The organism is Ramlibacter sp., from assembly GCF_035548915.1.
Taxonomy (GTDB): Bacteria; Pseudomonadota; Gammaproteobacteria; order Burkholderiales; family Burkholderiaceae_C; genus Ramlibacter.
This window is the reverse complement of the sequence record NZ_DASZSE010000028.1, coordinates 57,672-111,371: the sequence shown is the minus strand read 5'-3', so window position 1 is coordinate 111,371 and position 53,700 is coordinate 57,672. Positions and strand designations below refer to the sequence as shown.

At 67.9% G+C, this 53,700-nt stretch carries 58 protein-coding genes (1 of these 58 cut by a window edge); 28 read left to right on the top strand and 30 right to left on the bottom strand.

The genetic code is table 11. The features are described from left to right. Together VHA82_RS09225 and erpA are read left to right on the top strand one after the other, a co-directional pair. A protein-coding gene (locus tag VHA82_RS09225) for a polymer-forming cytoskeletal protein (protein ID WP_325542747.1) crosses the window boundary here: on the top strand, positions 1-356 show its 3' portion. The gene continues 49 nt to the left of window position 1, outside the view; the window shows 356 of its 405 coding nt (coding positions 50-405); its start codon lies beyond the left edge, outside the window; the stop codon is at positions 354-356. Between the two features lie 49 nt (positions 357-405). Beyond that, entirely contained in the window at positions 406-777 is a 372-nt protein-coding gene (gene erpA, locus VHA82_RS09220) for an iron-sulfur cluster insertion protein ErpA (RefSeq protein ID WP_325542745.1), read from the top strand. A gap of 77 nt (positions 778-854) precedes the next feature. Here the strand turns inward: erpA and VHA82_RS09215 are convergent, their stop codons facing one another. Then, a complete protein-coding gene (locus tag VHA82_RS09215) occupies positions 855-2,189 on the bottom strand; it encodes a M23 family metallopeptidase (RefSeq protein ID WP_325542743.1) in 1,335 nt (444 codons plus the stop codon). Between the two features lie 223 nt (positions 2,190-2,412). Between VHA82_RS09215 and tyrS the strand changes: the two genes are divergently transcribed. The 5 genes from tyrS to dtd all read left to right on the top strand — a co-directional run bounded on the left by tyrS (position 2,413) and on the right by dtd (position 5,887). Next, on the top strand, positions 2,413-3,660 hold the full coding sequence (gene tyrS / locus VHA82_RS09210) for a tyrosine--tRNA ligase (RefSeq protein WP_325542741.1): 1,248 nt from the start codon (positions 2,413-2,415) through the stop codon (positions 3,658-3,660). 73 nt (positions 3,661-3,733) lie between these two features. Continuing rightward, positions 3,734-4,117, top strand: coding sequence for a type II toxin-antitoxin system VapB family antitoxin (locus tag VHA82_RS09205; RefSeq protein ID WP_325542739.1), 384 nt, complete (start codon positions 3,734-3,736; stop codon positions 4,115-4,117). Then, positions 4,117-4,524 (top strand): type II toxin-antitoxin system VapC family toxin, encoded by a 408-nt coding sequence (gene vapC, locus VHA82_RS09200; RefSeq protein WP_325542737.1) that lies wholly within the window; start codon positions 4,117-4,119, stop codon positions 4,522-4,524. Before VHA82_RS09205 ends, vapC begins: the two co-directional genes overlap by 1 nt. A 5-nt stretch (positions 4,525-4,529) precedes the next feature. Beyond that, positions 4,530-5,447 carry a cation diffusion facilitator family transporter gene (locus tag VHA82_RS09195; protein ID WP_325542735.1) on the top strand — a complete coding sequence of 306 codons (918 nt, stop codon included), beginning with the start codon at positions 4,530-4,532 and terminating at the stop codon, positions 5,445-5,447. Next, entirely contained in the window at positions 5,447-5,887 is a 441-nt protein-coding gene (gene dtd, locus VHA82_RS09190; protein WP_325542733.1) for a D-aminoacyl-tRNA deacylase, read from the top strand. Before VHA82_RS09195 ends, dtd begins: the two co-directional genes overlap by 1 nt. Positions 5,888-5,920: 33 nt before the next feature. Here the strand turns inward: dtd and ybeY are convergent, their stop codons facing one another. Next, positions 5,921-6,373, bottom strand: coding sequence for an rRNA maturation RNase YbeY (gene ybeY, locus VHA82_RS09185; RefSeq protein WP_325542730.1), 453 nt, complete (start codon positions 6,371-6,373; stop codon positions 5,921-5,923). Further along, positions 6,370-7,314 (bottom strand): PhoH family protein, encoded by a 945-nt coding sequence (locus VHA82_RS09180; protein ID WP_325542727.1) that lies wholly within the window; start codon positions 7,312-7,314, stop codon positions 6,370-6,372. Before VHA82_RS09180 ends, ybeY begins: the two co-directional genes overlap by 4 nt. Positions 7,315-7,341: 27 nt before the next feature. Here VHA82_RS09180 and ruvA point away from each other — a divergent pair, with 27 nt between their 5' ends. Genes ruvA through ruvB form a run of 3 tightly spaced genes read left to right on the top strand, consistent with a single transcriptional unit; the run spans position 7,342 to position 9,822 of the window. Continuing rightward, entirely contained in the window at positions 7,342-7,914 is a 573-nt protein-coding gene (gene ruvA, locus VHA82_RS09175) for a Holliday junction branch migration protein RuvA (RefSeq protein ID WP_325542725.1), read from the top strand. A gap of 4 nt (positions 7,915-7,918) precedes the next feature. Next, positions 7,919-8,767 carry a C13 family peptidase gene (locus VHA82_RS09170; protein ID WP_325542723.1) on the top strand — a complete coding sequence of 283 codons (849 nt, stop codon included), beginning with the start codon at positions 7,919-7,921 and terminating at the stop codon, positions 8,765-8,767. Continuing rightward, the gene (gene ruvB, locus VHA82_RS09165; RefSeq protein ID WP_325542721.1) at positions 8,764-9,822 is read left to right on the top strand and encodes a Holliday junction branch migration DNA helicase RuvB; all 1,059 of its coding nucleotides are present in this window, start codon (positions 8,764-8,766) and stop codon (positions 9,820-9,822) included. The genes VHA82_RS09170 and ruvB overlap by 4 nt, the downstream gene beginning before the upstream one ends. Here ruvB and VHA82_RS09160 read toward each other — a convergent pair. The 9 genes from VHA82_RS09160 to VHA82_RS09120 all read right to left on the bottom strand — a co-directional run bounded on the left by VHA82_RS09160 (position 9,771) and on the right by VHA82_RS09120 (position 17,393). Further along, on the bottom strand, positions 9,771-11,546 hold the full coding sequence (locus VHA82_RS09160) for a lysoplasmalogenase family protein (RefSeq protein ID WP_325542719.1): 1,776 nt from the start codon (positions 11,544-11,546) through the stop codon (positions 9,771-9,773). The two genes, ruvB and VHA82_RS09160, sit on opposite strands and share 52 nt — an antisense overlap. A gap of 48 nt (positions 11,547-11,594) precedes the next feature. Next, complete coding sequence (locus VHA82_RS09155) at positions 11,595-12,791, bottom strand: DSD1 family PLP-dependent enzyme (protein WP_325542716.1); 1,197 nt, start codon at positions 12,789-12,791, stop codon at positions 11,595-11,597. After that, positions 12,760-13,407, bottom strand: coding sequence for a histidine phosphatase family protein (locus VHA82_RS09150; protein ID WP_325542714.1), 648 nt, complete (start codon positions 13,405-13,407; stop codon positions 12,760-12,762). The genes VHA82_RS09155 and VHA82_RS09150 overlap by 32 nt, the downstream gene beginning before the upstream one ends. Positions 13,408-13,462: 55 nt before the next feature. After that, positions 13,463-14,083, bottom strand: a complete 621-nt coding sequence (locus VHA82_RS09145) for a DUF4136 domain-containing protein (RefSeq protein ID WP_325542712.1) — start codon at positions 14,081-14,083, stop codon at positions 13,463-13,465. Between the two features lie 47 nt (positions 14,084-14,130). Beyond that, the gene (gene ttcA, locus VHA82_RS09140) at positions 14,131-15,030 is read right to left on the bottom strand and encodes a tRNA 2-thiocytidine(32) synthetase TtcA (protein WP_325542710.1); all 900 of its coding nucleotides are present in this window, start codon (positions 15,028-15,030) and stop codon (positions 14,131-14,133) included. Between the two features lie 5 nt (positions 15,031-15,035). After that, positions 15,036-15,680, bottom strand: a complete 645-nt coding sequence (locus VHA82_RS09135) for a DUF1345 domain-containing protein (RefSeq protein ID WP_325542708.1) — start codon at positions 15,678-15,680, stop codon at positions 15,036-15,038. Further along, entirely contained in the window at positions 15,677-16,465 is a 789-nt protein-coding gene (locus VHA82_RS09130; protein ID WP_325542707.1) for a class I SAM-dependent methyltransferase, read from the bottom strand. The genes VHA82_RS09135 and VHA82_RS09130 overlap by 4 nt, the downstream gene beginning before the upstream one ends. 88 nt (positions 16,466-16,553) lie before the next feature. Further along, positions 16,554-16,943: a response regulator gene (locus VHA82_RS09125; RefSeq protein ID WP_325542705.1), complete on the bottom strand. Its 390-nt coding sequence runs from the start codon at positions 16,941-16,943 to the stop codon at positions 16,554-16,556. Positions 16,944-17,024: 81 nt separating this feature from the next. Then, a complete protein-coding gene (locus VHA82_RS09120) occupies positions 17,025-17,393 on the bottom strand; it encodes a dihydroneopterin aldolase (protein WP_325542703.1) in 369 nt (122 codons plus the stop codon). 65 nt (positions 17,394-17,458) lie between these two features. Between VHA82_RS09120 and VHA82_RS09115 the strand changes: the two genes are divergently transcribed. The 3 genes from VHA82_RS09115 to VHA82_RS09105 are packed head-to-tail and all read left to right on the top strand — an operon-like array spanning position 17,459 to position 19,681. Beyond that, positions 17,459-18,538, top strand: a complete 1,080-nt coding sequence (locus VHA82_RS09115) for a class I SAM-dependent methyltransferase (protein ID WP_325542700.1) — start codon at positions 17,459-17,461, stop codon at positions 18,536-18,538. A 28-nt stretch (positions 18,539-18,566) separates the two neighbouring features. Beyond that, positions 18,567-18,761 (top strand): DUF2905 domain-containing protein, encoded by a 195-nt coding sequence (locus tag VHA82_RS09110; RefSeq protein ID WP_325542698.1) that lies wholly within the window; start codon positions 18,567-18,569, stop codon positions 18,759-18,761. Further along, on the top strand, positions 18,758-19,681 hold the full coding sequence (locus tag VHA82_RS09105; RefSeq protein ID WP_325542697.1) for an ROK family protein: 924 nt from the start codon (positions 18,758-18,760) through the stop codon (positions 19,679-19,681). The genes VHA82_RS09110 and VHA82_RS09105 overlap by 4 nt, the downstream gene beginning before the upstream one ends. Positions 19,682-19,694: 13 nt before the next feature. Here the strand turns inward: VHA82_RS09105 and VHA82_RS09100 are convergent, their stop codons facing one another. From VHA82_RS09100 to VHA82_RS09070, 7 genes are read right to left on the bottom strand one after another with little or no spacing between them, the layout of a single operon-like run. Beyond that, positions 19,695-20,921, bottom strand: a complete 1,227-nt coding sequence (locus tag VHA82_RS09100) for a multifunctional CCA addition/repair protein (protein WP_325542695.1) — start codon at positions 20,919-20,921, stop codon at positions 19,695-19,697. 55 nt (positions 20,922-20,976) lie between these two features. Then, positions 20,977-22,806, bottom strand: coding sequence for an acyclic terpene utilization AtuA family protein (locus VHA82_RS09095; protein ID WP_325542693.1), 1,830 nt, complete (start codon positions 22,804-22,806; stop codon positions 20,977-20,979). Then, entirely contained in the window at positions 22,803-23,075 is a 273-nt protein-coding gene (locus tag VHA82_RS09090) for a DUF2164 domain-containing protein (RefSeq protein WP_325542691.1), read from the bottom strand. The genes VHA82_RS09095 and VHA82_RS09090 overlap by 4 nt, the downstream gene beginning before the upstream one ends. Positions 23,076-23,095: 20 nt before the next feature. Further along, positions 23,096-25,156: a penicillin-binding protein 2 gene (gene mrdA / locus VHA82_RS09085; protein ID WP_325542689.1), complete on the bottom strand. Its 2,061-nt coding sequence runs from the start codon at positions 25,154-25,156 to the stop codon at positions 23,096-23,098. Then, positions 25,153-25,671 carry a rod shape-determining protein MreD gene (gene mreD / locus VHA82_RS09080; RefSeq protein ID WP_325542687.1) on the bottom strand — a complete coding sequence of 173 codons (519 nt, stop codon included), beginning with the start codon at positions 25,669-25,671 and terminating at the stop codon, positions 25,153-25,155. The genes mrdA and mreD overlap by 4 nt, the downstream gene beginning before the upstream one ends. Before the next feature lie 37 nt (positions 25,672-25,708). Beyond that, positions 25,709-26,632, bottom strand: coding sequence for a rod shape-determining protein MreC (mreC, locus tag VHA82_RS09075; protein WP_325542685.1), 924 nt, complete (start codon positions 26,630-26,632; stop codon positions 25,709-25,711). A 48-nt stretch (positions 26,633-26,680) separates the two neighbouring features. Further along, positions 26,681-27,724 (bottom strand): rod shape-determining protein, encoded by a 1,044-nt coding sequence (locus VHA82_RS09070; protein WP_325542683.1) that lies wholly within the window; start codon positions 27,722-27,724, stop codon positions 26,681-26,683. Positions 27,725-27,853: 129 nt separating this feature from the next. On the opposite strand from VHA82_RS09070, the gene gatC reads away from it, so the two are divergent. The 3 genes from gatC to gatB all read left to right on the top strand — a co-directional run bounded on the left by gatC (position 27,854) and on the right by gatB (position 31,162). Then, complete coding sequence (gene gatC / locus VHA82_RS09065; RefSeq protein ID WP_325542680.1) at positions 27,854-28,153, top strand: Asp-tRNA(Asn)/Glu-tRNA(Gln) amidotransferase subunit GatC; 300 nt, start codon at positions 27,854-27,856, stop codon at positions 28,151-28,153. A 79-nt stretch (positions 28,154-28,232) separates the two neighbouring features. Continuing rightward, complete coding sequence (gene gatA, locus VHA82_RS09060; protein WP_325542678.1) at positions 28,233-29,699, top strand: Asp-tRNA(Asn)/Glu-tRNA(Gln) amidotransferase subunit GatA; 1,467 nt, start codon at positions 28,233-28,235, stop codon at positions 29,697-29,699. Further along, positions 29,696-31,162, top strand: a complete 1,467-nt coding sequence (gene gatB / locus VHA82_RS09055) for an Asp-tRNA(Asn)/Glu-tRNA(Gln) amidotransferase subunit GatB (RefSeq protein WP_325542676.1) — start codon at positions 29,696-29,698, stop codon at positions 31,160-31,162. The genes gatA and gatB overlap by 4 nt, the downstream gene beginning before the upstream one ends. Positions 31,163-31,183: 21 nt before the next feature. Here gatB and VHA82_RS09050 read toward each other — a convergent pair whose 3' ends face one another. Then, entirely contained in the window at positions 31,184-31,846 is a 663-nt protein-coding gene (locus VHA82_RS09050; protein WP_325542674.1) for a DUF4124 domain-containing protein, read from the bottom strand. A gap of 23 nt (positions 31,847-31,869) precedes the next feature. After that, complete coding sequence (gene pyrE / locus VHA82_RS09045) at positions 31,870-32,550, bottom strand: orotate phosphoribosyltransferase (RefSeq protein WP_325543094.1); 681 nt, start codon at positions 32,548-32,550, stop codon at positions 31,870-31,872. Between pyrE and VHA82_RS09040 the strand changes: the two genes are divergently transcribed. After that, positions 32,549-33,355, top strand: coding sequence for an exodeoxyribonuclease III (locus tag VHA82_RS09040; protein ID WP_325542672.1), 807 nt, complete (start codon positions 32,549-32,551; stop codon positions 33,353-33,355). The genes pyrE and VHA82_RS09040 overlap by 2 nt on opposite strands. Positions 33,356-33,369: 14 nt before the next feature. Here the strand turns inward: VHA82_RS09040 and VHA82_RS09035 are convergent, their stop codons facing one another. Together VHA82_RS09035 and VHA82_RS09030 are read right to left on the bottom strand one after the other, a co-directional pair. Beyond that, positions 33,370-34,593: a hypothetical protein gene (locus VHA82_RS09035; protein ID WP_325542670.1), complete on the bottom strand. Its 1,224-nt coding sequence runs from the start codon at positions 34,591-34,593 to the stop codon at positions 33,370-33,372. A gap of 167 nt (positions 34,594-34,760) precedes the next feature. Further along, positions 34,761-36,812, bottom strand: coding sequence for an ATP-dependent helicase (locus tag VHA82_RS09030; RefSeq protein WP_325542668.1), 2,052 nt, complete (start codon positions 36,810-36,812; stop codon positions 34,761-34,763). 35 nt (positions 36,813-36,847) lie between these two features. Here VHA82_RS09030 and VHA82_RS09025 point away from each other — a divergent pair, with 35 nt between their 5' ends. Beyond that, positions 36,848-37,813 (top strand): AEC family transporter, encoded by a 966-nt coding sequence (locus tag VHA82_RS09025; RefSeq protein ID WP_325542666.1) that lies wholly within the window; start codon positions 36,848-36,850, stop codon positions 37,811-37,813. 22 nt (positions 37,814-37,835) lie between these two features. Here VHA82_RS09025 and VHA82_RS09020 read toward each other — a convergent pair whose 3' ends face one another. Then, positions 37,836-39,671 (bottom strand): carboxyl transferase domain-containing protein, encoded by a 1,836-nt coding sequence (locus VHA82_RS09020; protein WP_325543091.1) that lies wholly within the window; start codon positions 39,669-39,671, stop codon positions 37,836-37,838. A gap of 84 nt (positions 39,672-39,755) precedes the next feature. On the opposite strand from VHA82_RS09020, the gene VHA82_RS09015 reads away from it, so the two are divergent. From VHA82_RS09015 to VHA82_RS09005, 3 genes are all read left to right on the top strand, one after another. Beyond that, complete coding sequence (locus tag VHA82_RS09015; RefSeq protein ID WP_325542664.1) at positions 39,756-40,766, top strand: asparaginase; 1,011 nt, start codon at positions 39,756-39,758, stop codon at positions 40,764-40,766. 139 nt (positions 40,767-40,905) lie between these two features. Next, positions 40,906-41,814 carry an arginase gene (gene rocF, locus VHA82_RS09010; protein ID WP_325542662.1) on the top strand — a complete coding sequence of 303 codons (909 nt, stop codon included), beginning with the start codon at positions 40,906-40,908 and terminating at the stop codon, positions 41,812-41,814. 69 nt (positions 41,815-41,883) lie between these two features. Then, a complete protein-coding gene (locus VHA82_RS09005) occupies positions 41,884-42,345 on the top strand; it encodes a hypothetical protein (RefSeq protein WP_325542660.1) in 462 nt (153 codons plus the stop codon). Here the strand turns inward: VHA82_RS09005 and VHA82_RS09000 are convergent. After that, the gene (locus VHA82_RS09000) at positions 42,281-43,981 is read right to left on the bottom strand and encodes a RecQ family ATP-dependent DNA helicase (protein WP_325542658.1); all 1,701 of its coding nucleotides are present in this window, start codon (positions 43,979-43,981) and stop codon (positions 42,281-42,283) included. The two genes, VHA82_RS09005 and VHA82_RS09000, sit on opposite strands and share 65 nt — an antisense overlap. Further along, positions 43,978-44,313 (bottom strand): hypothetical protein, encoded by a 336-nt coding sequence (locus VHA82_RS08995; RefSeq protein ID WP_325542656.1) that lies wholly within the window; start codon positions 44,311-44,313, stop codon positions 43,978-43,980. The genes VHA82_RS09000 and VHA82_RS08995 overlap by 4 nt, the downstream gene beginning before the upstream one ends. A gap of 207 nt (positions 44,314-44,520) precedes the next feature. On the opposite strand from VHA82_RS08995, the gene VHA82_RS08990 reads away from it, so the two are divergent. The 3 genes from VHA82_RS08990 to VHA82_RS08980 all read left to right on the top strand — a co-directional run bounded on the left by VHA82_RS08990 (position 44,521) and on the right by VHA82_RS08980 (position 46,742). After that, positions 44,521-45,609, top strand: a complete 1,089-nt coding sequence (locus VHA82_RS08990) for a hypothetical protein (protein WP_325542654.1) — start codon at positions 44,521-44,523, stop codon at positions 45,607-45,609. A gap of 7 nt (positions 45,610-45,616) precedes the next feature. Beyond that, positions 45,617-46,114: a hypothetical protein gene (locus tag VHA82_RS08985; RefSeq protein WP_325542652.1), complete on the top strand. Its 498-nt coding sequence runs from the start codon at positions 45,617-45,619 to the stop codon at positions 46,112-46,114. A 79-nt stretch (positions 46,115-46,193) separates the two neighbouring features. Next, positions 46,194-46,742: a DUF3617 domain-containing protein gene (locus VHA82_RS08980; protein WP_325542650.1), complete on the top strand. Its 549-nt coding sequence runs from the start codon at positions 46,194-46,196 to the stop codon at positions 46,740-46,742. A 122-nt stretch (positions 46,743-46,864) separates the two neighbouring features. Here the strand turns inward: VHA82_RS08980 and VHA82_RS08975 are convergent, their stop codons facing one another. After that, complete coding sequence (locus VHA82_RS08975; RefSeq protein ID WP_325542648.1) at positions 46,865-47,563, bottom strand: YggS family pyridoxal phosphate-dependent enzyme; 699 nt, start codon at positions 47,561-47,563, stop codon at positions 46,865-46,867. 94 nt (positions 47,564-47,657) lie between these two features. Between VHA82_RS08975 and VHA82_RS08970 the strand changes: the two genes are divergently transcribed. The 4 genes from VHA82_RS08970 to VHA82_RS08955 all read left to right on the top strand — a co-directional run bounded on the left by VHA82_RS08970 (position 47,658) and on the right by VHA82_RS08955 (position 51,487). Further along, entirely contained in the window at positions 47,658-48,701 is a 1,044-nt protein-coding gene (locus VHA82_RS08970) for a type IV pilus twitching motility protein PilT (RefSeq protein ID WP_325542646.1), read from the top strand. A 36-nt stretch (positions 48,702-48,737) separates the two neighbouring features. Continuing rightward, on the top strand, positions 48,738-49,349 hold the full coding sequence (locus VHA82_RS08965) for a Crp/Fnr family transcriptional regulator (RefSeq protein WP_325542644.1): 612 nt from the start codon (positions 48,738-48,740) through the stop codon (positions 49,347-49,349). Positions 49,350-49,442: 93 nt separating this feature from the next. Then, positions 49,443-50,579 carry a PilT/PilU family type 4a pilus ATPase gene (locus VHA82_RS08960; RefSeq protein ID WP_325542642.1) on the top strand — a complete coding sequence of 379 codons (1,137 nt, stop codon included), beginning with the start codon at positions 49,443-49,445 and terminating at the stop codon, positions 50,577-50,579. 5 nt (positions 50,580-50,584) lie between these two features. Next, positions 50,585-51,487, top strand: coding sequence for an NAD(P)-dependent oxidoreductase (locus VHA82_RS08955; protein WP_325542640.1), 903 nt, complete (start codon positions 50,585-50,587; stop codon positions 51,485-51,487). Positions 51,488-51,593: 106 nt separating this feature from the next. Here VHA82_RS08955 and VHA82_RS08950 read toward each other — a convergent pair whose 3' ends face one another. The 3 genes from VHA82_RS08950 to VHA82_RS08940 form a co-directional block, all read right to left on the bottom strand. Beyond that, positions 51,594-52,241, bottom strand: a complete 648-nt coding sequence (locus VHA82_RS08950; RefSeq protein ID WP_325542638.1) for a BON domain-containing protein — start codon at positions 52,239-52,241, stop codon at positions 51,594-51,596. Next, positions 52,238-52,837: a phosphoheptose isomerase gene (locus tag VHA82_RS08945; RefSeq protein WP_325542636.1), complete on the bottom strand. Its 600-nt coding sequence runs from the start codon at positions 52,835-52,837 to the stop codon at positions 52,238-52,240. The genes VHA82_RS08950 and VHA82_RS08945 overlap by 4 nt, the downstream gene beginning before the upstream one ends. A gap of 88 nt (positions 52,838-52,925) precedes the next feature. After that, the gene (locus VHA82_RS08940; protein WP_325542634.1) at positions 52,926-53,456 is read right to left on the bottom strand and encodes a MarR family winged helix-turn-helix transcriptional regulator; all 531 of its coding nucleotides are present in this window, start codon (positions 53,454-53,456) and stop codon (positions 52,926-52,928) included. Positions 53,457-53,700 lie beyond the last annotated feature (244 nt).

The following is a 53,700-nucleotide window of genomic DNA, read 5'->3' as shown; positions in this document are numbered from 1 at the left end:
GCACGCGCATCGACGGCGACCTGAAGTTCAACGAGGGCCTGCGCATCGACGGCGAGGTGTTCGGCGACATCCGCGCCACGAGCGACGCGCCGAGCATGCTCGTGATTTCCGAGCTTGCCGTGGTGCAGGGCGAGATTCACGCCGACCACGTGATCGTCAACGGCACCGTGCGCGGGCCCGTGATCGCGCGCGAGCTGCTGGAACTGCAGCCCAAGGCCCGGGTGGAGGGCGATGTGTCCTACATGGCGCTTGAAATGCACCAGGGCGCGGTCATTTCAGGTCAACTGAAGCCGCTGATGGTGGGCAACGACGAGGAAAAGCCCTTACTGAAGCTGGCGGCAAAAGGCGGTGGTTGAGCCTTCCGGGGCCCGCCTCGCTTACCATTGAGCGAATCCAGGAGCATCCATGAGCGCCCTAGCTGAACTGAAAGCCGACGAAACCGGCATGCCCGACCCGCTGGTCTTCACCGACAGCGCGGCGGCCAAGGTGGCCGAACTGATCGCCGAGGAAGGCAACCCCGACCTCAAGCTGCGCGTTTTCGTGCAAGGCGGCGGCTGCTCGGGCTTTCAGTACGGCTTCACCTTCGACGAAGTCGCCAACGACGACGACACCGTCATGATGAAAAACGGCGTGTCGCTCCTGATCGACGCCATGAGCTACCAGTATCTGGTCGGCGCCGAAATCGACTACAAGGAAGACCTCCAGGGCGCGCAGTTCGTCATCAAGAATCCGAACGCGACCACGACCTGCGGCTGCGGATCGAGCTTCTCGGTCTGACGGCGCGGGAAGCGTCGACGGTAAAGCAAAAGGGCGCCGAGGCGCCCTTCCTGTCGTTTGGGAACCCCCGCGCGCGCTCAGTCGCGCAAGGCCACCACCGGCACGCGGTCGATCGAGGCGAACTGGCTGCGGATCGAGTGGCTTTGCCGGTCGAATTCCACCTTCGCCTGCGCCGACAGCACGGGCTCCTGATTGCGCTGGAGCGCGACGACCGGGTCGGTCGCGACGCCGTTCTCGCGGAATTCGAAGTGCAGGTGCGGCCCCGTCACGCGGCCGGTGCCGCCGAGGAGGCCCACGGTCTGGCCGCGCTGCAGCTTCTGCCCGTTGCGCACCTCGATGCGGCTCAGATGCGCGTAACGGGTCTCAACGCCATGGCCGTGGTTCACGATGACGATGTTGCCGTAGGCGCCCATGGGGCCGGCATGGGTCACGACGCCCTCGGCGATCGTGTGCACCGGCGTGCCCACCGGGCCGCCGTAGTCGACGCCTTCGTGCTTGATCCACTCGTGCAGGATCGGGTGGAAGCGCAGCTTGTAGCTGCTCGTGATGCGCGTCACCGACATCGGCGACGCGAGGAAAGCGCGCTCCAGACTGCGGCCGTCGAGGTCGAAGTAGCCGCCTTCGCGTGTCGGCTCCTTGAACCACATCGCCAGGTGCCTGCGGCCGGCATTCACGAATTCGGCCGAGATGACGCGGCCGCTGCGCAAGGGCTCGCCGTCCGCTTCGAGCGACTCGTAGACCACATCGAAGCGGTCGCCGACCTTCATGCCGCGGTTGAAGTCGATTTCGCCCTTGAAGATGGAAGTCACTTGCATCGCGACGGCGTCCGAGAGGCCGGCCCGATCGGTGGCTTCGAAGTAGGACGAGCGCACGACGCCGCCCGCGAGCCGCAAGGATGCGACGAGCGGCGCGGTCTCGAGGCGGGCCGAGAACCCGCCCGATGCGGTGCGCTCCACCACGTAGCGCTCGAAACGATCGCTGCGGTCGAAGAGCCACCGCACCGTGAGCTTGTGCAGCGCCTGGCTGTCACTTGCCTCCACCGCGACGTTGCGGCCGGCGCGGGCCAGCACCTCGCGCCGGAACGTCGGGTCCGCGCGCAGGAAAGCGGCCGCGGCGGGGTCGTTGATGCCCAGCCGGCGCAACAGCGCCTCGGCCGTGTCGTTCGCGCGCACGGGCTCGGTCCGGTAGAGCTTGAACCGGAAGGCATCCAGCACTTCGGCCTGGGCCGCGATGGGCAACGGCTCGACGGATTCGATGAGCTCCCGCACCGGCAGCGTGGCCGGGTCGATCAGCCGCTCGGCGGTGTGCGCGACGGCGAAGGCACCGCCTGCTGCGCTCAGCAGCAGCGCCGCCATCGCGGCCGTGACCTGTCTGGGGTGGTGTTCCAGCGCGTGCGCCGCACGCCGGAGCAAACGTTCTCCAGCGGTTCGCAAACCGTCGATCGACAACTTCGGAATCCTTTCCTCTTTGCTCCCCGCAGGGACGACTTCCGTGTCCCGGGACTCGCCGCTGTCCGCCTTGTCCTACCGGAGAATCGGAAGAATCGACGGAACTAGAATCGGCGGGCCGACGTGCGGCAACAATGTGCGCGAGTATAGCCAGCCGGTGCGGCCGGCCTTCCGCCGGAATGTAACGATGAGCCAGTCCCCCCCATCCCCCGAGGCCCCTTCCGGTTTTCCTGTGACCGAAGGCGTGCGAGAAGCCATGCGCGTGAGCTTGCGCGGCGTGGAAGAACTCCTCCCGCAGCAAGACTGGCTGAAGAAGCTCGCGCGCTCGCAGGCCACGGGCGTGCCGCTGCGCATCAAGCTGGGGCTGGACCCGACGGCACCCGACATCCACATCGGCCACACCGTGGTGCTGAACAAGATGCGGCAACTGCAGAACCTCGGGCACCAGGTGATCTTTTTGATCGGCGACTTCACTTCGATGATCGGCGATCCGTCGGGCCGCAACACGACGCGGCCGCCGCTCACGCGCGAGCAGATCGAAGCCAACGCGAAGACCTACTACGAGCAGGCGAGCCGGGTTCTCGATCCGTCGAAGACCGAGATCCGCTACAACAGCGAGTGGAGCGACCCGCTCGGCGCGCGCGGCATGATCGAGCTCGCGGCGCGGTACACGGTGGCGCGGATGATGGAGCGGGACGACTTCAGGAAACGCTTCGCCGACGGGCGTTCGATTTCCATCCACGAATTCCTCTACCCGCTGATGCAGGGCTACGACTCGGTGGCGCTGCGAAGCGACCTGGAGCTGGGCGGCACCGATCAGAAGTTCAACCTGCTGATGGGCCGCCATCTCCAGCAGGAATACGGCCAGGAGCCGCAGTGCATCCTCACCATGCCGCTGCTGGAGGGCCTGGACGGCGTCGAGAAGATGTCCAAGAGCAAGAACAACTACATCGGCATCACGGAGGATGCGAACTCGATGTTCGCGAAGACGATGTCGATCTCCGACGAGCTGATGTGGCGCTGGTACACGCTGCTGTCGTTTCGCAGCGAAGACGAGATCGCCCTCCTGAAGCGCGAGACCGAGCAAGGCCGCAATCCGCGAGACGCGAAAGTCGCGCTCGCGAGCGAGATCACGACGCGATTCCACGGCGCGCAGGCGGCACAAGCGGCCGAGGAGGATTTCGTGAATCGCAGCCGCGGCGGCGTGCCCGATGAAATACCCGAGGTGGCGTTGAGCGGCGCGCCGCTCGGCATCGCGCAACTGCTGAAGCAGGCGGGGCTCGCGCCTTCGGCGAGCGAAGCCAATCGGCTCATCGACGGCAACGGCGTGCGCGTGGACTCGACCCCCATCAGCGACAAGGGTCTGAAGCTCGAACCCGGCACCTACGTCGTGCAGGTCGGCAAGCGCAAGTTCGCTCGCGTCACACTGACCTGAAACGCACGCGTCGCCCCCCGCACGAGCGGCATCGGCGGTTGACTGCTTATATATTCAATGTACAATTCTTCCGATGCTCACCAACATCGATCTCGACGAGACGCTGGTCGCCGAAGCCATGAAGGTTTCGGGTGCGCGCACGAAGCGCGAGGTCGTGGATCGCGCGCTGCGCGAGATGGTGGCGCGGTCGAAGCGCGCGCGCTTCCGGGACATCTGGGCCATCGCGAAGCCCGGCGACCTGTGGGACGACTACGACCCGAAAGCGGCCCCGGGTGAACCGCCAGGGAGATACCGCGTCGAGGAGGGCACTCCTACATACAAGCGCCCTCCGCCGGCGAAGAAGATGCCGGGTGGAAAATCCCCCGCTGGGAAATCGCGCGCGGTGAAATCCCCCGCGGTGAAATCTCCCACCAGCAAGTCGCCCGCCAATGCGGCCGTCAAGCTGCGCAAACGCTGATGCTCCTTGTCGATTCATCGGTGTGGATTCAGGTCGAGCGCGGCATCGCGACCGAAGCGACGCGCTTTCTGGACAACCGCGACGAAATCGACGAGCTCGCGACGACGGGCATCATCTGCCAGGAGGTGTTGCAGGGCGTGCGGTCGGACGCGCTCTTCGAGACCTTGCGCGAGCGGTTCTGGTCGATGCTCGTCCTCGAGCCGCGCGAACTCACGACGTACGAGCTCGCGGCCGGCCTGTACCGTTCGGCCCGCGAGAAGGGCTTCACCATCCGCAAGCCGAACGACTGCCTGATCGCGGCGCTGGCGCTCGAACACGGCGCGCTGCTGGTGCACAACGACCGCGACTTCATCGCGCTCGCGCACGTCGAGCCGTCGCTGCTGATCTATCCCGGCCGGCCGCATTGAGCCGAATGACGCTCGCCAGCGCCGCCAGCCGCATCTCGCCCGATGCGCTCCTGCGCGTCTCGATCGGGGTGGCGGTGGTCACCATCGTCCTGAAGACGCTCGCCTGGTGGCTCACGAATTCCGTGGGGCTCCTCTCGGACGCCATGGAGTCGCTCGTGAATCTCGCGAGCGCGACCTTCGCGCTCGTGATGGTGCGCATCGCGATGCGCCCGGCCGACGAGGACCATCCCTATGGACACCACAAGGCGGAGTATTTCTCCTCCGGCTTCGAGGGGATGATGATCTTCCTCGCCGCGGCGGGGATCCTCTGGACGGCGGTCGAGCGCCTGCTGCATCCCGGCGAGCTCGAGCAGCTGGGCATCGGCCTGGCGCTGTCGGTGCTCAGCTCGGTCCTGAATGGCACGCTGGCGTGGGCGATGCTGCAGTCGGCCCGGCAGCATCGATCGATCGCGGTGGAAGGCGATGCCCGCCACCTCATCACCGACGTCTGGACGTCGGCCGGCGTGGTGGTGGGTGTCGCGCTGGTGGCGATCACGGGCTGGCAATGGCTCGATCCGGCCGTGGCGATCGGCGTGGCGGTGAACATCCTGCGCGAAGGCGTCCAGCTCATGTGGCGATCCACCGAAGGCCTCATGGATCGCGCGCTGGAACCCGAGGTGCTGGCCGAGATCGACCGCACGCTCGCGCAGTTCCGGCATCCCACGATCCGCTTCGACCACATCTCGAGCCGCCGCTCGGGCAAGCGCCGGTTCGTCGACCTGCACATGCACATGCCGGCGGCCTGGACGCTCGGTCGCGCGGCCGCCTTGCGGGCCAGCGTGGAGCAGGCGCTGATGAGCGCCGTGCCGGGCCTGCGCGCCACGATCCAGCTGCTGCCGAGCGACGTGGAAGCGCACGCGCAGGACGAGCAGGACCTCATCTGATGCTGGCGCTGGTGCAACGCGTGAGCGAAGCACGTGTCGTCGTGCAAGGCCGCGTGACGGGAGAAATTGCGCACGGCCTGCTGGTGCTGGTCTGCGCCGAGCGAGGCGATGGCGAGGCGCAAGCCGACAGATTGCTTGCGAAGCTCCTGAAGCTGCGCATCTTCAGCGACGACGCGGGCAAGATGAACCGCAGCGTGCAGGATGTGGGCGGCGCGCTTCTCGTGGTGAGCCAGTTCACGCTGGCGGCGGATACGAGCGGCGGGAATCGCCCGAGTTTCGGCAACGCCGCGCCGCCCGAAGAAGGCCGACGCCTCTACGACCACTTCGTCGAGGAAGCGCGCAAGTCGCATCCGGCCGTGCAGACCGGCGAATTCGGCGCGGACATGAAGGTGCATCTCGTGAACGACGGGCCGGTCACGATTCCGTTGCGCGTGAATTGAGCGGAGGGGTCGCCGAAAGGCACACCGCCGGCTTCAGTACGGATTCGGGTACCCCAGCGCGGCGAGCATCAGCACCTCCAGCGCCTCCATCTCCAGCGCATCCTTCTCGTTCGTCTCGTGCTCGTACCCCTGCGCATGCAGCGCCCCATGCACGAGCAGGTGAGCGTAGTGCGCTTCGAGCGCCTTGCCCTGCGCCTCGGCCTCGCGTTCGACCACCGGCGCGCACAGCACCAGATCGGCCGCCACCACCGGCTCGCTCGAGTAGTCGAACGTCAGCACGTTGGTGGCGTGGTCCTTGTGCCGGTACTCGCGGTTCAGGGCTCGCCCTTCGTCTTCTCCCACGATCCGAACGGTCAGCTCGCCTTGCCGCTGCAAAGCGAAGGCGAGCCACTTCGCCACGCGCGAACGCGTGAGCAGCCGGCGGTGCGCCGCGGCACCGTCGAACTCGCCGAACTGCAGCGTGAGGTCCAGCGGCGGCACGTTCATGGCGGCTTCGCGCGGCGCGCGGCGTCGTACGCATCGACGATGAGGGCGACGAGGGGGTGCCGCACGACATCCGCGCTCGTGAACCGCGTGTGCCCGATGCCGGGCACGCCCTTGAGGATCCGGTCCGCGTCGACAAGCCCCGAGAGCTGGCCCTTCGGCAGGTCGATCTGGCTCACGTCGCCCGTCACCACGGCCTTGCTGCCGAAGCCGATGCGCGTGAGGAACATTTTCATCTGCTCGGGCGTCGTGTTCTGCGCCTCGTCCAGGATCACGAAGGCGTTGTTCAACGTGCGCCCGCGCATGAAGGCGAGCGGCGCGATTTCCAGCGCGTTGCGCTCGAAGGCCTTCGTCACGCGGTCGAATCCCATGAGGTCGTAGAGCGCGTCGTAGAGCGGCCTCAGGTACGGATCGACCTTCTGCGTGAGGTCGCCGGGCAGGAAGCCGAGCTTCTCGCCGGCTTCCACCGCGGGCCGCGTGAGCACGATGCGCTGCACGGCGCTGCGCTCGAGCGCGTCCACCGCGCACGCGACCGCGAGGTAGGTCTTGCCGGTGCCCGCCGGCCCGATGCCGAACGTGACGTCGTGGCTCGCGATGTTGTCCAGGTAGACGCTCTGATTGGGCGTGCGCGCGCGCAGGTCCGCTCGGCGCGTGTGCAGCACGAGCGCGCCGTCTTCGGCTTCCCCGAGCGTCGCGTCGCCGGCGAGCATCAGCTGCAGGCGGTCGCTCGGGATCGGGCGGTTCGCCATCTCGTACATCGCGCACAGCGTGTCGAGCGCGCGCTGGGCCCGTGCCTTGGGGCCTTCGATGCGGAAGTGCTCCTGCCGGTGCGAGATGCGCACCTGCAGCGCCACTTCGATCGTGCGCAGGTGTTCGTCGGTGGGCCCCGCGAGGTGAGCCAGGCGGGTGTTGTTGGCGGGGGAGAACGCGTGTCTGAGAATCAAGCTGATAATCCGTCCAGAGGTCCGGGAATGATAGGCAGATTGACGGGGACGTTGTCCGAAAAGAACCCGCCGCAGGTGCTGGTGGACTGCCACGGCGTCGGCTACGAGGTCGACGTGCCGATGAGCACGTTCTACAACCTGCCGGGGCTGGGCGAGAAGGTGTCGCTGCTCACGCACTTCGTCGTCCGCGAGGACGCGCAGATACTCTTCGGTTTCGGGTCGGCAGCCGAACGCGGCGCCTTTCGCCAGTTGATCCGCATCTCCGGCGTGGGGCCGCGCACGGCGCTTTCGGTGCTGAGCGGCATGAGCGTGGGCGACATCGCCCACGCCGTGACGGCGCAGGACGCGAGCCGGCTCATCAAGATTCCGGGCATCGGGAAGAAAACCGCCGAGCGGCTGCTGCTCGAGCTGAAGGGCCGTCTCGGCGCCGACATCGCGGGCCCGGCGCATGCCGCCACCGATGCGCAGGCCGACATCCTGCAGGCGCTCGTCGCGCTCGGCTACAGCGACAGGGAAGCGGCGGCGTCGCTCAAGGCGCTGCCGCAGGACGTGGGCGTGAGCGAGGGCATCAAGCTCGCGCTCAAGTCGCTTGCGAAGTAAGGGCATGAGGCACGTCATGTCGCTGCGATGGATGCGCGCTTTCCTGCTGGTGCTGCTGACATGCGCCGCGGCCTCTTCCTGGGCAGTCGAGGCGTTTTCCGGCAGCGACGCGCTGCTGCAGGCCCAGCTGGAAGCCGCTCACGCCTCGCTGGCCGCCGAGCGGCCGCCGCGCCTCGTCTTCGCCGGGTTCGCCATGCATTCGGGGTCCAGCGCATTCCGCGGCGACGTCGAGCTCGCGGCCGAAGTGATGCGCGAGATCGATCCGCGCGCGGTGATGTTCGAACTCGCGAATCCCCCGGCCGGCCGCGAGGCCGACTGGCCGCTTGCGACGCGCGGCAACATCCGCACCGTGCTGCAAGCGATCGCACGCGACGTGCGGCCTTCGGACAAGGTCGTGCTGCTTTTCACCACGCACGGCTCGGCGCGCCTGCTCGGCGTGCAGGAGGCCCAAGGCCGGCCCGATGCGATCGAGGCGAGCGAGCTGCAGGACTGGCTCGCCCCGCTGCGCTCGCGGCCGGTGCTCGTGCTCGTATCGGCCTGCTATTCGGGCTCGTTCGTGCCGGCGCTCATGGCGCCCTCGCACATCGTGCTCACGGCCGCTTCGTCGACGCGGTCCTCGTTCGGCTGCAAGTCCGACAGCCGCAACACGTTCTTTGTGGAAGAACTGCTGCGGCAGGACGATCTGCTCAGTCATTCGCTCGTCGAGATCGTGGATCGCGCCCGGACGGCCATCGAGCGGCGCGAGAGCGCGATGCGTCTGCTGGCTTCCCAGCCGCAGTCGTACTGGGGCTCCGACGCACAGGCCTGGGCCCGGCAGCCACTCGCGTCGTGGCTCGGGACGAAGCAGCAATGACGATCCAGACCGACGATTTCGCGCCACCGCCGGCCAAGCGCGTGGTGTCCGCGGCCCCCGCGTCGCCGAACGAGGAGGCGCTGGAACGCGCATTGCGCCCCAAGCTGCTTGCCGAGTACGTCGGGCAGGCGAAGACGCGCGAGCAGCTCGAAATCTTCATCGGCGCGGCGAGAAAGCGCGGCGAGGCGCTCGACCACGTGCTGCTCTTCGGCCCCCCCGGGCTCGGCAAGACGACGCTTTCCCACATCGTCGCGCACGAACTGGGCGTGAATTTGCGCCAGACCTCCGGCCCGGTGCTCGAGAAGCCGAAGGACCTCGCCGCGCTGCTCACCAACCTCGAGAAGAACGACGTGCTCTTCATCGACGAGATTCACCGGCTCTCACCGGTGGTCGAGGAAATCCTCTATCCCGCGCTGGAGGACTACCAGATCGACATCATGATCGGCGAAGGCCCGGCCGCGCGCTCGATCAAGCTCGATCTGCAGCCTTTCACGCTGGTGGGCGCGACCACACGGGCCGGGATGCTCACCAATCCCTTGCGCGACCGCTTCGGCATCGTGGCGCGGCTGGAGTTCTACAGCGCCGAGGAGCTCGCGCGCATCGTGCGGCGCAGCGCCGGGCTGCTGCATGCGCCGATCGATCCGCAAGGCACGATGGAGATCGCGAAGCGTTCGCGCGGCACGCCGCGCATCGCCAACCGGCTGCTCAGGCGCGTGCGCGACTACGCGGATGTGAAGGGCACGGGCCACATCACCGAGGACATCGCGCAGAAGGCGCTCGCGATGCTCGACGTCGATCCGCAGGGGTTCGACGTGATGGACCGCAAGCTGCTCGAAGCCGTGGTGCATCGCTTCGACGGCGGTCCGGTGGGACTCGACAACATCGCGGCTTCGATCGGCGAGGAGCGCGACACCATCGAGGACGTGATCGAGCCGTACCTGATCCAGCAGGGGTACCTGCAGCGCACGCCGCGCGGGCGAGTGGCGACGCTCGCGGCCTATCGTCACCTGGGCGTGGCGCCACCGAAGGCGGCGGGGGAACTCTTCTCCGAATGAGGCCGGGTGGTGGAGGGCGCTGAACGGTGCGCGGCACCGCGCGCATGGTGGACGATCAAGCACTGCGCCAGGTAGTACGTCGCCAGCACCGCGAACTGCCCCATCGGCACAGCCACTGCGAAGCGGTGGATCGCGAGCGTCGAATCGCTCAGCATGAAGAAGGCCGCCCCGATCGCCACGCCCAGCGAGGCGCCGTCGCGCAGCACGGTCGCGCGGCCGATCGCCTGCGCCGCCATCAGGCAGATCACGATCGTGTAGGCAGCCACGGCCACCTTCAGCACCGGCGGCAGGTACCCGAACAGAAAGGCGTACATCGCGAGCCCGGGCACCGCGACCGCCACCAGCGCCCGGCGGCTCGGCAACCACGGCACGCCCGACTTGAAGAGCGCGATGTAGCACAGATGCGCCACGAGAAAACTCACGAGGCCGGCAAGGAAGTAGCCCGGCACCATGAGAAGGACATCGCCCGCGAGCGAGCACGCGAGCGCCGCGAGCAGCAGCGAATCGAAGCGCGTGCGCGACCTCGCATGAACGAACGCGATCGCAAGCAGCATCGCCAGCGGTTTCGCGGCGTGATGCAGCGTCTGCAGGCCCAGCGCACCGCTCGCGGTCGCGAGCGCCGCGGCCTGGACCATCAGCACCTCGAGCATGGAAAGCCGACCCTGCATCGCCACACCGCTTGCCCATAGTGCTGCGGTCAGCGCGGCGAGCCACACGAACGCATCGCCGATGGGCATCGTGTCGGCATTCCAGAGATACGCGATCGAGCAGGCGAGCCCTGCCGCGAACTGCGCGGCCGCGAACCACAGCATGCCCCGGGTCATCGGCGGATGGAAACGCCGCACGGCCGCCAATTCGAAGGGGGCCTTCGCAAAGCGTTCGGCGACGTCGGCCGGGCGCCATCCCGCCGGCCTGATCCACACGAGCACCTTGTTCTTCCAGCTGCGGGTGTACCAGGCGTCGCGCGCGAGCGACCAGTAGACCTCGAAATTGGACCAGAGCGGATCCCAGCTGCGAAGCGGCGAGCGCGTGCCGTACACGCAGCGTTCGCCTTCTTCGGTGAAGCTGCCGAAGAGGCGGTCCCACACGATCAGCACGCCGCCATAGTTGCGATCGAGGTACGGGTCGTTCACCGCATGGTGCACGCGATGGTTGGAAGGCGAGCAGAACCAGCGGTCGAACCAGCCGAGCTTGCCGACGTGTTCGGTATGCACCCAGAACTGGTAGAGCAAGTCGATGAGGCCCACCACCGCGAAGACGAACGGCGGCACGCCCGCGAGCGCCATCGGCAGATAGAAGACCCAGCCGAGCAAGTGCCCCGTGCTGGTCTGGCGCAGCGCCGTGGAGAGGTTGTAGTCCTCCGACTGGTGATGAACCACGTGCGCGGCCCAGAGGATCGCCACCTCGTGCCCCGCGCGGTGCAGCCAGTAGTAGCAGAAGTCGTAGAAGACGAGGGCGACGATCCAGCCGTACCACGACATCCAGAACGCATCGTTGCGAAACAACGCGACGTGCGTGAACACCGCGGCGTACAGCCCGATCTTCAGGAACGGCATCAGCACCGCGCTCACCTGGCTCAGCATGCCAAGCGAGATGCTGTTGATCGCGTCGTTCAGGCGGTAGGTATTGCGCCCGCGTCGGTGGCCCCATGCGACTTCCAGGCCGATCAGGCCGAAGAAGACCGGCGTGGCCAGGACGATGATCTGCGATGGGCTCAGGGCCATGGACGTGGTTCGGCGCTCGCGCGCGGCTACCCCACCTGCGCAACCGGCTCAGGTAAGCGCGCCGCGTGCATCCACGCGGATGATACGTTCCACGCGGCCCTGCTTCAGGCCGCCCGCCACGCCGATCATGTGGTTGTGCAGGTTCACGGTGGGGTCGCAGTGCCCGGGCACGAGCCACACGATTTCGCCGAGCCTCGCCAGCCGCTGCGCGGGGTCGCGCGGCTTCAGGATGCCGTGCTCGTCGCCGCCATTGGCGTATTCGAGCTGCGCGCCGTCCTCGAGCGGCACGACGCGGGGCAGCCCCGAGTCGATCGCATGGCACTTGTGCCCCGCATCGCACACCGCGTGCTGCAAGCCGGTGCTGATCACCTGGCTCTTCACGAAAAGGGCGTGCTCGAAGTGCGGCTGCGCCGGATCGCGTTCGTTCAGCGCGTAGTCGACGTCCATGAAGAGAAACGAGCCCGCCTGCAGCTCCCCGAAGACGCCGCTCGCGGATTCGCACACCATGCTGCCGGTGCCCGCGCCGGTCACGAGTTCCACGGGGATGCCCTCGGCCTCGATCAGGCGGCGCGTGAAGGTCACGTCCTGCACCACCACGCTGATCAGGTCGCGCCTTTCCTGCGCGCTGCGCACGTGCTGCGCGCGGCCGTGATACGCCTGCAGCCCGGCGAAGCGCAACGCCGCGTGACGCCGGATCTCCTGCGCGAGGTCCACGGCCTGCCGCCCCGGCGTGACGCCGCAGCGGCCCTGGCCGACGTCGATCTCCACGAAGACGTCGATCACCGCGGCGTTGCCGGCCGCATGGCGGGCATCGTTCATCGCCTGCGCGAGGCGGCGGATGCCCTCCATGCTGTCGACCGCGATCGCGAGCTGTCCGTTGTCCGCGGCGAGCCGATGAGCGAGCGCGGCGACGCGGGCCAGCTTGTGCGGCGCGATCACCTCGTTGCTGATGTAGACGTCGTTCACGCCGCCCGCGACCATCGCTTCGGCCTCCGCGGTCTTTTGCACGCACACGCCCACGGCGCCCGCCTGCATCTGCAGCTTGGCGAGGGCGGAGCTCTTGTGCATCTTCGCGTGCGGCCGCCACCGGATGTCGTGCTTCTTCGCGAATTCGGCCATGCGCGAGAGGTTGCGCATCATGGCGTCGATGTCGACGACCAGTGCGGGCGTGTCGATCGCGTCGACGCCTTGCTTCAGGATCTGCTTGAGCGAATCAGAAAGAGGTGTTTTCGTCGGCAGGGGCATCGTCGTCCAGGTGCTGGGTGTCGGACCAGCCGACCAGCGTAAAGCCCTGCGGAGTCCACAGCAAGCGATTGATCGCGCCGTTCGGCAGTTGCCAGGTGCGCGGCGAGTTCACTTCCTGGCCGGTGGCGATGCGGTACAAGGTGTCGAGCACGCCGCCGTGGCACACCACCACGATCTGTTCGCCCGGATGACGGGAGGCGAGTTCGTGCACGGTGCGGCCCACGCGCTCGCGCAGCTCGATCAGCGACTCGCCGCCTTCCGGTGGCTGCCATTCGGGCAGGCGCTGCCGCCAGTTGTGCGCCTCCTCGGGCCACGTCTCGCGAATCTCGTCGAACGTGCGGCCCTCGAAGAGGCCGAAGCGCCTCTCGCGCAAGCCCTCGTGCGGGATCACCGGGACACCGAGGCGTTCGGAGATGCAGCGCGCGGTCTCGTGCGCGCGGCCGAGGTCGCTCGAATAAACGGCCGTCACCGGCTCGCCGGCGAGCGCGCTACCCACGCGGCGCGCCTGCCAGCGGCCCGTGTCGTTGAGCTCGACATCCATCTGCCCCTGGATCCGGGAGTCCACGTTCCAGGCAGTCTCACCATGCCGGACGGCAATGATGCGGGTGGCTTCCATAACCACCCATTGTATGGAGACCCGCCGGATTGCAAGGAGAGTGCGTGACGGATTGTCAGGAAGCAGCCGCCTTCTTCTCGCCGCCCACCTGGATGTCCACGCGGCGCACGCCCTGCGGGGGATTCGGGAAGCCTTGCAAGGCGGCATGAAACATCGCGGGCAACACGGAAGTGTTATCGAGCCAGGGCCCGTCGTTGACCGCGCGGGTTTCGTAGACCACCTTGTTCGACGCGAGTTCGCGCACGATCACGTTCACTTCGCGGTGGTACCAGGGTGAATCGCCGAGCCGCGTGCCGAATCCGATCCCGAGCCCGCCGTGGCGGCCCCAGCCCCATCCGCCGAAACCCCAGCCGAAGCGATCCCACGGATCGGCGTAGGGCGAGAGCATCGGCTGCACGCGCGCCGTCACCTGCACCGCGAAGCGCGGCGCGGCATCGTTACGGCGAAAACCGGCCTGGAACAGCGCCTGATCGGCGAAAGCCTCGAGCTGAGCCTGGTTGGGATCGGCCTGCTGCGAAGGCGTGCGGTCGAACCGGTAGCTGAGCTGCGACGCCGCCGCGGGCAGGCTGGAGAAGGACTGGACCTGGTTGTCGAGCTTGTAGCCCGTGGCGCAGCCCGCGAGCAGGCCCGCGGTGGCCATGAGGCCAGCGCACGCGAGGCGCGTGATGGGACGCATACGTTCCTCCATTCCGAAGAGGCCGCCCCCTTTGGCGAAGGCAAGCCTCAGAGCTTGACGACCTGAAGCGCGGGCAGTGCCGGCACAGCCGGGAACTCATCCACGTCGAAAGCCTTGTCACCGTTCGCGTCCGGCACGCCCATGGCTGTCAGACCCCGGAAATCGTGCAGCGTTCCGTCGGCCAGGTGGGAAGGTACGACGTTTTGCAACGCCGAGAAGAGGTTTTCCACGCGGCCGGGGTGCTGGCGCTCCCACTCGCGCAGCATGGCGCCGACCTGCTTTCTCTGCAGGTTCTCCTGCGAGCCGCAGAGCGTGCAGGGAATGATCGGGAACTGCCGGTGTTCGGCCCAGCGCACGAGGTCCCTTTCGGGGATGTAGGCGAGCGGCCGGATGACGACGTGCCGCCCGTCGTCGCTCACGAGCTTCGGCGGCATGGCCTTCAGCTTGCCGCCGAAGAACATGTTGAGAAAAAACGTCTGCAGGATGTCGTCGCGGTGGTGGCCGAGCGCGATCTTCGTTGCGCCCAGCTCGCTCGCGACGCGGTACAGGATGCCGCGTCGCAGCCGCGAGCAGAGGCTGCACATCGTCTTGCCCTCGGGAATCTTGTCCTTCACGATGGAGTAAGTGTCCTGCTCCTCGATGCGAAACGCGACGCCGATGGACTTCAGATAGTCGGGCAGCACGTGCTGCGGAAAGCCAGGCTGCTTCTGATCCAGGTTGACCGCCACGATGTCGAACGCGACCGGCGCGCGTTGCTGCAGCTTCAGAAGGATGTCCAGCAGCGAGTAGCTGTCCTTGCCGCCGGACAGGCACACCATCACCTTGTCGCCCGGCTCGATCATGGTGTAGTCGCCGATCGCCTGGCCGACAAGGCGGCACAGGCGCTTTTCGAGCTTGTGGGTTTCGCGCTCGATCCTGTGCCGGCGTTCGATGAAGACTGCGCTCATGGCCGTCATTGTCCCACCAGCCCGGCCGCGATGTTGATCGTGAGGCCGAGGATCGCGACGTTGAAGAGGAACGCGAGCACCGACTGCGCGAGTACCGCCGCACGCATGGTGCTCGAGAGCACCGACACGTCCGCCGTCTGCGCCGCCACCGAGATGGTGAACGAGAAATAGAGGAAATCGATGTAGCGCGGGTGCTGCGGATCGTCGGGAAAACGCAGCGGCCGGCTCGACGCGTCGGCGCTGTAGAAAAGATGCGCGTAGTGGAACGTGTAGATCACGCCCACGAGGAGCCACGAGCCGAGGATCGTGAGGATCGTGAGCCCGTAGTGCGGCAGCGCCTGCGCCGCGCTGTTGCCGCGCGTGGCCGCGAGCTCCAGCACGATCGCTGCGACGCTCAGCATGGCGGCGGCCGACAAGACGGCGAGCATGGTCGCCGTGCTCGCGTCTTCCTGCTGCGCGATCTCGCGCAACTGCGCCGCGCTCGCGCGCAGCATGTGCCAGCCCATGAGGGCGAGATAGCACCACACGCCGGCGTTCCAGGCGACGAGGGCGCGCGTGACGAAAGGCCAGCCGGGCGGCAACAGGAAAAAAGAGACGAATCCCAGGGCGGATGCGGCCGCGAGACGCGGGCGGTGCCTCGGATGGATCATGCTTGCTTGATGCAGGCCCAGTAGTGCCGGGCGAAGCGCCGCTTCAGATCCATTTCGCCCGCGCCGAACCAGCCGTGCATTTCGAACACGCGCGAAAACCCCGCGCGCTGCAGCAGCTCCACGTGAGACGCGATGTCCATCCAGAGCGACACCGGATTTCCAACCGACGACTCGGGTTTCGTGATGTCCTCCGCGTATTCGCGGTAGCGGATGGCGAGCCCCTCGTGCAGGCGCGTCTTCCAGGGCGACAGCGCGGCGCGGAAGTTGCATTCGGGCAGGTCTGCGTCCTCGGGCGCCACGTGCGTGTCGAGATAGAGAAGGCCCCCCGGCGCGGCGAGGCGACCCAGCTCGCCGATGTAGCCGGCCGGGTCGTCCAGGTGGTACAGCAGGCCCGAGCAGAGCACCACGTCGAATGCGGCGCCGGGCCGGAACTCGCGCACGTCGGACCGCACGAATTCCATCGCGCCCGCGGCATCGAACCAGTCGCGCACGAGCAGGCACCGCTCGAGGTTGTCCTCGCGCGCTTCGACGCCCACTACGCGCAGGCCCGCGCGCCACAGCTCGTAGGTGAGACCGCCTTCGAGGCAACCGAGGTCCACGGCCGTCTTGCCGCCGGCACCCCCGGGCACGAAAAGGCGCAGGGCGTCGTGGATGGCCTTCGTGCGCGGCGACTCGCCGATGAGCGGCTCGCCCGGCCGCGTGCAAAGGCCGGGCGCGAGCGGAATGTTGTGGGCGACGAATTTCGCGGCGCAAAGGCGAGCTCGCGCGGGGGCGTCTTGCGGCATGCGGGCGATTCTAGAGACTGCCGCTTCGCGTCGCCCACGGCGTCGCGCGCGAAGCGGGGCGGACGGGGTCGGCCGGGGTCAGCCGAGGTCAGGCAGGATTGGCGATCCGCTTGTCGTCGGCGAGCACGAAGCGCACCGATCGTGCCAGTTCCGCTTCGGTGAACGGCTTGTGCAGGAAAGTCGTGTCCGGCTCCTCGGTCTGGGGCGTTCCCCAGGCTTTCGCCGAAATGAAGAGGACCCGCGCGTCGGGTTGCCGGTCGGCGACGGCGACGGCCAGCTCGAAGCCGTCGAGCTTGTCGCCGAGGTTCACGTCCGCCACGACCAGGTCGAACACCCGCTCGTCGAGGATCGGCAAAGCCCGAGTCGCCGAATCCGTCTGCGTGACCGCGAAGCCCAGGTCTTCGAGCCACAGGGCGACGAGTTCGCGCACCAGCGGGTCGTCATCCACCAGCAGCGCGCGCAGAGGTTTGTGATCCATAGGGCATATCGTGCGCGCCCGCAAGCCTTGCGCCTTAGGAATTTCTCCTATGCGCCCTCAGGGTCATTCGCACAACGGGCGTCACCAGAGCCCGGTCTCCATCCGGATCGCCACCTCGCAATCGTCGAAGATCCGAAGCTTCGCGATGCGCACGCGCACGCCGAGCACGCCGGGAAGCTGCATGAGTCGATTGCAGAGCTTGCCGATGAGCGATTCGAGCAGGTTCACGTGCTGCGCCGTGCACTCGTCGATGATGATGCGGCGCACCTTGCGGTAGTCGAGCACGTGCGTGATGTCGTCGTCGCGCGGCACGAGCGGCTGCGTGCCGAGGTTCAGCTCGGCATCCACCAGGATCGGCTGCGGTGCGGTCTTCTCGTGATCGAGGATGCCTACGTTCGCGTCGAACCTGAGCCCGGTGAGCGTGAGGATCTGAGTGCCGGCCTTGGTCATGACTTTCGGTTCCTGGCTTGAGGGAGAAGTCGCGGGCGTTTCGCTCGTTCGGGGACAATCCGGCGATGACCGATGACGCACCGAGTGTAACGACGGCGCTCGCATCCCTGCTGGAGCGGACGATCGTCCGGGCCGAGGGGTGGCTGCCGTTCGATCGCTTCATGACCCTCGCGCTCTACGCGCCTGGCCTCGGCTACTACGCCAACGACGGCCGCAAGTTCGGGGCCATGCCGTCGTCGGGCAGCGACTTCGTGACGGCTCCCGAGATGTCGCCGCTTTTTGGCCGCACGCTCGCCGTGCAGCTGGCCGAAGCGCTCGAGCGCACTGTCACCGACGAGCTCTGGGAATTCGGCGCCGGCACCGGCGCGCTCGCGAAGGAGCTGCTCGCGGCACTGCCCGTGCGGCACTACCGCATCGTCGAAGTGTCCGCGGCGCTGCGCGCGCGCCAGCAGGAGGCGCTCGCCGCGCACGGCGAGCGCGTGCAGTGGGTGAGCCAGCTGCCCGAACGATTCTCGGGCGTGATCGTGGGCAACGAGGTGCTGGATGCCGTGCCGGTGAAGCTCATCGCGCGCAAGGGCGGCGTATGGCATGAACGCGGTGTGTCGACCGGTTTCGCGTGGGCCGATCGACCGACGGCGCTGCGCCCGCCCGTGCAGATCGAGGGCGATCACGACTACGTGACCGAAATCCATCCGATGGCCGAAGCCTTCATTCGCACGCTGGCCGAGCGGCTCGAACGCGGGGCCGCCTTCTTCATCGACTACGGATTCCCCGAAGCCGAGTACTACCACCCTCAGCGCAGCGCGGGCACGCTGATGTGTCATCGCGCGCACATGGCCGATGCCGATCCGCTTTCCGGCATCGGCCTGAAGGACATCACCGCGCACGTGAACTTCACCGGCATCGCGCTCGCGGCGCAGGAGGCGGGGCTGAAGACGCTCGGCTACGCGACGCAGGGCCGCTTTCTCGTGAACTGCGGCCTCGTGCAGCGGCTCGAAGACGCGACGCTCGCCGACCGCGCGGCCGCGCTTCGCCTCATGGCCGAGCACGAGATGGGCGAACTCTTCAAGGTGCTCGCGCTGCACAAGGGCGCCTACTGGGACGCGGTGGGCTTTCGCGAAGGCGACCGCAGCCACACACTCTGAGGCCGAATTTCGGCACACTGCGAATTCCATGATCCGCTGGTTCATCGTCGTCTTTCTCGCGCTGATGCTCATCGGCTGGTTCTCGCCGTGGCTGCAGAAGCTCGGCTTCGGCAAGCTGCCGGGCGACCTGCGCTTCAGGCTCTTCGGCCGCGAGGTGTTCGTGCCCTTCACCTCGACGATTCTCCTCAGCATGCTGGCCGGCGCGATCGCGAAGTACGTATGAAAGCCTGCATCGACATCGGCGGCACCAAAGTCGCGGTGAGCCTCAACACCGGCGCCGGGCTCGACCTCCTCGCGCGCCGCAGCGAACCCACCGCCAAGGTCGGGGATAGCGGCGCGCTCGCGCGGCAAGTCATCCGCATGGTGGACGACGCCTGCGCCGAAGCGGGCGTCGCCCCCGGCACGGTGCAGCGCGCAGGCGTGTCGTCGTGCGGGCCGTTCGTGCTGCGCGCGGGGCTCGTGGAGATCGCCGCGCCCAACATCTGCGGCGGCCTCGCGGGGCCGGACCGCGGCTTGCCCAACGACTGGACGACCGCCTTGCTCGAAGCGCCGTTGCGCCATCGATTTGCCGAAGTGCGCGTGGAAAACGATTGCGTGGCGGCACTGGAGGCCGAGCGCCGCTGGGGCGCGCTGCAGGGCTTCGAGCACTGCGCCTACGTCACGTGGAGCACGGGCATCGGCATGGGCGTGTGCGTCGACGGCCGCGTGCTGCGCGGCAAGAACGGCAACGCGGGGCACGGCGGCCACATGTTCGTGAGCGACAACGACGAGGCGCTCTGCGGCTGCGGGAATGTGGGCGACGTCGAGGCGCTCGTCGCCGGCAATTCGGTCGCGCGGCGCTTCGGCGCCGATGCGGCGACGTTGCTTCAGCAGGCGCAGGCGGGCGACGCGAAGTCCGAGGCGACGGTCGAGGAGCTGTGCCGCGTGATGGGACGCGCCCTGTACAACCTCGTGGCCATCCTCGACCTGCAGCGCGTGAGCCTGGGCGGAAGCGTCTTCTTCCATCACCGGGCCTACCTGCTGCCGCGACTGCAGGCCGAAGTCGAACGGCATTTCCCAGCGCTCACGGCCGGCAGCGAACTGGTTGCGGCGGGACTCGCGGACCGGGTAGGCGACTACGCCGCGCTGGCGCTTCTTGTGTGACGCAGCGGCCGCTTCACGCGGAAAGCGCCTGCTCCACCGCGTGCACGCGCGCCTCGTGGATCAGCTTGCCGATGCGCGGGCCGGTCACGTCACGTTCCTGCGCCTGCGCCGCGATCTGCGCGGTGGGCACCTGCTGCGCCGCTGCCAGCGCGGCCAGCAGCCGTGCGCGCTGCGGATACGGCTCCTCTTCGAGTCCGAGGCGGCCGCGCGCATCGCATTCGCAAGCGAGCAATGCCTGCTCGAAACGCTGCGGCTTGCGCAGCGCGTCGCAGCGTTCCAGCAGCCGGACGATCGCCGCCGCGCCGTAGGCGCTCGAACGGTGGATGTTGCCATGCTCGCGCGCGACCACGTGCGCGAGTTCGCGCGATTCGGAAGGCACGCGCAGCCGATCGCACACGCCTTGCAGCAAGGCCACGCTGCGCTGCTCGTGCCCCACGTGGCGCGGCAGCACTTCGGCGGGCGTCGTGCCCTTGCCGAGATCGTGCGTGAGGCAGGCAAAGCGCACAGCCAGCGGCGCGGCAAGCCGCGCGCTCATGTCGAGCACCATCATGAGGTGAACGCCGGTGTCGACCTCCGGGTGATAGTCGGCTCGCTGCGGCACGCCCCACAGGCGATCCACCTCGGGCAGCAGCCGGGCGAGCGCACCGCATTCGCGCAGCACCTCGAACATGCGGGAGGGCTTGGCTTCCATGAGCCCGCGCGCGAGTTCCTGCCAGACGCGCTCGGGCACCAGCGCGTCCACCTCGCCGGCCGCGACCATCTCGCGCATGAATTCCACCGTCTCGGCGGCGACGGCGAAGTCCGAAAACCGCGCGGCGAAGCGCGCCACGCGCAGAATGCGCACCGGGTCCTCGCGAAACGCCTGCGTCACGTGGCGAAGCACCTTGCGCTCGAGGTCCGCGCGGCCGCCGAACGGATCGACGAGCCGCCCTTGTTCGTCGCGGGCCATCGCGTTGATCGTGAGGTCGCGCCGCGCGAGGTCCTCTTCGAGCGTGACGTCGGGCTCCGCGTGGAACGCGAAGCCGTGGTAGCCGCGCGCGGTCTTGCGCTCGGTGCGCGCGAGCGCGTGCTCTTCCCTCGTGTGCGGATGAAGAAACACCGGGAAGTCCTTTCCCACCGGCAGGAAGCCGGCGCTGATCATCTGCTGCGGCGTCGCGCCGACGACGACCCAGTCGCGGTCGTTCACCGGCAAGCCCAGCAGGGCGTCGCGAACGGCGCCCCCTACCATGTATGTCCGCATGGTTCGAGTTTAGCGACGGGACGCCATGGGCCGCGTCGGGCGCGGCCGCTTCGGATCAGCAAGTGCCGAGCTGATCGGCGATCGACATCGGAACGCGCACTGGCATGTCGAGCAGAATCTGCGCGTTGCCCTTGCCGAGCGGATCGAAGCGCGCCGACGCGGGCCCGCCGCCCGCGAGCGCCGCGTGCAGCATGAAGTTCATGGCATGCGTGCCAGGCAGATGGAATCGTTCGACGCGCCCGCGCACCATGTGCGCGAACCGCTCCCGCACGGCCTCCGGGGTGAGGCGCGCCCACAGGAGCGGCAGCCATTCCGCGCGCCGCGCGACGATGCCGATGTTGGAGATGTCGCCCTTGTCGCCGCTGCGGCCCCAGGCGAGTTTCACGAGCGGCACTTCGACCTGCGCCTCGCCCACGGGGTCGATCCACGCCGCGGGTGGCGCGAGGGATGCCGCGGGTTCGACCACGGCCACGCCGTGCGCAGTCTCCACGTCGAGCGAATCCTCGCCGATGCGCACGCGCACAGGCACTCGCGACTTGGCGAGCAGGAACGAGAACGGCTTCACGAGCGGCGAGGGCGATGGCCGACCGCCCGAAGCCATCGTCGTGCCGGGCGACCATGACGTGCCGGCCGGTGCGACCTCGCGCGCGAAGAGGGCGAGCGCCTGCTTTTCGGGGTGATCGACCACCACGCGCACCATGACTTCGCGCGACCCTCTCGTGCGGGAATGGGCGCCGTAGAGCGATTCGCAACCGAAGAGCTCGATCTGCACGTTCGCGTAGTCCGCCATGCCTTGTGCCAGCAGCATTGCGCGCGTGCGCTCGACGATGGCTTCGCCCGTGCGGCGCGCCTTGCGCGCGGCATCGATGCCAACCACCGCGATCGTCCCCGCGCAGCGCCAGCCGTCCAGTTGCGTCGCGGACACCTTGTACGTCGCGGAAGGCGCGCGTCCGCGCGCGCCGAAGACGCGCACGCGGTCCGGTGCGGCCTGTTCGATGCGCACCTGCCGAAAGTCGCAGGTCACGTCGGGCAGCAGATACGCGCCCGGGTCGCCGATTTCGTAGAGCATCTGCTCGGCCACGCAGGCGCGATCGATGAGCCCGCCGGTCGCGGGCGCCTTCACGAGCTCGAAGCTGCCGTCTTCCGCGCATTCCACGATGGGGTAGCCGATGTGCGCCCAGTCGGGCACGCGATCCCAGTCGGTGAAGAGGCCGCCCGTCGCCTGGCAGCCGCATTCGATGATGTGTCCGGCGAGGCTGCCGCCCGCGAGCCGGTCGTAGTCCCGAGCCGACCAGCCGAATTCATGGATCAGCGCGCCGAGCGTCACGGCGCTGTCGACGCCGCGCCCGGTGATGACGATGTCGGCCCCCGCGGCGAGCGCGCGCGCCACCGGCAACGCGCCGAGGTAGGCGTTGGCACTCGACACGCGGGTGGGAAGGGGCTCGCCGGTGAACATGTCGCGCACGCCCTCGTCGCGCAGCGCGGGCATGAGCGCGCTCACGTCGTCGCCGTCGACGACCGCGATGCGCGGCGAGAGGCCCATCGAGGCGGCCAGCGCCTGCAGCGCATCGGCACACGACTTCGGATTGATGCCGCCCGCGTTGGCGACGACCTTGATGCCGCGCGAACACACCTCGGGCAGCACGGCTCGCATGGCGATATCGACGAAGTCGGTGGCGTAGCCGAGTTCGGGATGTTTCGATCGCGCGGCCGCGAGAATCGCCATCGTGGTTTCGGCGAGGTAGTCGAACACGAGGTAGTCGATCATCCCCGACGCGACGAGCTGCGGCGCGCCCGCGGCGCTGTCGCCCCAGAAGCCGCAGGCGCCGCCGATGCGCACGCTTCGGCGCGTCGCATCGGACAGAGCCGAAGCCCTCGTGTTCATCGGCGCCGCCCCGGCGCCTTGTCGAATTTTCTCCAGTACTGGAACTCCTCCTCGTGCACTTCGCAGTCGAGCTCGTCCACGCGAAAGCGCCACTTCTCCTGCACGTCGCGTACCGCCTGGTTGTAGATCGCGGGTGCGATCTCTTCGAGGAAAAAGCCGAGCAGCCCGGCCGCGGCCACGTTGCCGATCCGCTCGTCCATGTTCTCGCGGAAGTACCGCTCGATGGAGGAGACCGCCTGCTGCCGGGTGTCCTTGGGGAGATCGATCATGCGGCGAATTGTGCAGCCAGTCACCGGGTCTGCGCCATGGGCCTCGCAGCGCTTTCCACCGCCGCCACCGCCGCCACCGCCGCCGCCGAAGCCGGCAGCGCGGGCACGCCCGTCGCGCCGCCCGGGCCGCCTTTCGGCGCGAGCGGCACGTCGCTCGCGTTGCGCGGCGTGCCGATCGGCGCCGTCGCCTGGCCCTTCTGCACGGCCGCGATGTCTTCCTCGCTCGGATACTGGCCGAGCAGCCAGTAGTCGATCGCGCGCCGCGCGATCGGCGCGGCGTTCGCGGCGCCGAAGCCCGCGTTCTCCACCACGAGCGCCACCGCGATCTTCGGATCGTCCGCGGGCGCGTACGCGATGAAGAGCGCGTGGTCGCGATGCCGCTCGTCCACCTGCGACGCGTTGTACTTGCTGCCCTGCGCGATGCCCACCACCTGCGCCGTGCCGGTCTTGCCGCCGCTCGAATAGGGTGCGCCCTTGAATGCGGAAGCCGACGTGCCCTCCACGTTCACGCCCACCATCGCCTTCTTCACGAAGGCGAGGTTTTCGGGCTTCACGTCGAGCTTGGAAATCACCTGCGGCTCGATGTGGCGGTTTTCCTTCGTCGTGATGTCGGTGATGTCGCTCACGAGGTGCGGCTTCATCCGCACGCCGTCGTGCGCGAGCATCGACACGGCGCTTGCGAGCTGCAGGATGGTGAAGTTGTTGTAGCCCTGGCCGATGCCAAGCGAGATCGTCTCGCCCGCATACCACTTCTGCTGCTCGGGCTTGCGATACGCGGCGCGCTTCCACGCCGTGGACGGCAGCAGCCCCTTCGATTCGCCCGCGATGTCGATGCCGGTCAGCTCGCCGAAACCGAACTTGTCCATGTAATCGTGAATCGTGTCCACGCCCAGGTCGTTGGCGAGCATGAAGTAGTAGGTGTCGCACGACGCCACGATCGACTTGTACATGTCGACCACGCCGTGGCCGCCCACCTTGTCGTCGCGAAACTGGTGGTTGCCGAACCAGAAGTAGCCCGGATCGTTGATCGTCTGCTGCGGCGTGCGCTTGCCCGTCTCGAGCGCGATCAGCGCCATGTACGGCTTGTACGTCGAGCCGGGGGGGTAGGTGCCGCGCAATGCGCGGTTGAGCAGCGGCTTGTCGATCGACTCGTTGAGCGCCTGCCAGTTTTCCGTGTCGATGCCGTCCACGAAGAGGTTCGGATCGAACGTGGGCTTGCTCACGAAAGCGAGGATCTCGCCCGTCTTGGGCGCGATGGCGACGAGCGCGCCGCGCCGGTCGCCGTAGAGGTCCTCGATCAGCTTTTGCAGCTTGATGTCGATCGACAGCTTCACCGTGTTGCCGGGCGTGGCCGGGCTCGAGCCGAGCCGGCGCACGGCGCGCCCCCCGGCGGAGGTTTCCACCTGCTCCACGCCCGTCACGCCGTGCAGCGTCGACTCGAAGCTCGCCTCGACGCCGAGCTTGCCGATGTATTCGGTGCCGCGGTAGTTGGCCTGCTCGTCCTCGGGCCACTCCTCGATCTGCTCCTTCTCGGCCTGGTTGATGCGGCCGATGTAGCCGATCACGTGGCTCGCGAGCTCGCCCCACGGGTAGCTGCGAAACAGGCGCGCCTTGATGTCCACGCCCGGGAAGCGGAAGCGCTGCGCCGCGAACTTGGCGACTTCCTCATCCGTGAGCTTGGTGCGCACGGGAATCGAGTCGACGCTCTTGCTTTCTTCCAGCAGCTTCTTGAAGCGGCGGCGGTCGCGCGGCGTGATCTCGATCACCTTCTCCAGGTCGTCGACCACCGTGTCCAGAGCCCGGTCCACGCGCGAGGGCGTGATCTCCAGCGTGTACGCCGAATAGTTGCTCGCGAGCACGATGCCGTTGCGGTCGAGGATGAGGCCGCGGTTGGGCACGATCGGCACGATCGCGATCCGGTTGTTCTCCGCCTGCTCGGCGAATTCCTGATGGCGAAACACCTGCAGCCACACGAGGCGCGAAACAAGAAGCAGGAAGCACACCAGCACCGCGAGGCTGGCCGCGAGCACCCGCGCGCGAAAACGCGAGAGATCCTGCTCGACGTTGCGCAGCTCGGTCACAGCGGTCTATTCTCGTCCGGATCGGGCGCCCTGCGCTGAGGCGCGAGCAGGACGATCGTGACGATCGGCCACAGGATGGCCTCGATCACGGGAGCCAGGACGATCTGCGGGCCCGGAAAGGCGCCGCCGGCCACCATGCGCAGCGCGAGCTCGATGGCGTGCGATGCCGCGAAGAGCGGCAGCACCTGCACCGCCTGCGAAGGCACCTTGAACCAGAGCAGGCGGCGGTGGATCGTGATCGCGAAATACGTGAGGGCGGTGTATGCGAGCGCGTGCTGCCCGAGGAGCGCGGCCTGGTGCACGTCCATCGCAAGACCGAACAGGAAGGCCGTGCTGATGCCGATGCGCAGCGGCTGGTGCACGCTCCAGAACACGAGCACGACGGCCACGACGTCCGGCCGCCAGGGGATTCGCCCGAGCGGCAGCATGTTGATGAGAAGCGCCGCGAGCAGGCTGAACCAGATGAAGAAGGGGTTGGCCGGCAGCAGCAGCGGCTGGCCCGGGCGCATGATCATCGGGGCCTCCGGGAGCTGGCCGCAACGAGCGGGAAATTCATTTGCGCAAGCCCTTTTCCTTCCTCGCGGCGGCCGTCGCGTCCTCCGGCGCCGCCGGACGGGGCGGCAACTGCGAAGAGATCGGCTTCACCACCATCACGTGCCGCGCGCTGTCCACCGCGCCCTCGGGCCGGCAGACGATGTGCGCGAAAGCGGAGTCGGGGCGCTTTTCGACCTTCACCACTTTCGCGATCGGAATGCCGGCCGGGTACACGGCGTCCACGCCGCTCGTGGTGAGGAGGTCTCCCGCCTGCACGTCGGCATTGGCGGCCATGTAGCGCAGCTCGAGCCCGCCTTCGTGCGGGTCGCCATAGGCGACGCCGCGCGAGCCGGTGCGCGTGTTGAGAACGGGGATCGCCTGGTCGCGGTCGGTGACGAGCGTCACCTCGCTCACGAGCGGGTCCACGCGCGTCACCTGCCCGAGCACGCCCGACTCGTCGATCACCGGCGAGCCCGCGACCACGCCCGAGGTGAGCCCCTTGTCGATGATCACCTTGCGCGTGTACGGATCGGCCGCCTCGTAGAGCACCTCGGCCGCCTGGCTGGGCGTCGTGATGCGCTCGCGCAAGCCCAGCAGTTTGCGCAGCTGCTGGTTTTCGAGCGCGAGCTGCTGCGTCTGCACGGCGCGCAGCGACTGTTCGGCAAGACGCTTGCGCGCTTCCTGTTCGCGGGCCTGCGCGGAAGAGAGGGCCTCGAAGTAGTCGGATGCGATACGCGCGGCGAACACCGGCCGCATCGCGACCCATTGCACGGGGTAGAGCACCGTCGCGACTGCCGCGCGCAGCGGCTGCGTGATGCGAAACCGCGCATCGGCCACCATGAGAAAGAGCGCGAGCGCGCTGCACACCATCAGCTTGGACAGTGCCGAGGGGCCCTGCTTGAAGAAGGGGGGCGGCGTGCGGTCGAGGGTGCCGAGAGGCATCTTGCGATTTTGCTCCCTCTCCCGCTTGCGGGAGAGGGAGCCTTGGCGTCACTCGCTCGTGAAGATCGACCCCAGCCGCTCCATCCGCTCCAGCGCGATCCCGCAGCCGCGCACCACGCACGTGAGCGGGTCCTCGGCGACCAGCACCGGCAAGCCGGTCTCCTCGGCGAGAAGACGGTCGAGGTCGCGCAGCAGCGCGCCGCCGCCGGTGAGCATCATCCCGCGCTCGGCGATGTCGGCGCCCAGCTCCGGAGGCGTCTGCTCCAGCGCGTTCTTCACGGCCGAGACGATGTTGTTGAGCGGATCGGTGAGCGCTTCGAGGATTTCGTTGGAGGAGATCGTGAAGGAGCGCGGCACGCCCTCGGAGAGGTTGCGGCCCTTCACCTCCATCTCCTTCACTTCGCTGCCGGGGAAGGCGGAGCCGATCTGCTTTTTGATGCTCTCGGCGGTGGGCTCGCCGATCAGCATGCCGTAGTTGCGGCGGATGTAGCTGATGATGGCCTCGTCGAACTTGTCGCCGCCCACGCGCACGCTGCCCTTGTAGACCATGCCGCCGAGCGAGATCACGCCCACTTCGGTCGTGCCGCCGCCGATGTCGACGACCATCGAGCCGGACGCTTCGGACACGGGCAGGCCCGCGCCGATCGCCGCGGCCATCGGCTCCTCGATCAGGTACACCTCGCTCGCGCCCGCGCCGAGCGCGGATTCGCGGATCGCGCGGCGCTCCACCTGGGTGGAGCCGCAGGGCACGCAGATGATGATCCGTGGGCTCGGCTTGAGCACCGAGCGCGGATGGACCATCTTGATGAACTGCTTGAGCATCTGCTCGGTGACGGTGAAGTCGGCGATCACGCCGTCTTTCATCGGGCGGATGGCTTCGATGTTGCCGGGCACCTTGCCGAGCATGGCCTTGGCTTCGCGGCCGACGGCCTGGATCGTCTTCTTGCCTTGCGGCCCGCCCTCGTGACGGATGGCGACGACCGAAGGCTCGTCGAGCACGATGCCCTTGTCGCGCACGTAGATCAGGGTGTTGGCGGTGCCGAGGTCGATCGCCAGATCGGTCGAGAAATAGCGTCGGAAAGCTCCGAACATGGGGGGAAATCCTCGTCTTCTTCTGTGAAAGCGGCCCCGCGCGGGGCCGTCACACCAAAGGCGGGATAATACCCGATCCCCTCGTCGTAACCGGGCTCCTGTCGAGTCCGAAGCGAGCTTTTACACCTCATGTCCCTCAACTCCGAAGACATCGAGCGGATCGCTCACCTCGCCCGGCTCGAACTGAAGCCGCTCGAGCGCGAGCGGCTCCTCGCCCAGATCAACGGCTTCTTCGACATCGTCGAGCAGATGCGCGCGGTGGACACGAAGGGCGTGGAGCCCCTCACCCATCCCGTGGCCGCGCTCATGGACGTTCACCTGCGCCTGCGCGAAGACGCCGTGAGCGAGACGAACCAGCGCGAAGCCAACCAGCAAAGCGCGCCCGCGGTGGAGCGCGGGCTGTTTCTTGTGCCGAAGGTCATTGAATGAGCATCGCAGAGCCGCTTCAAGATGCGAAGGCCCCCTCGGGGGGCAGCGCAGTACACGCAGTGACAAGCGTGGGGGCTCGATGACCGCATTGCACGACCTTTCGATCACCGAGCTCGCTCGCAAGCTGCGCACCAAGGTGGTCTCCGCCGTGGAGCTCGCGCAGCACAGCATGGACCGCATCGAGGAGCACGGCAAGCTGGGGGCCTTCCTCGCCACCGACACGCTCGAGACGCTGCGCCAAGCGCAGGCCGCCGACGAGCGCATCGCCGCGGGCGACGACTCGCTGCTCGCCGGCATCCCGGTCGCGCACAAGGACATCTTCGTCACGAAGGCGTTCGCGAGCACGGCCGGCTCGAAGATGCTTCAGGACTATCGCTCGCCTTTCGACGCGACGGTGGTCGCGAAGCTCGCGCAGGCCGGGATGGTCACCGTCGGCAAAGTCAACTGCGACGAGTTCGCGATGGGCTCGTCGAACGAGAATTCCGCCTATCGGCCCGTGAAGAATCCGTGGGACGTGTCGCGGGTTCCGGGTGGGTCTTCGGGCGGCAGCGCGGTGGCCGTGGCCGCGCGCATCGTGCCCGCGTCGACGGGCACCGACACAGGCGGCTCGATCCGCCAGCCCGCATCGTTTTGCGGCGTGACGGGCATCAAGCCCACGTACGGCCGCGCGTCGCGCTACGGGATGATCGCGTTCGCGTCCTCGCTCGACCAGGCGGGCCCGATGGCGCGCAGCGCGGAAGACTGCGCGCTGCTGCTGTCGGCGATGTGCGGTCCCGACCCGGATCGCGACTCGACGTCCCTCGACATGCCCCCCGAGGACTTCACGCGCAAGCTCGACGAGTCCATCGAGGGCCTTCGCATCGGCTTGCCGAAGGAATTCTTCGGCGAGGGCCTGGGCGACGACGTGCGCCGCGCGATCGAGGAGGCGCTCGAGCAATTCGTGAAGCTGGGCGCGAAGATCGTGGACGTGACGCTGCCGCGCACGCAGCTTGCGATCCCCGTGTACTACATCATCGCCCCGGCGGAAGCCAGTTCCAACCTCGCGCGTTTCGACGGCGTGAAGTACGGGCATCGCGCGAAGGACTACGTCGATCTCCTCGACATGTACAAGAAGACGCGAGCGCAAGGCTTCGGCGACGAAGTGAAGCGCCGCATCATGATCGGCACCTACGTGCTCTCGCATGGCTACTACGACGCGTACTACCTGCAGGCGCAGAAGATTCGCCGCATGATCGCCGACGATTTCCAGCAGGCATTCAAGGAATGCGACGTGATCGCGGGGCCGGTCGCGCCGAGCGTCGCGTGGCACCTGGGCGCGCATGGCAGCGATCCGCTTGCCGACTACCTCGCCGACATCTTCACGCTGCCCGGCTCGCTCGCGGGGCTGCCGGGCATGAGCATCCCCTGTGGTTTCGGCGCGGCGGGCATGCCTGTGGGCATGCAGTTGCTCGGCAACTACTTCGGCGAAGCGAAACTCCTGAATGCCGCGCACAGGTTTCAGCAGGCGACCGACTTTCACCTTCGCAAGCCGGAGGGCGCGCTGTGAAGGCCGGCGCGAGCAGCAGCCGGTTGGTCCACGGCTGGGAAGTCGTGATCGGCTTCGAGACGCATACGCAACTTTCGACGCATTCGAAGATCTTCTCGCGCGCCGCCACCGCGTTCGGCGCCGAGCCGAACACCCAGGCCTGCGCGGTGGACCTCGCGCTGCCCGGCACGCTGCCGGTGATGAACAAGGGCGCGGTCGAACGCGCGATCCGCTTCGGGCTCGCGATAGGCGCGCGCATCGCGCCGCGCTCGATCTTCGCGCGCAAGAATTATTTTTACCCGGACTTGCCCAAGGGCTACCAGATCAGCCAGTACGAGATTCCGGTGGTGCAGGGCGGCGAAATCGCGTTCTTCCTCGGCGACGAGAAAAAGACCGTGCGCCTCGTGCGCGCGCACCTCGAGGAAGACGCGGGCAAGTCGCTGCACGAGGACTTCGTCGGGCTTTCCGGCATCGACCTGAACCGCGCGGGCACGCCGCTGCTGGAGATCGTGACCGAGCCCGACATGCGTTCGTCCGACGAGGCGGTGGCGTACGCGAAGGAGCTGCACAAGATCGTCACCTGGATCGGCATCTGCGACGGCAACATGCAGGAAGGGTCGTTCCGGTGCGATGCGAACGTGTCGGTGCGCAAGCCCGGCGAGCCGCTCGGCACGCGCCGCGAGATCAAGAACCTCAACAGCTTCAAGTTCATGCAGCAGGCGATCGACTACGAAGTCCGCTGGCAGATCGGGGAGCTGGAAGATGGCCGCGCGATCGAGCAGGCGACGGTGCTCTTCGATCCCGGCACCGGCGAGACGCGCGCGATGCGCACGAAGGAAGACGCGGCGGACTACCGCTATTTTCCCGATCCGGATCTGCCGCCGCTCGTGATCCCCGACTCGTGGGTGGACGTCGTGCGCAGCGAAATGCCCGAGCTGCCGCGTGCGATGGCCTCGCGCTTCGTGAAGGACTACGGCCTGCCGGAGTACGACGCGACGACGCTCACGCAGAGCAAGGCGATGGGGGCGTACTTCGAAGCGGCCGCGAAGGCGAGCGGGCAGGCGAAGCTCGCGAGCAACTGGATCATGGGCGAGGTGTCCCGGCGGCTGAACGCCCAGGAGATCGGCATCGAAGCCGCGCCCGTGCAGCCGCAGATGCTTGCCGCGCTTCTCGGGCGCATCCACGACGGCACCGTCTCCAACAACGCCGCGAGGCAGGTCTTCGACGCGTTGTGGACGGGTGAGGGTTCGGACGTCGATGCGATCATCGAGGCGAAGGGCCTGAAGCAGATGTCCGACAGCGGCGAGCTGGAGAAGATCGTCGATGACGTGATCGCCAGCAACGCCGCGAACGTGGAGCAGGTTCGCGCCGGCAAGGACAAGGCGTTCAACGCGCTCGTGGGCCAGGCGATGAAGGCGACCAAGGGCAAGGCGAATCCGCAGCAGGTGGGCGAGCTGCTGCGCAGGAAGCTGGGCATGCCGTAAGGGGCGGGCCCCGCGGGCTCCCTAAGGAGTCTTCGCCGCCCGCGCCGCCGCCGCGGCCTTCTGCTCGGCCCAGAGGCGCTGCAGCTTCGCGAGTTCCTCGTCGAAGCGCTGGTTCACGCGCTGCTTTTCCATTTCCTGGTTGGAGATGAAGCGCCTTTGCGCCTCGAGCGTCTGCTGGTTCTGGTCGATCTGGCGCTTCAGGATCGGTGGCATCTTCGCCGGGTCGCCGTGGTAGAACTCCGTTTCGGATTCGAGCTTCCTGCGCTGATCCTCCAGCTCCGCGATGCGCTTGTTCGCCGCGGCAATCACCTCCTGCACCGCGGCCAGCGCGTCGGATCGTTCCTTGTCGTGCGAAGCCTTGTCGGGATAGCGCGACATCATCGCGCGGTCGCGCTTGCGCTCGTCGGCTTCATGCGCCCGTTCCTCGGCGAGCTTGCGATTCTTCTCGTCCTCCATCGCCTGCTCCTCGGCGCTGAGCGTGGGCTTGAGCACGCGCTTCACGGTGCCGGTCGGAGTGAGCTCCTTTTGCTCGCGATCGATGCATTCGACGATCGGCCGGTCCGACGTCAGCCGGTGGCCCTTCGCGTCGATGCAAGTGTAGATGCCGGCTTGCGCCCATGCGCCATCCTGCGCGCCCGAGGCGAGCAGACATGCCAATGCAGCGATGTGCCTGGCCTGCGTCACGGCAGCCTTCTTTCCTTCCTTCTTCAGTCGACCCCGTAGCGTTCCCGGTAGGCGAGTACCCGTTCGTAGTGCGCCCCGAGGGTGTCGCCGGGACGCTCACGCAGATAGTGGAGCAAATCGGCAAGCCGTGCAATCGCGCAAACATGCAAGCCGAGGCGCTCTCTCACATATTGCACGGCGGAATGATCCACGTCATGTCCGTTCTCGGTCGCCTTCTCCTGGCGGTCCAGCGCGATCGCCACGCCCTGCGGCGTTGCCCCGGCGGCGCGGATCAGCGCGATGGATTCGCGGGTGGCGGTGCCCGCCGAAATGACGTCGTCCACGATCAGGACGCGGCCGCGCACCGGCGCGCCGACGAGCGTGCCGCCCTCGCCATGGTCCTTGGCTTCCTTGCGGTTGTAGGCGTAGGGCACGTTGCGCCCGGCGCGCGCCAGTTCGATCGCCACCGCGGCCGCGAGCGCGATGCCCTTGTAGGCCGGGCCGAACAGCATGTCGAACTCGATGCCCGAGCCGAGGATGCGGCGTGCATAGAATTGCGCGAGCCGGCCCAGTTTGGCGCCGTCGTCGAACAGGCCGGCGTTGAAGAAGTAGGGGCTCGCGCGTCCGGCCTTGGTCGTGAACTCGCCGAACGCGAGCACCCCCGCATCGACCGCGAACTGCACGAATTCCTGCGCCAGCGCGTCCTGGCCCGCATCAGTCACCATGGGAACATCTTCTTTCTTCAAACTGACCAGCCTGAACCTCAACGGCATCCGCTCGGCAGCCGGCAAAGGCGTGGAAGGCTGGCTTGCAAAGACCAAGCCGGATTGTATTTGCGTGCAGGAAGTCAAGGCCCAGGCGGCCGACGTCGAAGGCAAGTACGACGCGCTCGCCGGCCTCAGAGGCCACTTTCACTACGCGCAGAAGAAGGGCTATTCGGGCGTGGCCGCTTTCACGAAGCACGAGCCGAGCGACGTGATCGCGGGCTTCGGCTCCAAGGAGTTCGACCTGGAGGGCCGCTACGTCGAACTGCGCTTCGATTCGCCGAAACGCAAGCTCTCCATCATCAGCTGCTACTTTCCGAGCGGCTCTTCCGGCGAAGAGCGGCAGGCCGCGAAGTTCCGCTTTCTCGACGAGTTCGATCCCTACCTTGCCGCGCTGAAGAAGAAGCGCGAATTCATCCTGTGCGGCGACGTGAACATCGCGCACAAGGAGCAGGACCTGAAGAACTGGCGCGGCAACCGCAAGAACAGCGGCTTCCTGCCCGAGGAGCGCGCGTGGATGACGAAGCTCATGTCGGAGACCGGCCTGGTCGACGTCTACCGGCACCTGCAGCCCGAGTCGACGGAAGCCTGCTACACGTGGTGGAGCAATCGCGGCCAGGCCTATGCGAACAACGTGGGGTGGCGGCTCGACTATCACCTCGCCACGCCGAACGTCGCGTCACTCGCGCGCAAGGAATCGATCTATCGCAGGCAGCGCTTCTCGGATCACGCGCCGGTCACGGTGGAGTACGAGTTGCGGTTGTAAGACTCCGCATGCGGTCATCCGCCGCGGATGACGCGCCCCTTGGGGTGATCCTTGCAATGATGGATGACGACGATGTCTCGTCCTTCGGCGCGGACCGCTGCCGCCGATTTGCCCGGTTGCTTGGGAGCGTGAGCTTCGGGGGCTGCCCCCTGCTGCCGATCTTCCTCGGGGGCGGACTTCATCGAAGGGACCGCGGGGAGTGCGGGGGCCTCCTGCACCGTGTGCACGGACTCGGGATGAGACGCGCACTCATCCGACCATGAAGCCTGCGCGACGGCGTCCCGATGCGGGTCGGTGGGGGCTGGCATCACGGCCGAAGGCGCCCCGTTCTGCCGTGGCCGAATGAACCGCAGCATCTCGGAAATCTCGATCTTCCAACGCCCCTCGATCTCATCCATCTCTCCGTTGATGGACTTGAGCCTCACGGACAGGATCGCAAGGCGGCTTTGCAGGTCGGCCCATTCCGCGGAGGAAGCCGATGAGCCGCGACTTTGCTCCAGGCGTTTCAATTGCGCATGAAGTGCCTCGCGCTCGGGCATGAGAACACCATACTCCTTGTAGAGGTCTTCGTGTTTGTCGATGGCATCGAAGAACGACTTGCCGCACGGCTGGGAGTCCGAAAATCCATCGATGAGCTTTTGCGCCCTCGCGAGCCACGAGCGCTCGGGAATTCCATTCCGCTTGAATGCATCGGAAATCTCATGTCTCAATCGCGATGGTCTCGGCGAGACGAACTTCCCGTAGTGCGAGTCAGGGCCATCGTTGCCAGGCTTTGCGGCGGCCGACCGTGTCCCGGTCGAGCCGTCCCGGGAAGTCACCGGGACGCGAGGACGCATGCGCTGGATGTCGGCTCGCACCGCCGGGCGCAGGGCTTGCTCGATCGCATCCAACTGCCGCGCGGTATCGTGCAACTGACTGGAAACACGCTTGTGTGCGGCGGCGGCGGCACGATCCCACCACGGTGCCGAATCGAGCCGCGACGCTTCATCCGCGAGTGCCTTGTACTTTGCGTAGACCTGTTCGTGTTCGTCGAATCCGTCGAACACGGTCGTGTAGCTGCCTTCCGCCATTCGCAGCGTCGCGTCCGATCCAGCTGCGCGGGGCACCATCTGGGTCGCGCTCATGCCGCGGGTGTCATCGCCCGGATTCGCTCGCTTGTGGTCGCGCCTCATCTGCGCATCGCGATCCTCCGGTGAATCGGCGCTCGGCAGGCGGTGGGAAGTCTTTGCTGATTGCATCTCGAATTGCTCCAGCGCCCGTTCGGCGATTACCTGATAAGTAACACCGCGGATCGGGCGCGTTCCCCTTCGATTGCGGGCAAAGACGAACGTATGATTCCGCGTTCGTGCGTGCGCGCAGGCGTTCGTGACCTGGCGCGGGCGGACTTCGAATCCGCAGCGCCTGCCTAGGGCGACGTGGCCGCGGCCCCCGACTTGCGGGCGAATTCCGCCCGCAGCGCCTTCAGCTTCTCCCGCGGATCCTCCTTCGTCGTCGCCTTGTCGAGCGACATCTCGGCGATGAAGCGGCTCGGCTGCGCCGCCACCATCTCGCGTCCCTTCTTGCGCCGCTTCGTCCAGCTCACGGCAAGCGACCGCTGCGCGCGCGTGATGCCCACGTACATGAGACGCCGCTCTTCCTGCAGGCGCTGCGCGATCGAGGGGTCCACCACCTTGCCGCCCTCGTCTTCCGGCTTGAACGGCAGCATGCCCTCCACGCAGCCGGCGAGCACCACGTGCGGCCATTCGAGTCCCTTGGCCGCGTGCAGCGTGGAGAGCGTCACCACGTTCTGATCCTGTTCGCGTTCGCTGATCGTGGAAAGCAGCGAGATCGTCTGCGCGACTTCCAGCAGGTTCTTCTTCTCGCTCGCGAGCGTCACGCCCGCGGTGTCGTCGATCTGGCCGCCGCAGCGCTGCGCCATCCAGTCGCAGAACTCCATCACGTTCGTCCAGCGCGCGGCGGCGAGCTTCTCGCTTTCCTCGCCGTCGTAGAGATGTTTCTCGTAGCCGATTTCCTTCAGCCAGTCGTTCAGGAAAGTCCGCGCGTCTTCCGCGCCGAGCGTGTGGCGCGCGCGGAACTGAAGGTCGTTCACGTAGCGCCCGAACTCGTGCAGGCTCCCCACCGCGCGCGCGCTCAATGCCGAGCCGAGCGACGACGAGAACAGCGCCTCGAAGAGAGAGAGCTTGTACCTGGAGGCGAACGTGCCGAGCGACTGCAGCGTCTGGTGGCCGATGCCCCGCTTGGGCGTCGTCACGGCGCGCAGGAAGGCCGGATCGTCGTCGTTGTTGACCCACAGGCGCAGCCAGGCGCAGAGGTCGCGAATCTCCGCGCGGTCGAAGAAGCTCTGCCCGCCGGAGACCTTGTACGGAATCTGCGCCTTGCGCAGCGCCTGCTCGAAGACTCTCGCCTGGTGGTTCGCGCGATAGAGCACGGCGAAGTCCTTCCAATCCTTGCCCATGCCGTTGGCGCGGATCGACTGGATGCGCGAGACGAGCCGTTCGGCCTCGTGTTCCTCGTTGTCGCAGTCGACGATGCGCACGGGCTCGCCCTCGCCGAGTTCGGAGAACAGCGTTTTCGGAAAGAGTTTCGGGTTCGGCTGGATCACGTTGTTCGCGGCTCGCAGGATCGCGCCGGTGGAGCGGTAGTTCTGCTCCAGCTTCACGACCTTGAGCGCGGGCCAATCCTCGGGAAGCTTGCGCAGGTTGTCGAGCGTCGCGCCGCGCCAGCCGTAGATCGACTGGTCGTCGTCGCCGACCGCGGTGAAGCGGCCGCGTTCGCCCACGAGCAGTTTCAGGAGTTCGTACTGCGTGGCGTTGGTGTCCTGGTACTCGTCGACGAGCACGTGGCCGAGGAGCTGCTGCCAGCGCTCGCGCACGTCCGCGTGATCGCGCAGCAGCTTCAGCGGCAACCCGATCAGGTCGTCGAAGTCCACGCTCTGATAGGCCGAAAGCCGCTCTTCGTAGCGCGCCATGATGCGCGCCGTCACGCGTTCGTTGTCGTCCTTCGCCTGCGCTTCGGCCTCGGCGGCATCGAGCCCCATGTTCTTCCACAGCGAGATCGCCCACTGCCACTGGCGGGCGGTGGCGGCATCCGTCGTGCCGCCCGCATCCTTCAGGATCGAGGTGACGTCGTCGGTGTCGAGAATGGAGAACTGCGGCTTCAGGCCGAGCGACGCGCCTTCCTGGCGCAAGAGGCGCACGCCGAGCGCGTGGAAGGTGCAGATCATCACTTCCTTCGCCGGCCGGCCCACGAGCGACTTCGCGCGTTCGCGCATTTCGGCGGCGGCCTTGTTCGTGAAGGTGATCGCCGCGATGCGCTTCGCCTCCAGCCCGGACTGGATCAGCCGGGCGATCTTGTGCGTGATCACGCGCGTCTTGCCGCTTCCGGCCCCCGCGAGCACGAGGCAGGGCCCGTGCATGTGATTGACTGCTTCTTGTTGTGCGAGATTCAGGCCGGACATCGCGCGCAATCATAGCGAGCTGAGACAATTCCCCCGTGCTTGACATCCTGCGCGTCACGTTCCCCTTCTTCGCGCTCGTGCTCGCGGGCTACGTCGCGGCGCGGCATCGCATGCTGCCGATCGAGGCGATCGGCGGGCTCAACGCCTTCGTGCTCTATTTCGCGCTGCCGTGCATGCTCTATCGCTTCGGCGCGGGCACGCCCGTGGCGAAGCTGCTCGATGCGTCGGCGCTCGTGGTGTATCTCGCGTGCGCGTTGCTCATGGTGGCCGCCACCGTGAAATTCAGCATGAACGAGCGGATTCGCTGGAACGACGCCGCGTTCGGCGCGCTCGTGGCCGCATTCCCCAACACGGGCTTCATGGGCGTGCCGCTGCTCGTGGCGCTGCTCGGCGCGAAGGCCGCGGGTCCCGCCATCCTCACGATCCTCGTGGATCTCCTCGTCACGAGTTCGCTGTGCATCGCGTTGTCGCGGCTCGATGCGGCCGGCGAACACGGCGCCGCGGCCGCGGCGAAGAAAGCGCTGCGGGGGATGGCGATCAACCCGATGCCCTGGGCCATCGTGCTGGGCGCGCTCTCCTCCGCGCTCGGCCTGCAGCCGCTCGGGCCGATCATGAACACGATCGGCCTGCTCGGCGACTCGGCGTCGCCGGTGGCCCTCTTCACCATCGGCGCCGTGCTCGCGCGTTCGCAGTTCCTCGCCGCGCAGCAGGAACACGCGCCCACCGCCGCGCGCGATTTCGTGCCGGTGGCGGCCGCGAAGCTGCTCGTGCATCCGCTGCTGGTGTTCGGTGCCGGCACGCTCGCGCGTGCCGCGGGGGTGCCGCTGGAACGCTTCACGCTCACCGTCATGGTGCTCGTCGCCGCACTTCCGAGTGCGAGCAACGTGTCGCTGCTGGCCGAGCGCTTCGGCGCGGACACCGGCCGCATCGCGCGCATCATCCTGCTCACGACGGCGGTGTCCTTTCTCACCTTCTCCGGCGCGGTGGCGCTGCTGCGATAGCGCTGGGCGTCTCGCGGCCCGATCACCAGCTGTCGATCGACAGGCCGCTCGCGGGGCGTACCTGCGCGGAAGCGAGCCCGCGAGACAGCCACTCGCGCGTCTGCGCCGGATCGATCACCGCATCGATCTCCAGCGTCGCGGCCATGTTGAGTGCCTCGCCGTTCTCGTATTGCTTCGCCACGAGCGCATCGAAGAGGGCGTCCCGCTCGGGGCCTTCGGCCGCGGCCTCGAGTTCCTTGCGGTAGCCGAGCCGCACCGCGCCTTCCAGCCCCATCGCCCCGAACTCGCCGGTCGGCCACGCGGCGATGCCGTCCGGCGAATGGAAGCCGCCCGCCGTCATCGCCATCGCGCCCAGGCCATAGCCCTTGCGCAGGACGACCGCGAAAAACGGCACGCGCAAATGCGCGGCGGCGATGAACATGCGGCTCACGTGGCGCACCTGCGCGGCTTCCTCGATGTTCGGGCCGACCATGAAGCCCGGTGTGTCCACGAGGCTCACGAGCGGCAGCCCGTGCGCGTTGCACAGTTGCATGAAACGCGCGGCCTTGTCCGCGGCGTCGGCATCGATCGCGCCGCCCAGGTGCAGCGGATTGTTCGCGAGGATGCCGACGGGGCGGCCCTCGATGCGGGCGAGCGCGGTGTGGATGCCGCGGCCGAAACCCGTGCGCAGTTCGAGCACGCTCTTCTCATCCGCAATGCCCGCGATGGCGAAACGGCTGTCGTAGACGCGAAGCCGGTTTTCCGGCACGACGTCGCGCAAGGCGCGCGAATCCGGCGATGCGAATTCGCGCGCCGCGCCGCGGAAGTACGACAGATAGCGCTTGGCCTCGCGCACGGCCTGCGCCTCGTCATCGACCAGGATGTCGATCACGCCGTTCGCATGCTGCACGCGGCTCGGTCCGATCTCTTCGGGCTGGTAGACGCCGAGGCCGCCGCCTTCCACCATGGCCGGTCCGCCCATGCCGATGTTGCTCGCGCGCGTGGCGACGATCGTGTCGCAGCAGCCGAGGAGCGCGGCGTTGCCCGCGAAGCAGCGGCCCGCGACGATGCCGAGCACCGGCACCCGGCCGTTGAGCCGTGCGAACGAGGCGAAGGTCGTGACGTGCAGCCCCGCAACCACCGGCATGTCGGTATCGCCCGGCCGCCCGCCGCCGCCCTCGGCGAAGAGCACCACGGGCAGCTTGTTGCGCAACGCGATTTCCAGCATGCGGTCGGTCTTCGCGTGGTTGCGAAAGCCCTGCGTGCCCGCGAGCACGGTCGCGTCGTAGGCCATCACGACGGCGCGATGGCCCTCGATGCTGCCGATGCCCGTCACCATGCCGTCGGCCGGCGTGTTGCGGATGAGGTCCTCCAGGGTTCGGCGGCCGCGCTGCGCGGCGTGGGCGAGCGCGCCGTACTCGACGAAGGAGTCGCGGTCGCACAGGCCGGCGATGTTCTCTCGCGCGGTGCGCAGGCCGAGGGCATGGCGCTTGGCGACGGCATCGGGGCGGGCTTCATCCTGCGTGAGCGAGTGCCGGTCGATGGCGCGCTGGAGGTCGCCGCGCGGATGCCCCCACCCCGGCTCTTCCCCGGAGGGGGCGGGAGCAGTCTCGGGCTCCGTCCCCCTCGGGGGGAGAGCCGGGGTGGGGGCATCGCTCGCCGCCCCCCGCCCCGCGGGCTCCACCACCGCGAGCACATCGCCTTCGCGCACCTGCTCGCCGTTCGCGAACAGCGTCTGGCCGAGCGTCCCCGCCACGGGGCTTCGCACTTCGTGCTCCATCTTCATCGCCTCCAGCACGACCAGCAGGTCGCCTTCGCGCACGAAGTCGCCGGTCGCGGCCACCCACTGGACGACCTGCGCCTGCAGGGGGGAATGCACGCTCGTCATCGCGGCGATGGTAAGTCCGCGCGCAATTCGCCGAAGGTCATGCGCGCGACAAGGCCAAGCCCGATAATCCCCCCGATGAGCGGACTGGTCCCCCTGATCGAGCTGTACCGAGGCGGCACCCTCGAATGCATCCACTTCGGCGCCGTGGCCGTGTGCGACACGCAGGGCAAACTGGTCGCGTCGGCCGCGGACCCCGAGTGGGTGAGCTTCACCCGCTCCACGCTCAAGGCCCTGCAGGCGCTGCCGTTCGTGAGGTCGGGCGGTCCGCGCCTCTTCAACTTCACGAAACAGGACGTCGCGATGCTGTGCGCAAGCCACAGCGGCGAGCCGATGCACGTCCAGCAGGTGACCGGCATGCTGGACAAGGCCGGCCTCACGTACCGGCAGCTGCAGTGCGGCTGCCACGTGCCGTACTACGCAGAGACGATGGGGGTGCCGCCGCCCGCGCCCGGAACGTACGACGAGCGCAGCCACAACTGCAGCGGCAAGCACACGGGCTTTCTCGCGTGCTGCGTGCAGAACGGCCAGCCCGTGGGCAACTATCTCGCCCCGGGACACCCCGTGCAGCAGGCCGTGCGGCGCGACGTGGCCGCGGCCGTGGGGCTCGGTCCCGAGGACCTGAAGATCGGCATCGACGGCTGCTCGGCGCCGAATTACGCGATGCCGCTTTCCGCGCTCGCGCGCGGCTATGCGCGGCTCGCGAGCGGCGCGGCCGATCCCGAATTCGGCGAGGCGTTCGCGCTTTTGTCGGACGCGATGACTTCGCATCCCGAGCTGGTGTCGGGCACGGGCCGCGCCGACCTCGCCTTCATGCGCGCGGGCCGGGGCGACTGGGTCACCAAGGCCGGCGCCGACGGCATGCAGGCTTTCGCGAGCAAGAGCCGCGGGCAGGCCTTCGCGCTGAAGATCGCCGACGGCAACAAGGTCGCGGTGAATGCCGCGACCATTGCCGTCCTCGATCAGCTCGGCTGGCTCGACGCGCGCCAGCGCGAGGAGCTCAGGCCGTGGCGCAGCGAACCGATCGCGAACACGAAGGGCACGCAGGTGGGCGAACGCAAGCCGGGGTTCAAGCTTCAGTTCGCCTGACCTGCGCCGGCGTTCGGCTGGCCGGGCGTCGCGGCGGTGCCGATCGTCTTCCTGTGCCGCGCGCGTCCTGTTGCACCACGACCGCCGCGCGTCACCGACAATGCGGGCGTTGCGTGCGCGTTTCGAAGGAGCAGTGCGGATGACCACGGTGAGCCTCATCGGTGCGCCGACCGACGTCGGCGCGAGCACGCGCGGCGCGGGCATGGGGCCGGATGCGCTGCGCGTGGCCGGCATCGTGGAAGGATTGCGCGGTCATCTGCTCGATGTGATCGATCGCGGCAACCTCGCGGGCCCGCCCAATCCGTGGCTGCCGCCGTCGCTGGGCGTGCGGCACCTGAGCGAAGTGGTGGAGTGGAATCGCGCGGTCTTCGGCGCGGTGTCCGCGGCGCTGGCCGAACGCCACGTGCCGGTGCTCATGGGCGGCGATCATTGTCTCGCCATCGGCTCGATCAGCGCGGTGGCACGTCACTGCCGCGAACAGGGCAGGCACCTGCGCGTGGTGTGGCTCGATGCGCACAGCGACGTGAATACCGAAGCGATCAGTCCGAGCGGCAACCTGCACGGCATGCCGGTCGCGTGCCTGCTGGGCCACGGGCCCTCGGCGCTCGTCGGCTGGAGCGGCGAGCGCGCGGCGCTCGCGCCCGATCAGATCGACTTCATCGGCATTCGCAGCGTGGATGCCGAAGAGAAGCGGGCGATCCGCGACCTCGGCCTGTCGGTCTACGACATGCGTCACATCGACGAGCACGGCATGCGCCACACGATGACCGAAGTGCTGGCCGACGTGGACGAGAACACGCACCTGCACGTGAGCTTCGACCTCGACTGCCTCGACCCGATGGAAGCGCCGGGCGTGGGCACCGGCGTGCGCGGCGGGCCGACTTATCGCGAGATGCAGCTGTGCATGGAGATGATCGCGGACACGGGGCGGCTTGCCTCGCTCGACGTGGTGGAGATCAATCCGGCGCTCGACGTGCGCAACCGCACGGCCGAGCTCGCGGTGGATTTCATCCAGAGCCTGTTCGGGGCGTCGACGCTCGCGCGCTAGAGCGGCCGGTGGCAGCCGGGCAGGCTCGCGCTAGAGTTCGAAGCGAGAGGCGCGCCGTGGAGGGACGTCATGGCCAGAACATGCATCAGATGCGGCTACACGCGTAGCGAATCGGATACGGGTGCCGACTACGCCTGCCCGGCGTGCGGCGTGGTGTACGCGAAGGCGGAAGCCGCGCATGCCCAAGAGGTCGCGCTTGCGCAGGCGCGCGCTCGCGCGACGGCCGCGGCCCAGGCCGCCGCAGCGAAGGCGGCCGCATCCACGACTTCCCCCGGCACGAGCGCGCATGCGCAAGCCGAAGCGATGATGCAGCAACTGCTGCTTTCCCGCGAGGGTGAACATCGCCGCAAGGGCGGCTCGCAGCGCGGCATGGCGCTCGTGGCGCTGGTGGCGTTCTCCACGGGCTTCGCCGCGGCGGCAGGACTCTACGCCGGCTCGGCCAAGCTCGGCTCGGCCGCGTCCTGCGCTACTGGCGCGAAACAAATTCAGGCAGGAACGCCCGCCGGCTCCCGTCCGCGAATTTCACCGTGACTTCCTGCGTGCTCGCCTGCTCCACGATGCCGCGGCCGAAGCGGCGCACCCGCACGATGTCGCCGCGCCGCCAGGCGCAGGCACCCTGCGCCGCATCGGCCGCATGCCCGCCGAGAGGCTCCTTTTCGAGCTGATCGAGCACTTTCTCGTGCGCGGCGATGCGCCTGCAGTTGTCGCAGTGGCCGCAACGCTCGAAGGGCGCGCCTTCGTCCATCTCGTCCAGCAGCACGCGCCAGCGGCACTGACCGGTCTGCGCGTAGGCCACCATCTGCTCGAGCGCTTCGCGGTCCTGCGCGCGCTTGGTTTCGTAGGCCGCCATGAGCTCGCCCAGCACGGCGCTTGCGATGCCGCCATTCGCAAGCGAGATGCCGCCACCCGAGTCCTGCCGCACGATTCCCCTGCGCCGCATCAGGCCCAGGGCGACCTGCAGCTTGCTGCGCGCACGGGCGAGCCGCCCTTGCAGGAGCGCGAGCGTCCACGCCTTCGCGCCGGGCGGCGCCTCGTGCAGGGCCTGGTGCAAAGCGATCGCATCCTCGGCGCTCGGGTAGCGCCCGACCATGAAGAACTGCTGGATGGCCTTGTCGCCGCGCAGGTAGAGCAGCGTGCAGCGCGCGGGCGCGCCGTCGCGCCCCGCGCGCCCGGCCTCCTGGTAGTAGGCCTCGATGCGCGGTGTGAGCTGGTAGTGGATCACGAAGCGGATGTCGGGCTTGTCGATGCCCAGGCCGAAGGCGTTGGTGGCTACCATGACGCGCAGTTCGCCGGCCATGAAGCGTTCCTGCATCGCGTGCCGTTCGGCCGGCGGCAGGCGGCCGTGGTAGAGGCCGGCCGACTCGCCTCTGGCCGTGAGCGCCTCGTGAACCGCATGCGCCGCGCGAATCGTCGCGCAATAGACGAGGCCGCTGCCCTCGCTGCCGCGCACGAGCTTCAGCGTGCGTTCGAGCTTGTCTTGCGGCCTGGCGATCGGCTCGACGCGCAGGTCGAGATTGGGGCGGTAGCTGCTCGTGTTGACCACGCCCTCGGGCGGAATGCCCAGCTGCTCGCGCAAGTCGCGCGCAACGTCTTCGCCGGCCGTCGCGGTGAGCGCGAGCACGGTGGGTCGCCCGAGGCGCGCCAGCGCGGGCCCCACTTCGAGAAACGCGGGCCGGAAGTCGTGGCCCCACTGGGAGATGCAGTGCGCCTCGTCGACCGCGAGCAGACTCACGGGATGCGAGCCCAGCAGTTCGAGGAACGCGGGCTCGGCCAGGCGCTCGGGCGTCGTCATGACGATACGCGCGGAGCCATCGGCGACCGAAGCTTCGGCCGCCCTTTCTTCGTCGCTGCCGGTTGCGCTATTCACCTGCACCGCGGCGATGCCGAGCGAGCGCAGTGTCTCGCACTGGTCCTTCATGAGCGCGATAAGCGGCGACACCACGACGGTTCGCCCGGGCAGCAGGACGGCGGGCAGCTGGTAGCAAAGCGACTTGCCCGCGCCGGTGGGCATGATCGCGAGCGTGGGAAGCCCCTGCAGCACGCGGTCGATCACGCGCTGCTGGCCCGGGCGCAGCCGCGAGATGCCGAAGCGCTCCTTCAGCGTCCGGCGCAGGCGCGCGGGGGTGATGGCCGCGCGGCGCGCTCTCGCCCGCGCGGCCGCGGTCATGCCGCCGGCCCTTCGTCGTCGTCCGTGTCTTGCGGCTCTTCGCTGTCGAGGTCGGTGAATTCCTGCGAGTCGGGGTCGGCTTCGGGAAAGCCTTCGCCTTCCGCGAGGTTCACGACGCGGTCGGGCAGGATGTCGCCGCCTTCGATCGCGTCGGCGCCCGCGACGGCGCCGCGCTCGCCCGTGCCCTCGGCGTCGCTGTCGGCCCGGCGCTCGCGGGTTCCGATGGTGTCGCTGCCGCTGTCGGAGTTGTCGCTCGGCCCGAGCCGTTCGGCGTCGCGTCCTGAAGGCTGCTCCGGCGCGCGGTCCGCGCCGACGATGCTGCTGTAGGCCATGGTGATGCTTCCTTCGCTTCCTTCGTTTGCCGCGCCAGTGTGCGGTCGCGCTGGGCGCGCGCGAGTCGGCTCACGTGCCCGGCCGCTGTCGGACGGGTCCGAGCCGAACCTTGCGGCGCATCAATCCCCTCGAAATTGGGGTTGGCTCGGCCGCGCGAGATGCTCATACTTGCCGGTTGAGGCTGGTTTCACTGGAAGGAGAACATCATGAAGTGGCATTCCGTATTCATCCGGGTGCTCGCGCTCGCACTCTCGCTCGTCGCGGGCGGCGCACGGGCACAGCTCAACATCGATTTTTCGAACTCGCATGGCACGGGCATCTCGCACGACGAGGTACTCATCGAGAACATGCACCTGCTCGTGCCCGTGGAAAATCCGTTCCAGCCGGGCACCTTCACCACGCAGGAATTCGACTTCAACGTGACCTGGCGCTTCGACCCGGTCACGCTGCACCTCGTGCCGAGCGGGCTCACGCGCTTCGGCGGCGACTACAACTGCGCGGCGGCTCAGGTCCAGGTACGCAATGCGGTGACGGGCCAGGCGATCTCCGGCGCCACCGTGCTGGCCGCGTCGCAGACGGCCACCACGAACCAGGATGGAATCGCGACGTTCACGACGCTGCCGCAGAGCTTCGTCTCCTTCACCGTGGTGGCGTCGGGTTACGTCTCATCGGGCCGCGCGGCTTCCCTCGCGTGCAACGTGAGCACGCCGGTCTCGATCGCGATGTCGCCGGTCGGCTCCAACAGCGGCGGGCTCGCCTCGGGCCAGTTCCGCATCATCCTCACGTGGGGCGCGGACCCGTCGGACCTCGACTCGCACCTCACCGGGCCGGACGGCGCGGGCGGCCGCTGGCACGTCTACTACGCCAACAAGACCGCGGGCGGCATCTGCGCGCTGGACGTCGACGACGTGACGTCGTTCGGTCCGGAGACCATCACCTGTCCCGCCACCGGCACGCAGACCCTGCTGAAGCCGGGCGTCTACCGCTACTCGGTCCATCACTATGCCGGAGCCGCCAACATCGGCACGTCGGGGGCATCGGTGCGGCTCGAATTCGGCAACGGCGCGAGCTATACCTACACGCCGCCCGCGAGCGGCTTCACGGGGCCCAAGGATCTGTGGACGGTGTTCGAGCTCACCGTGTTCAACGACGGCTCGGTCGGCATCGCACCGGTCAACTCGATTTCCAATCAGACCAATTCGGGCGCGATCCAGGCCGTGCCGAAGGGCGGCGGCGTGAAGTTCGGGCGTCCCGAAGACCCCGCGATGCTCATCGGCCTGCCGGCGAAGAATTAGCCGGGCGATGCGGTCGCCCTCGGGAAGCCCCTACCGGGCAGTCGTGCTCGCGGTGCTCGCAACCTTCGGCGCGGTCGTGGCATGGCTCGTTTATCGGGCGGCGCCTGAAGCGCCTGCCGCGGCGCGCATCGGGCCCGCGACCGCGTTGTCCCGCCCGGCCGATGCGGCCCGGGCGCCCGCCGAGCCCGTGACACCGGCGGACGCCTCGCAGCTGACAGCGGTGCCAGTCGCCGGCGCGCTGGCGCAGCCGGAAGCGCAGGCCGCGGCACGCCGCGCCGCGGCCTCCGCGGCCATGCAGGAATTCATCGATCGCGTGGAACAGTCGCGCAAGGCCGCGCAGGCGCAGCGCGCGCAGCGCGAAGCCTCGAACGCGCCGCCTGCCGGCGTCGCCGGTGCGCGCACGCTGGAAGAAGCCGTCGCGGCGTTCCGGCTCGCGCAGCAGCGCGCGGAATCGGCGCCGGCGCCGCAGGCGGGCATGAACCCCTTCGGCGCACCGTCGCACTGAGGCCGCCGCGCGGGAAATCTCTCATCGGGAGCGATCGCGCGCGACTGCACAATGCGTCATTTTGCGAAGGAGAGGAGTCATGCGCATCAAGTACCACGCTGCGGCGGCCGCGCTCGCCGCGCTCAGCCTGCCTGCTGCCGCGCAGTTGAAGCCGGGGCTGTGGGAGATCACGAGCAAGATGGGCGGCAATGCGCAGCTCGACGCCGCGCAGTCGCAGCTCGCGCAGCAGCTCGCCAGCATGCCCCCCGAGCAGCGCCGTCAGATGGAAGCCGTGATGGCGCAGCGCGGCATGAGCATGCCGGGCCAGGGGCGCGGCGGCGGCACCACCGTCAAGGTCTGCATGAGCAAGGAGCAGGTCGCGCGCAACGACGTGCCGATGCGGGAGGGCTGCTCGGTCACGCAGTCGAGCCGCAACGGCAACGTCACGAAGGTCGCTTTCGCCTGCAGCAATCCGCCTTCCACGGGCGACGGCGAATTCACCTCCATGGGCCCGGACGCCTACGCGAGCCGCATGAACGTCACGACGCAGGTGCAGGGCCGGTCGCAGAGCATGACGATGGAAGGCTCGGGCAGGTGGCTCTCGGCCGATTGCGGCAACATCCAGCCGATGCAGGCGCCCAGGCGGTAGCTGGCGCGCGGGAATTCCGACCCAGGCACAAGCGCGCCCCGGCTTCGTCATTCCCGCGCAGGCGGGAATCCAGGGCGTTCCCCGTCCCTCATTCCCCGTTCGCCGTCGCGCGAACGCGCACATCATGCCCCGGCCTTGCCGCCCCGCGCTCCGAAGATCGCCGTTCCGACCCGCACCATCGTGCTGCCGGCGTGGATCGCGGCCTCGAGGTCCGCCGTCATCCCCATCGAAAGCGTGTCGAGCGGCAAGCCGGCCTCGCGTAGCTCGTCGAAGAGCGCCTTCGCTCGCAGATGCACGGCCTTCTGTGCCGCGAAGTCGCTTGCCGGCTCGGGAATGGTCATGAGGCCGCGCAGCCGAAGGCGCGGCAGCTGCGCGATCTCGCGGGCGAGCGCGAGCGCATCCTCCGGCGCGACGCCTGCCTTGCTCGCCCCGCCGTCGATGTTCACCTGGACGCACACGCATAGCGGCGGCCGGCCTTCGGGCCGCTGCAGCGCGAGCCGCTCGGCGATCTTCAGCCGGTCCACCGTCTGGGCCCAGTCGAAATGCTGCGCAACGAGGCGCGTCTTGTTGCTCTGGATCGGCCCGATGCAATGCCATTCGAGCGGCAGGTCGGCCAGGAGCTCGATCTTCTCCACCGCCTCCTGGATGTAGTTCTCGCCGAAGGCGCGCTGCCCGCTGTCGCACGCTTGCCGCACCGCATCGGCGCCGAAGGTCTTCGAGACGGCAAGGAGCGTGACATCTTCCACGGGCCGCCCTGCCGCTTCGCAGGCCCGAATGATCCTCTCGCGAACGCTCTGGAGGTTGTTACCGATCGTCGTCATAATGGCCCGCATGGTGCGCGAGGCGCCTGGCCGCCGCTTCCTCGCCTGCGGCGCGGCTTTTTTGTCGCGGCGCCGTGAACCAAAGGGATAAGTCGTGGATATTACCCAGCTGCTCGCATTCAGCGTCAAGAACAAGGCATCGGACCTCCACCTCTCGGCCGGGCTGCCGCCGATGATCCGCGTGCACGGGGACGTGCGCCGCATCAACGTCGACCCGCTCGACCACAAGCAGGTGCACGCCATGGTGTACGACATCATGAACGACACCCAGAGAAAGCAGTACGAGGAATTCCTGGAATGCGACTTCTCCTTCGAGATCGAGGGGCTCGCGCGTTTTCGCGTCAATGCGTTCAACCAGAACCGGGGCTCGGCCGCGGTGTTCCGCACGATTCCGTCCAAGATCCTCACGCTCGAGCAGTTGAACGCGCCCAAGATCTTCGCCGACCTCGCGCTCAAGCCGCGCGGAATGGTGCTGGTGACCGGCCCGACGGGCTCGGGCAAGTCGACCACGCTCGCGGCGATGATCAACTTCCTGAACGAGACGGAATACGGGCACATCCTCACCGTCGAAGACCCGATTGAATTCGTGCACGAGTCCAAGAAGTGCCTCATCAACCAGCGTGAGGTCGGGCCGATGACGCTTTCGTTCGCGGCGGCGCTGAAGTCGGCGTTGCGCGAAGACCCCGACGCGATCCTCGTGGGTGAAATGCGCGACCTGGAGACGATTCGCCTCGCGATGACCGCCGCCGAGACGGGCCACCTCGTGTTCGGCACGCTGCACACGTCGAGCGCGGCCAAGACGATCGACCGGATCATCGACGTGTTTCCCGCCGAAGAAAAGGAAATGATCCGCGCGATGCTGTCGGAGTCGCTGCAGGCCGTGATCTCGCAGACGCTTTGCAAGACGAAGGACGGCAACGGCCGGGTCGCCGCGCACGAAATCATGATCGGCACCTCGGCCATCCGCAACCTGATCCGCGAGGCGAAGGTCGCGCAGATGTATTCGGCGATCCAGACCGGCAACAACTTCGGCATGCAGACGCTGGATCAGAACCTCACCGATCTCGTGAAGCGCAACGTCATCAGCCCGGCCGAGGCGCGCAGCAAGGCGAAGATCCCGGAGAACTTCCCGGGCTGAGCGCCGGGGGGCCGACGGCGGGGGCGAACGATGATCATGAAACGAGGCATTGGCGAAAAGGGCGACGGAGGCGACCCCGGCGACTCGGAGCTCTTCGCCTCGGCGTTCGGCGAACACGGGGCCGATCCGTCGCTGCTGGTGCCCTGGGACGCGCGCGCCGTCGAAGTCGGCGCGAAGCGCCTCGCCCCGCGCCGCGGCATGGAGCGCCTGCAGGCGCTCTGGTCGCGCGACAAATATTTCCAGCATCTGCAGAAGGTGCTCGGCCGGCTCGAGAAATACTTCGAGTTCGCATCGGTGCCCGCGGACCGCGACGTGATCCGGCAGGACGAATACGCCAACTTCATGATCGTGCTGCTGGACGGCCAGATCGTCGTGGACCGTCGCCAGCCCTGGGGCGAGCAGGTGCGCCTCGCCGAGGTGCGCCCGGGCGACGTGCTGGGCGAGATGTCGCTGCTCGACGGCGGCACGCGATTTTCGGTGTGCACGACGCTCACGGATTGCGAAATCGCGATCTTGCACGCCGAGGCCATGGACGAGATGATGAATGGCGAGCCGCAGCTCGCGGGCGCGCTCGTGACGCTGCTCGCCCGCAAGCTGTCGATGCGGCTGCGCGCGGTGGGCGCGCGGCTGTCGGACCAGCGCAGATAGGACGACAGGCGCGAACTCGAGCAAAGACAAGACGGGGATCAGACAGTAAGGCAACGGGGAAGAGGTGCGGGCATCCGGCCCGAAGGATGAAACATGGAACGAGACCAGGCGACTAAGTTCATCAACGACCTGCTGAAGCTGATGGTCAGCAGGAACGGCAGCGACCTCTTCATCACGGGCGACTTCCCACCGGCGATCAAGGTCGACGGCAAGGTGACGAAGGTCTCGCCCCAGCCGCTGAATGCCGGGCACACCTTGGCCCTCGCGCGCTCGATCATGAACGACAAGCAGGCCGCCGAGTTCGAGCGCACCAAGGAATGCAATTTCGCGATCTCGCCGCCGGGCATCGGGCGCTTTCGCGTGAATGCCTTCGTGCAGCAGGCGAAAGTCGGCATGGTGCTGCGGGTGATCCCGCAGGTGCTGCCGACCATCGACGGCCTGGGCGTGCCGCAGGTGCTGAAGGAAGTCGTGATGGCCAAGCGCGGCCTGTGCATTCTGGTGGGGGCCACGGGCTCGGGCAAATCGACCACGCTCGCCGCGATGATCGACTGGCGCAACGAGAACAGCTACGGCCACATCATCACGATCGAGGACCCGGTGGAATTCGTGCATCCGCACAAGAACTGCGTGGTGACGCAGCGCGAAGTGGGGCTCGACACCGACAGCTGGGAAGCGGCCCTCAAGAACACGCTGCGGCAGGCGCCCGACGTCATCCTGATGGGCGAAATCCGCGACCGCGAGACGATGGAACACGCCATCGCCTTCGCCGAAACGGGCCACCTGTGCATGGCCACGCTGCACGCCAACAGCGCGAACCAGGCGCTGGATCGCGTGATCAACTTCTTCCCCGAGGAGCGCCGCGCTCAGCTTCTGATGGACCTGTCGCTCAACCTGAGGGCGATGATCTCGCAGCGGCTCATCCCGAAGCAAGACGGCAAGGGCCGCGCGGCGGCGGTGGAAATCATGCTGAACTCGCCGCTCATCTCCGACCTGATCTTCAAGGGCGAGGTCTCCGAGATCAAGGAGATCATGAAGAAAAGCCGCAACCTCGGCATGCAGACATTCGACCAGGCCCTTTTCGACCAGTACGAGAACAACGTCATCACCTACGAGGATGCGCTGCGCAACGCCGATTCGCTCAACGACTTGCGCCTGCAGATCAAGCTCAATTCGCAGCGCGCGAAGACGCAGGACCTGTCGGCAGGCACGGAGCACCTCGCGATCGTCTGAAATTCATGGCTTCCACCAACCCCAAGCAATACGAGCCCACCGCGCCGCGCCGCGTGGCCTTCCTCGGCCTCGGCGTGATGGGCTTTCCGATGGCCGGCCACCTCGCGCTCGCCGGCCACAAGGTGACGGTCTACAACCGAAGCGCCGACAAGGCGCTCGCCTGGTGCGGCGAATACACCGGCGCATCGGCGGCCACGCCGCGCGAAGCCGTGGCCGGCTGCGATTTCGTCTTCTGCTGCGTGGGCAACGACGACGATCTGCGCTCCGTGGTGCTGGGCGAAGAAGGTGCCTTCGCCGGCATGAAGGCGGGGGCGGTGCTGATCGATCACACCACCGCTTCGGCCGACGTCGCGCGCGAGCTCTATCGCGCCGCGAAGGACCGCAACCTGCAGTTCGTGGACGCGCCGGTGTCGGGCGGTCAGGCCGGCGCGCAGAACGGCCTGCTCACCGTCATGTGCGGCGGCGAAGCCGCGCCGTTCGAGGCGGCCCGACCGATCGCGATGGCCTTCTCGCGCGCCTTCACGCTCATGGGAGACCCGGGCGCGGGCCAGCTCACGAAGATGGTCAACCAGATCGCGATCGCGGGTCTCGTGCAGGGCTTGTCGGAGGCGATCTCGTTCGGCCAGAAGGCCGGGCTCGACATGAACCAGGTGCTGGAAGTGATCGGCAAGGGCGCGGCTCAGAGCTGGCAGATGGACAACCGAGGCAAGACGATGATCGCCGACAAGTTCGACTTCGGCTTCGCGGTCGCGTGGATGCGCAAGGACCTCGGTCTGTGCCTCGACGAAGCGCGCCGCAACGGCGCACGGCTGCCGGTGGCGGCGCTCGTGGACCAGTTCTACGCCGACATCGTGGGCATGGGCGGCAGCCGCTGGGACACGTCCAGCCTGATCCGGCGGCTGCGCTGAAGAGAATTCAGCGCAAACCCGATGTGCATGGCGCGGCCGTTCGCAGGACGGCCGCGCAGCTCTGGGCGCTGCGTGCCCCGACGCGCGAGGCCGGGCACCCCGCGGTTCAGCGGCTGCCGCTGGCCGGCCGCGCGGGCGCGGCCGCTTCGGAGCGGCGCAGCTCGTCTTCGCCGATGTATTCGAAGATGCGCACGACGCGCTGCACGCCGCCCACGTTGCGCGTGATGCGTGTCGCGCGCTCCGCTTCGCGTTGGGTCACGAGCCCCATCAGGTAGACGATCCCGCGTTCGGTCACCACGCGAAATGCATTGGCGTTGAGGTCGGCCGCATCGACGAGCGACGCCTTCACCTTGCCCGTGATCAGCACGTCGTTGGAGCGCTGCGCGAGCGTGGTCGTGCCGAGGACGGCGGTTTCGTTCACGACGCCCTTCACGTTCTGGATGCGCGCGACGAGCTGCTCGGCGCGCTGCTTCGCCGCAGCATCGGGCACTTCGCCGGTGAGAAGCACCGAACGGTTGTAGCTCGTGACGTTCACGTGCGCGCGGTCGCCGAAGGCTTCGCGCATGAGGCTGCCGCCGCGCAGCTCGATGCGTTCGTCCTCCACGACGGTGCCCGTGGTGCGGCGGTCCGTCACCATGAGCGCCGCGGTGGCGGCGCCGCCGATCACGAGCGGCGCGCAGGCGGCGAGCGACGCGAGCGCGGCGCATGCGAGCGAGGACACGAGGACGAGGGACTTCAATCGCGACGATGTCATGGGGGGGTTTCCTGTTCGCCCAGCAACTGCGCATCCACGCCGTCGCAGATGCAGTGCAGCGCGAGGATGTGCACTTCCTGGATGCGCGCCGTGCGTTCGTGCGGCACGCAGATATGGACGTCGGTCTCGCGCAAGAGCCCGGCAAGGCTGCCGCCGCCGCGTCCGGTGAGCGCGACGACCGTCATTTCGCGTTCGTGCGCGGCCTCCACGGCGGCGATCACGTTGGCGGAGTTGCCGCTCGTCGAAAGCGCGAGCAGCACGTCGCCCGCCTGCCCGAGCGCGCGCACCTGCTTCGCGAACACGCGCTCGTAGTCGTAGTCGTTCGCGATCGCCGTGAGGATCGAGCTGTCGGTCGTGAGCGCGATCGCCCCGAGCTCGGGCCGCTCGCGCTCGAAGCGGCCCACGAATTCGGCGGAAAAATGCTGCGCGTCGGCGGCGGAGCCGCCGTTGCCGCAGGCAAGCACCTTGCCGCCGCTCGTGACGCAGGCGAGCACGGCCTGCACCGCGGCGGCGATCGGCTTGCTCAAGGTCTGCGCGGCCTGGTACTTCAGATCCGCGCTGTCGATGAAATTCTGCTGGATGCGTTGCTCGAGCATGTCGCTCGCGATGATAACGGCTGGGCGTTGCGCCGATTCAGGAGATGGTCACCCGGCAAGTAAAGCGTCGCAACGATCCGCGGCGGTCTCAGCCGATATCGTCCGAAAGCGGAAGGTGGGCCGCGCGTTCGTCGCCGCCGAGCAGCTCGATGAGGCGGGCGAGGTCGCGGTCGAGCCGCTTCAGCGTCGGCCGGTCGAGGCTGCGCAGGGCCTCGGGCAATACACCGGTGAAGGGCGCGGGCGCGCGCTTGAGCACGCGTCCGCCCGCGGGCAGCACGCGCAGTTGCACCGCGCGGCGGTCGGTGCCGGTCTTGGAAGCCGCGACCAGTTCCTGTTCGACCAGGGCCCGGATCAGGTTGCTCGCGGTGGACTGGTGGATGTCCATCGCCCGCGCGAGTTCGCTCACGCCGATGCCGGGCCTGTCCCGCACGACGGCCAGCGCCCACACCTGCGCGCCGCCGAGCCCCGCCTTCTTCTCGACCTGGCGGAAATGGGTCTTCACCGCGTTGAACACCAGCCGGAAACGGCGCAGCACCTGGATCGCCGGGTCGCCGGTGGAGGCATCGTCCATGGCGCGCGCGGCGGCGCGCGGCCGCGCAACTGCGGTGGTCTTGGTCATGCGAAGGTCTTGTTCGTTCGGAGGTCTCGTTCGGCGCCTCCATGATAGCTGAGCGATGCCCGCTGCGCGACCGCCACCGGATGAATTTGGACAAATATGGATGCGAACGCCGCATGGCGCGGCCCCCGCATGGCGGCGGCAGAGGCAACGCCTTCTTACGCGCCGCAACGAGCCCACACACGCCGCCCGAGGCGTGTAGGCGTCATCGGACGCGCCCGCCTTGCCCTCACCGACGCGCGCGGCG

Coding starts and splice junctions, on each gene's coding strand:
- erpA (WP_325542745.1), top strand. CDS start 406: ATGAGCGCCCTAGCTGAACTGAAAGCCGACGAAACCGGCATGCCCGAC.
- tyrS (WP_325542741.1), top strand. CDS start 2,413: ATGAGCCAGTCCCCCCCATCCCCCGAGGCCCCTTCCGGTTTTCCTGTG.
- VHA82_RS09205 (WP_325542739.1), top strand. CDS start 3,734: ATGCTCACCAACATCGATCTCGACGAGACGCTGGTCGCCGAAGCCATG.
- vapC (WP_325542737.1), top strand. CDS start 4,117: ATGCTCCTTGTCGATTCATCGGTGTGGATTCAGGTCGAGCGCGGCATC.
- VHA82_RS09195 (WP_325542735.1), top strand. CDS start 4,530: ATGACGCTCGCCAGCGCCGCCAGCCGCATCTCGCCCGATGCGCTCCTG.
- dtd (WP_325542733.1), top strand. CDS start 5,447: ATGCTGGCGCTGGTGCAACGCGTGAGCGAAGCACGTGTCGTCGTGCAA.
- ybeY (WP_325542730.1), bottom strand. CDS start 6,373: ATGAACGTGCCGCCGCTGGACCTCACGCTGCAGTTCGGCGAGTTCGAC.
- ruvA (WP_325542725.1), top strand. CDS start 7,342: ATGATAGGCAGATTGACGGGGACGTTGTCCGAAAAGAACCCGCCGCAG.
- VHA82_RS09170 (WP_325542723.1), top strand. CDS start 7,919: ATGAGGCACGTCATGTCGCTGCGATGGATGCGCGCTTTCCTGCTGGTG.
- ruvB (WP_325542721.1), top strand. CDS start 8,764: ATGACGATCCAGACCGACGATTTCGCGCCACCGCCGGCCAAGCGCGTG.
- VHA82_RS09160 (WP_325542719.1), bottom strand. CDS start 11,546: ATGGCCCTGAGCCCATCGCAGATCATCGTCCTGGCCACGCCGGTCTTC.
- VHA82_RS09155 (WP_325542716.1), bottom strand. CDS start 12,791: ATGCCCCTGCCGACGAAAACACCTCTTTCTGATTCGCTCAAGCAGATC.
- VHA82_RS09150 (WP_325542714.1), bottom strand. CDS start 13,407: ATGGAAGCCACCCGCATCATTGCCGTCCGGCATGGTGAGACTGCCTGG.
- VHA82_RS09145 (WP_325542712.1), bottom strand. CDS start 14,083: ATGCGTCCCATCACGCGCCTCGCGTGCGCTGGCCTCATGGCCACCGCG.
- ttcA (WP_325542710.1), bottom strand. CDS start 15,030: ATGAGCGCAGTCTTCATCGAACGCCGGCACAGGATCGAGCGCGAAACC.
- VHA82_RS09135 (WP_325542708.1), bottom strand. CDS start 15,680: ATGATCCATCCGAGGCACCGCCCGCGTCTCGCGGCCGCATCCGCCCTG.
- VHA82_RS09130 (WP_325542707.1), bottom strand. CDS start 16,465: ATGCCGCAAGACGCCCCCGCGCGAGCTCGCCTTTGCGCCGCGAAATTC.
- VHA82_RS09125 (WP_325542705.1), bottom strand. CDS start 16,943: ATGGATCACAAACCTCTGCGCGCGCTGCTGGTGGATGACGACCCGCTG.
- VHA82_RS09120 (WP_325542703.1), bottom strand. CDS start 17,393: ATGACCAAGGCCGGCACTCAGATCCTCACGCTCACCGGGCTCAGGTTC.
- VHA82_RS09115 (WP_325542700.1), top strand. CDS start 17,459: ATGACCGATGACGCACCGAGTGTAACGACGGCGCTCGCATCCCTGCTG.
- VHA82_RS09110 (WP_325542698.1), top strand. CDS start 18,567: ATGATCCGCTGGTTCATCGTCGTCTTTCTCGCGCTGATGCTCATCGGC.
- VHA82_RS09105 (WP_325542697.1), top strand. CDS start 18,758: ATGAAAGCCTGCATCGACATCGGCGGCACCAAAGTCGCGGTGAGCCTC.
- VHA82_RS09100 (WP_325542695.1), bottom strand. CDS start 20,921: ATGCGGACATACATGGTAGGGGGCGCCGTTCGCGACGCCCTGCTGGGC.
- VHA82_RS09095 (WP_325542693.1), bottom strand. CDS start 22,806: ATGAACACGAGGGCTTCGGCTCTGTCCGATGCGACGCGCCGAAGCGTG.
- VHA82_RS09090 (WP_325542691.1), bottom strand. CDS start 23,075: ATGATCGATCTCCCCAAGGACACCCGGCAGCAGGCGGTCTCCTCCATC.
- mreD (WP_325542687.1), bottom strand. CDS start 25,671: ATGATCATGCGCCCGGGCCAGCCGCTGCTGCTGCCGGCCAACCCCTTC.
- mreC (WP_325542685.1), bottom strand. CDS start 26,632: ATGCCTCTCGGCACCCTCGACCGCACGCCGCCCCCCTTCTTCAAGCAG.
- VHA82_RS09070 (WP_325542683.1), bottom strand. CDS start 27,724: ATGTTCGGAGCTTTCCGACGCTATTTCTCGACCGATCTGGCGATCGAC.
- gatC (WP_325542680.1), top strand. CDS start 27,854: ATGTCCCTCAACTCCGAAGACATCGAGCGGATCGCTCACCTCGCCCGG.
- gatA (WP_325542678.1), top strand. CDS start 28,233: ATGACCGCATTGCACGACCTTTCGATCACCGAGCTCGCTCGCAAGCTG.
- VHA82_RS09040 (WP_325542672.1), top strand. CDS start 32,549: ATGGGAACATCTTCTTTCTTCAAACTGACCAGCCTGAACCTCAACGGC.
- pyrE (WP_325543094.1), bottom strand. CDS start 32,550: ATGGTGACTGATGCGGGCCAGGACGCGCTGGCGCAGGAATTCGTGCAG.
- VHA82_RS09035 (WP_325542670.1), bottom strand. CDS start 34,593: ATGCAATCAGCAAAGACTTCCCACCGCCTGCCGAGCGCCGATTCACCG.
- VHA82_RS09030 (WP_325542668.1), bottom strand. CDS start 36,812: ATGTCCGGCCTGAATCTCGCACAACAAGAAGCAGTCAATCACATGCAC.
- VHA82_RS09015 (WP_325542664.1), top strand. CDS start 39,756: ATGAGCGGACTGGTCCCCCTGATCGAGCTGTACCGAGGCGGCACCCTC.
- rocF (WP_325542662.1), top strand. CDS start 40,906: ATGACCACGGTGAGCCTCATCGGTGCGCCGACCGACGTCGGCGCGAGC.
- VHA82_RS09005 (WP_325542660.1), top strand. CDS start 41,884: ATGGCCAGAACATGCATCAGATGCGGCTACACGCGTAGCGAATCGGAT.
- VHA82_RS09000 (WP_325542658.1), bottom strand. CDS start 43,981: ATGACCGCGGCCGCGCGGGCGAGAGCGCGCCGCGCGGCCATCACCCCC.
- VHA82_RS08995 (WP_325542656.1), bottom strand. CDS start 44,313: ATGGCCTACAGCAGCATCGTCGGCGCGGACCGCGCGCCGGAGCAGCCT.
- VHA82_RS08990 (WP_325542654.1), top strand. CDS start 44,521: ATGAAGTGGCATTCCGTATTCATCCGGGTGCTCGCGCTCGCACTCTCG.
- VHA82_RS08985 (WP_325542652.1), top strand. CDS start 45,617: ATGCGGTCGCCCTCGGGAAGCCCCTACCGGGCAGTCGTGCTCGCGGTG.
- VHA82_RS08980 (WP_325542650.1), top strand. CDS start 46,194: ATGCGCATCAAGTACCACGCTGCGGCGGCCGCGCTCGCCGCGCTCAGC.
- VHA82_RS08975 (WP_325542648.1), bottom strand. CDS start 47,563: ATGACGACGATCGGTAACAACCTCCAGAGCGTTCGCGAGAGGATCATT.
- VHA82_RS08965 (WP_325542644.1), top strand. CDS start 48,738: ATGAAACGAGGCATTGGCGAAAAGGGCGACGGAGGCGACCCCGGCGAC.
- VHA82_RS08960 (WP_325542642.1), top strand. CDS start 49,443: ATGGAACGAGACCAGGCGACTAAGTTCATCAACGACCTGCTGAAGCTG.
- VHA82_RS08955 (WP_325542640.1), top strand. CDS start 50,585: ATGGCTTCCACCAACCCCAAGCAATACGAGCCCACCGCGCCGCGCCGC.
- VHA82_RS08950 (WP_325542638.1), bottom strand. CDS start 52,241: ATGACATCGTCGCGATTGAAGTCCCTCGTCCTCGTGTCCTCGCTCGCA.
- VHA82_RS08945 (WP_325542636.1), bottom strand. CDS start 52,837: ATGCTCGAGCAACGCATCCAGCAGAATTTCATCGACAGCGCGGATCTG.
- VHA82_RS08940 (WP_325542634.1), bottom strand. CDS start 53,456: ATGACCAAGACCACCGCAGTTGCGCGGCCGCGCGCCGCCGCGCGCGCC.